The organism is Stenotrophomonas sp. 3(2025), from assembly GCF_052665395.1.
Map to the genome: position 1 here is coordinate 1 of NZ_JBQOIF010000027.1, position 56618 is coordinate 56618.

Here is a 56618-nt window from a genome sequence, read left to right on the forward strand (position 1 = left end):
AACTCGGAAGTGAAACGTAGCTGCGCCGATGGTAGTGTGGCCTAAGCCATGCGAGAGTAGGTCATCGCCAGGGTTTACATCCAAAAACCCCGCTGCTCACGCAGCGGGGTTTTTCTTTGTGCGCGAGAAACCGAGGGTAGTGCCGGCCGCTGGCCGGCAACCTCATGAACATCACGCGGCTGTACGTGCCAGCCGGCCAGCGGCCGGCCCTACCGGGTCCCAGCACTCACGCACAAAAAAGCGGCGCCCAAGGGCGCCGCTTTCTTTGGAACTCAACGGCTGGCGGACTTACTTCGCCGCTGCGGCCGGTGCCTTGGCCTTCATCATCGTGTCGCGGGCAGCCTTGAACGGATTGCCTTCGTACCAGTTGGGCCAACGATCACCGCCGGCCAGTTCCTTGCCGACGCCGTACATCAGCTGCAGGTCCTCGACCGTGCCATCCAGCTTCCAGGTGGCCGGGTCATACTCATCCTTCGGGCCGTGGTAACGGTTGGAGCCGTAGTCGGCGGCCGCCTTGCGACCGGCCTCGGCACCGCCGTCGCGCAGGTCTTCCCCGCCGTCGGCATACAGCGCCGGCACACCCGCCTTGGCGAAGTTGAAGTGATCCGAACGGAAGTAGAAGCCGCTCTGCACCGAGGTCTCGCCGTGCAGGGTGCGATCCTGGGCTGCAGCCAGCGGCTTGAGGATGTCTTCCAGCTCCGAACTGCCGAAGCCGGTCACGGTCACGTCCTTGGCACGACCGGCCACCGACATCGCATCGATGTTGATGACACCGGCGATCTTGTCCAGCGGGAAGGTCGGGTGGGCGACGTAGTACTTCGAACCCAGCAGGCCGGATTCTTCCAGGGTCACCGCCAGGAACACCACCGAACGTTCCGGCTTCGGTTCCTGATGGGCCATCGCTTCGGCCACCTCGAGAATGCCGGCCACGCCGGTCGCGTTGTCGACGGCACCGTTGTAGATGTTGTCGCCCTGTTCGCCCTCATGCTTGCCGAGGTGGTCCCAGTGCGCCATGTACAGCACGGCCTCATCGGCACGCTTGCTGCCAGGCAGTACGCCCACCACGTTGCGCGACTGCTTCTGCGCGACCTTGCTTTTCAGGTCCACCGAAGCGGTTGCCTTCAGCGGTACCGGCTTGAAGCCGGGCTTGCTGGCGTCCTTGTAGGCCTGGTCCAGATCCAGCCCGGCGCCGGCGAACAGGGCCTTGGCCGCGTCGGCGCTCAACCAGCCCTGTACCGGCAGGCGCGGCTCTGCATCGTCCTTGGCCGGCAGGTCGTACTGCGGGCCGGCCCAGGAGTTCTTCACCACGTCCCAACCGTACGAAGCGCCCGCGGTGTCATGCACGATCAGCGCGGCAGCAGCTCCCTTGCGCGCAGCTTCCTCGAACTTGTAGGTCCAGCGGCCGTAATAGGTCATGCGCTTGCCGTCGAACAGCTTTTCATCATCGACATGGAAGCCCGGGTCGTTGACGAACATGACCACCGTTTTGCCCTTCCAGTCCTGGCCGGCGTAATCGTTCCACTTCTGCTCCGGTGCATCCACGCCGTAGCCGACGAATACGAGGTCGCTGGCATCGAGCTTCACTTCTGTCTGGCCGGTACGGGTGCCCACCACCATGTCGGTGCCGAACTTCAGTTCGCGGGTCTTGCCGCCCTGGGTGAGGGTGAGCACGGTCGATTCATCGGCCGTGGTCTCGGTCATCGGCACGTCCTGGAACCAGCTGTCGCCGTTGCCGGGCTGCAGGCCGATGCGCTGCATCTGGTCGCGGATGTAGTTGACCGTCAGTTCTTCGCCCTTGCTGCCGGGCGAGCGGCCTTCGAACTCGTCAGAGGCCAGGGTCTTCACCATCTCGGCGAAGTCGGCGGCGTTGATCGCCGCTGAGAAGGTGTGCGTGGCCGGCTTGGCGGCGCTGTCGGCGCTGGGCGCCGGAGCCGGGGTGTCTTCGCCTTTGCAGGCGCTGAGCGCGGCCGCGGCGGCCAGGCACAGGAGGAGTTTGCGGGGCATCATCGGTTCCTGGAAACACAAGGGACGGCCGCGCAGCACGCGCGACCGGTAGCGGGGAGTATCGCCCAAGCCACAGGCTCAGTCGGCCGGGGCGGTATCGGTATCGAAGGGGATCGGATCGGCGCCGGTGACCGGGCCGATCCGCGCACTGCGGTGGACGTACAGCACCACCTCGCGCTCGAACAGCAGGCTGCCGTTGACCACGGCATTCGGCCCGATGATGACTCGCGGCTTGCGACTGGCCGTCAGCGAGACACTGAAGTTCGGCTTGCGCACATGCACGCCACCGCCGACCTGTGAGCCGATGCCGACGGTGATGTCGCCGTTGACGGTCTCCACGTCCTTGCGCACGCGGCTGCCGACCAGGCCGATGCCACCGTTGACGGTTTCCACGCCGCCTTCGATCTGGCTGCCTTGGTCGCTGAAGATGCTGCCGTTGACCGTGCTGACATCGCCGTGGGCCGTCACTTCGCGACCCAGCCGGATGCCGCCGTTGACGGTCTCGATGCTGCCTGTGCGCGCACGATCGGCGACCTTGACGCCGCCGTTGACGGTATCGATGCTGCCGGTTTCCACGCCTTCGCCGACACGGATGCCACCATTGACGGTGTCCAGCTTGCCGTAGCGCTGGCCCGGATCGGCGCTGATGCTGCCGTTGACCTTGCTCACGTCTGCCTGGGCCCAGGCCGGGCCACTGGCCAGCGCAATGCCCAACAGCAGCGGAATGGAGAGAGCTTTCATGGGAACCTCGTTGTTGTGCGGCTGGCAGGCCGCGTGCGGAGATGTCACCATTCCCTGCACGTCTCCGCATCTGCCTGAAGTCACTGGAAAGCCCTTGCGCAACAACGTCTTCCCCTCACGCCGGCATCACATCGCCACCCTGCGCGGTGGACGTTGCCTGTTGCTGGGAATGGCGCTGGCCCTGGCGCTGCCATTGCCGGGTGCGGCGCAGACCTCTTCGGCCCGCGAGGCCGAACGCAAGCTGCAGAAGCTGCGCACCGAACTGAAGGGCGTGGCGCAGGAGCGCCGGCAGATCGAGGGCCAGCGCGGACAGGCGTCGCAGCAGCTGCGCGAGGCCGATGAAAAGGTGGCACGCAGTGGTCGTGCGCTGGCCCAGACCGAATCGGCGCTGCGCGAGCAGACCCAGGCGCTGGCCCAGGCCGAACAGCGGCGCAATGCACTGCAGTCCAACCTGGAAAAGCAGAATCGCGAACTGGCCGGACTGCTGCGCGCGGCCTACCAGCTTGGCAACCATGCGCCGTTGAAGCTGCTGCTTTCGCAGGACACGGTGGCCGATGCCAACCGTGCGCTGGCCTATCACCGCTACCTGCAGCGCGAGCGCGCGCAGCGCATCACCACGCTGACGGCCGACCTCAAGGAACTGGAGACGCTGCAGGCGCAGATCGCCCAGCGCCAACAGCAGTTGCAGGGCACTCACCGCGAGCAGAAGCAGCAGGTCGCCACGCTCGCATCGGACCGGCGCGAGCGTGCGCAGACCGTCGCTTCGCTGGAAGAGCGCTTCAAGGACAAGCGCGAGAAGGAGCAGGCACTGGGCCAGGACGCCAAGGCGCTGGAAACCCTGCTGGCCAACCTGCGCGCTGCCGCGGCCCGCGCCGAGGCCGAGCGCCGTGCCGCCGCCCGCAAAGCCGCTGCGGAGAAGGCCGCTGCCGAAAAGGCCGCACGCCAGGCCAAGGCCGAAGGCCGCCCGGCACCGGCAACCAAGATTCCGCCGGCCGTGGCCTCCGCACCAGCGCCCAAGGTGGGTGGCCTGGGCTGGCCACTGTCGGGCAATCTGCTGGCCCGCTATGGCGGCAAGCTGCCGGATGGCCGTACCAGCAGTGGCGTGTTGATCGGCGCCCCCGCCGGAAGCACCGTCACCGCTGTGGCCGACGGTACGGTGGTGTTCTCCGATTGGATGACCGGCTACGGCATGATCCTGATCGTCGACCATGGCAACGGCTACATGAGCCTGTACGCGCACAACGACACCCTGCTGAAAGATGCCGGTGCGCGGGTCAGCCGTGGCGATGCAGTGGCCAAGGTCGGTAACTCCGGTGGCCAGGGCGTGACGGCGCTGTACTTCGAACTGCGCCGCGGCGGGCAACCGGTCAATCCGGACAGCTGGCTGCAGCGGCGCTGAATTCCGCCTGGCCGCAGCAGGGCGGATTCAACGGGAATTTAGCCACGCTTCGCGCATAATCGGTGCATGTGCCTTGGGCACGATGCCATCGTCGACAGGAGTGATCCATGCGCGCAGCCCGTACCGCCACCCTCTTGCTGGCTCTGTTGCCGGCCCTGTCCTGGGCACAGCAGACCGCCCCCGTCCCGTTGAAGGAAACTCCCGGGAAGGCGGCGAGCAGCGAGGAGGCGGTGACCTCGAAGGTGCCGCTGGACGACATCCGGCGCTTCGTGGCCGTCTACAACGCGGTGCGCGCGGCCTACGTCGATCCGGTCGATGACAACAAGCTGATGCAGTCGGCTGTGCGTGGCCTGCTGCTCGACCTCGATCCGCACAGCACCTACTTCAACAAGGAAGATGCCGAGGCGTTCGACGAACAGGCCAATGGCGCATATGAAGGCATCGGCGTGGAGCTGCAGCAGCAGCCGGACAACGCCAGCATGAAGGTGATCTCGCCGATCGACGACACGCCGGCGGCCAAGGCCGGCATCCTCGCCGGCGACCTGATCATCGCCATCGATGGCAAGCCGATCAGCGCGATCGATGCCAGCGAACCGCTGCGCGGCCCGGCCGGCAGCAAGGTAGTGCTGACCATCGTCCGCGACGGCAAGCCCAAGCCCTTCGATGTCAGCCTGACCCGGCAGACGATCCGCGTGACCAGCGTGCGCAGCCGCCTGCTGGAACCGGGTTATGGCTACATCCGCCTGAGCACGTTCCAGGCCGACACCGGCTCTGATTTCCAGAAGCACCTGCAGCAGCTGCAGAAGCAGTCCGGCGGCAACCTCAAGGGGCTGGTGCTGGATCTGCGCAGCAATCCGGGTGGTCTGCTGACCGCTGCGGTGCAGGTGGCCGATGATCTGCTCGACAAGGGCAACATCGTCAGCACCCGCGGCCGCATCAGCATCAGCGATGCACGCTTCGACGCAACCCCGGGCGACCTGCTGAAGGGCGCGCCAGTGGTGGTATTGGTCGATGCCGGTTCGGCCAGTGCATCGGAAGTGCTGGCCGGCGCACTGCGCGACAACAAGCGCGCGCGCGTGATCGGCAGCCGCACCTTCGGCAAGGGCTCGGTGCAGACCGTACTGCCGCTGGACAACGGCGATTCGGTGAAGCTGACCACGGCGCGCTACTACACACCCAGCGGTAAATCGATCCAGGCCACCGGTATCGTGCCGGAAGTGGAACTGAAGGCAGCACCGCGTCCGGAAGACGAGGCATTGCCGGCCAGCCTGAGTGACTACAGTGAAGCGACGCTGCCGGGCCACCTGCGCGGTGACGAGGAAGGCACCGAGGGCTATCACGCAGGCGCCGTGTTGCCGGGCGATGGCCCTATCAACGATGCACTGGCCGAACTGAAGAACCCGGGTTCGGTTGCGGCGCGCTTGAAGGCAGAAGCTGCGAAGGCCGAAGCGGACAGGGCAGCAAAGGCCGCCGCCAAGCCGGCACCGAAGGCGGAGCCCAAGGCTGAAGCAAAGCCCGAAGCCAAGCCCGAAGCCAAGCCTGCAGAGATCCCGGCCAAGCCTTGATTGCGTAGCGTCGAGCCATGCTCGACTGATGAGCGGACACCGCCCGAGCATGGCTCGGGCGTTTCGCAGAATGCAGCAAGCCGACGCTAGAACCCGTGCCGCTTGCGCAGACGCCGCGCGATCGCCGCGCGCACGTACATGCCGTACACCACGCCGAACACGAAGCCCCCGATGTGCGCCCACCAGGCGACCATGCCGAAGGTCGGGCCGATGTAGGCGAACACCACCTGCAGCGCCGCCCACACACCGATCAGCAGATAGGCCGGGGCGCGCACGAACTCCAGGAACAGCCCCAGCGGGATCACCACGCCCAGGCGCGCGCCGGGGAACAGCGCCAGATAGGCACCGATCAGCGCCGACACCGCACCGCTGGCGCCGATGATGATCTGGTCCGGGCTGCCCATGGTGTAGATCGCGACCAGGTTGGAGATCGCCCCGCCCACCAGGAACAGCAGCAGCAACCGCCACGGGCCCAGCACCCGCTCGGCCGGTAGGCCGAAGATCAGCAGGAACACCAGGTTGCCCAGCAGGTGCGACCAGTCAGCGTGCAGGAACAGGGCGGTGAACAGGCGCAGCACGCTGCCGTCCTGCAGCGTTGCCCACCAGTCCAGCGGGTGGGTCAGGCCGGTGGACAGGGCGCCCCAGTCCAGCCACAGGCTTCCGCGGGCATCGTCCGGGCGCGAGATCGACCACAGGAATGCCAGCCACAGTGCCGCAAACAGCACGGGTGTAGCCCAGCGCAGGGTCGCCTTCTTGCGCGAGGGGAGGGAGACAAACATGGCACTAGCCTAGCGTGCGGGCGCTTTTGGCGGGGAGGGGGCCTGTTCAGCTTTTGCGACGAAGAAAGCGCCAGCGCTGTTATTGTTTCATTAACGGCTCTGGGTAATACTCGCATACGGCGTCGTATGTCGGGAGGGGAATCCGGCGCGCTTCGAAAGGCCATCCGGCCTGTCGGGCGCAGGCGCACTCAGAGCACTATCACCGCTTACCGGAGAGAGAGAACTACGATGCAAACTGCTTCCACCATTGCCCGCCTGACCCTGCTGGCCGTCGGCGTTGCCGGTGCGCTGGCCGCCGCCGACGCCAATGCCGCCGCCTTCCAGCTGAAGGAAAACAGCGCCAAGGGCCTGGGCCGCGCCTTCGCTGGTTCCACCTCTGCCGAAGGCGATGCCTCGGTGGTCGCCACCAACCCGGCCTCGATGCGCCTGCTGGAAGGCACCCAGATCCAGGGTGACGTCAGCGCCATCAGCTTCGGCGCCAAGTTCCGCGGCGAAGGCCGCTATGCCAACGGCGCTCCGATTTCCGGCGGCAACGGCGGCGACGCCGGCATGATCGCTCCGGTTCCGGCCGCGTACTTCCACGTGCCGTTCGGCGAGAAGGACAACATGCACTTCGGCGTGTCGCTGACCGTGCCGTTCGGCTTCAAGACCGAATACGACCGTGACTGGGTCGGCCGCTACAACGGCGTCAAGACCGAACTGCAGGCCATCGACCTGGGTGCGGCCTTCTCCTACGACGTCAACCCGTACCTGTCGTTCGGTGCGTCGGTGTTCGCCGAGCGCCTGAATGTCGACCTGACCAGCGCCGTCGACGGCGGCACCGCCATCAACGCCAGCGCCCAGCAGCGCGCTGCCGCCGCTGCACTGGCCGCTGGCCGCACCCCGGCACAGGCCCAGGCCGCTGCCCAGGCCGCTGGCCGCCAGGCCGCACAGCTCGGCTTCTCGCCGGGTACCGCTGATGGTTACCTGCGCATCAAGGGCGACGAAGTGTCCGTCGGCTACACCCTGGGCATGACCGTCAGCCCGGTGGAAGGCACCAACATCGCCTTCAGCTACCGCTCGGAAGTCGAACACAAGATCACCGACGGCAAGGCCGACTTCACCATGACCCCGGCTGCTGCCGCGTTCCTGGCGCAGGCTGCCCCGGGCACCTTCGTCGACAGCAACGGCCGCGCGACCATCACCCTGCCGGCCAGCGCCACCGTCAGCTTCACGCACCGCGTGAACGACCAGTGGAAGATCATGGCCGACGTGTCGCGCACTGCATGGAGCAAGTTCGACGAAGTGCGCGTCGACTACGACTCCAACCAGCCCGACAGCGTGCTGCCGTTCCACTACCGCGACACCACCTTCGCTTCGATCGGTACCGAGTACCGTCTGAACGAGCAGCTGACCCTGCGTGGCGGTCTGGCCTATGACCAGACCCCGACCACCGACGCCCACCGTGACGTCCGCGTGCCGGATACCACCCGCAAGTGGCTGTCGCTGGGCCTGACCTGGGCGCCGTCGGAGAAGATGGAATACAGCGTGGGCTACACCCACCTGTTCACCAAGGATCCGAACATCAACTCGACCTCCGCTACCGCCAACAACGTTGTCGGCAAGTACAAGGTCACCGGCGACGTGCTGGCTGCGTCGATGCAGTACAAGTTCTGATTCCGGCGATTGCCTGAAGCAGTACGAAGGAGGCCCCGCGCAAGCGGGGCTTTCTTTTTCCCGGGGATCTGCATCCACGCATGGCGTGGATCTACGCGACAATGGCCTGATGGCCGATCGCCGATACCTGAAGAAGATGACCCGCTACTGGGCCGCCGAAGAGGCCAGGGCCACCGTGGCGCTGCAGGATGCGCTCGCATCGGAATGGTTCGACTACTGGCATACCCACCTGGACTGGAAGGGGCGTGGCAATCGCCATGGCAGTGATCGCACCGCCGTTGCCGCCGCGTTGCTGCGGCTGCTCGAGCGCGCGGTGGCCTGCAGGCGGCAGGACACCCAGTGCTGGGTGGTGTTGGCGCCGGATAGCAGCCAGAGCGCGCTGTTCCTGCATTCGCCCAATCCGCAGGGAACGCCTTGGCCGCATCCGTTCGATGGCGTGACCTGGGATATCGAAGCACCGGATTGGCTCGCGCCTTTGCTGGCGCCGCACCATCAACTGGGCCGCTGGGGTAGCGCAGAGTCCCGGCGGCTGCTGGTGCGCGTGCGCGCTTGATTTCCATCCACGCATGGCGTGGATCTACTGGAGCCATCCACGCATGGCGTGGATCTACTGGAGCCATCCACGCGGGGCGCGGATCTACGCGACAATAGCGCGATGAACCTGTCCGACCCGAATTTCCAGCTGGAGCTGGCTGCCAACATCGCCGTTGCCGGCTCGATCCTGCTGGCCGGCCGCAACAACGTGCATACGTGGTGGCTGGGCATCGTCGGCTGCGCGTTGTTCGCCGCCGTGTTCGAGCGCTCGCACCTGTACGCGGACATGGTCCTGCAGTTCTTCTTCGTGGTCATCAGCGTGTTCGGCTGGTGGCAGTGGCTGCGTGGTGACCATGGCGCGCCATTGCCCATCACCCGCTTGCCAGCACGCGCGTGGAGCTGGCTGCTGCCGTTGGCGGTGCTGGCGACCTTCGGTTACGGCTGGATGCTGACCCGGCTGACCAATGCGTATGCGCCCTACATCGACTCGGCGGTGCTGGTGCTGAGCGTGATCGCACAGTTCCTGATGATGCGGCGCAAGCTGGAATCGTGGTGGGTGTGGCTGCTGGTCAACACCATCGCGGTGCCGCTGTACTACAGCCGCGGGCTGCACCTGACCTCGATCCTGTACGTCGGTTTCTGGATCAACGCGCTGGTGGCGCTGCGTCACTGGCGGCACCTGATGCGCGCCGAGGCGGATACGGGCAGGACGGCCGATGGCGTTGCCTGAGCGGGTACCGCGCGGGTTGGTGGTCGGCAAGTTCTGCCCCCTGCACCTCGGCCACGAACGCCTGATCGAATTTGCTTCTGCCCGCTGCACCCAGCTGCTGGTGATCGGCTGGTCGCAGCCGGGCTTTGCCGGCTACAGCGCGGCGCGGCGCGAGCGCTGGCTGCGCGCACGCTTCCCGCAGGCGACGGTGGCGGTGCTGGATGATGCGCGGCTGGCGGCGTTGTGCAGGCAGCAGGGCGTTCCCGCACGTGCGCTGCCGCAGGACAAGGACAGTGAGCAGGTGCAACGCGCGTTCACCGCATGGCTGTGCGTGGCGTTGTTTGGCGGACCGGTGCAGGCTGTTTTCACCGGTGAAGACTACGGCGATGGTTTCGCTGCAGCCCTGGCGCAGCATTTCAATGCGCCGGTGCAGCACCATCGGCTGGAGCGTTCGACCGACATCGGTCAGGCCAGTGGTACCGAACTGCGCGTCGATCCGCATGCGCATCGACAGGGCCTGAGCCGGTCGGTCTACGCCGACCATGTGCAGCGGGTGGCCTTCATCGGCGGTGAGTCCACGGGCAAGAGCACGCTGGCGCGGGTGCTGGCCGAACGCCTGGGTACGGCATGGGTGCCGGAGTTCGGGCGTACGTTGTGGGAGCAGCAGGGCGGCGAGTTGCAGGCGCAGGATCTGCTGCGTATCGCTGCGACCCAGCCGCAGCACGAGCACCAGGCTGCGCAACATGCGCATCGCTGGTTGTTCTGCGATACCACGCCGTTGGTGACGCTGGGCTACAGCGGCTGGATGTTCGGCACGGCGCCCGAACCACTGCAGCGGGCCGCGGCGCGTGCGTACGACCTGCTGTTCCTGTGCGCCCCGGATATCCCGTTCGAGCAGGATGGAACGCGTGTGGGCGAGGAGTTCCGCATGCGCCAACACGCGTGGTATCTGCAGCAGTTGCAGGCGCGAGGAATGGCGTATGTGTTGCTGGAAGGCGACCTGGAGATGCGTATCGCGCGGGTGCTGGAGGAATTGGTGAGGCGTGCGGACAACCGGTTCAGTGTGGTGGCGGAATGAGCTGCCAGGGGTTGGCAGCTTCGCATTCGCCCCGCCATCAAAAAACCCCGCTTTCGCGGGGTTTTTCGTTTACTGCATGACGCCCGGGATCAGTCGCCCAGGGTCAGCAGCGAGGCATTGCCGCCGGCAGCGGTGGTGTTCACCGTCACCGTCTTTTCGGTGGCGAAGCGCAGCAGGTAGTGCGGGCCGCCCGCCTTGGGGCCGGTGCCGGACAGGCCCTGGCCGCCGAACGGCTGCACGCCGACCACCGCACCGATCTGGTTGCGGTTGACGTAGACGTTGCCGACGTGGACCCCGTTGCTGATGCGGTCGACGGTTTCGTCGATGCGCGAATGCACGCCCAGGGTCAGGCCATAGCCGGTGGCGTTGATCTGGTCGATCACCGCGTCGAGCTGGTCGCCCTTCCAGCGGATCACGTGCAGGACCGGCCCGAAGATTTCCTTCTGCAGCTGGCCCAGGTCCTTCAGTTCGTACGCACGCGGTGCGAAGAAGGTGCCGTTGGCCGCTTCGGCGGACAGTTCGGCCGCAGCGATCAGGCGCGCTTCGCGGTCCATGCGCACGGCGTGGTCCTGCAGGATCTTCAGTGCATCGGCGTCGATCACCGGGCCGACGTCGGTGGACAGCAGGCCGGGGTTGCCGACCTTCAGTTCCTTCATCGCACCGGCCAGCATGGTCATCACCTTGTCGGCGATGTCGTCCTGCACGAACAGCACGCGCGCGGCCGAGCAGCGCTGGCCGGCCGAGGTGAAGGCCGAACCGATGGCGTCCTTGACCAGCTGTTCCGGCAGTGCCGAGGAGTCGGCGATGAAGGCGTTCTGGCCGCCGGTTTCGGCGATCAGCACGCCGATGGCGGCGTCACGTGCAGCCATCGCGCGGTTGATCGCACGGGCGGTGTCGGTGGAGCCGGTGAAGGCCACGCCGGCCACGCGCGGGTCGGCGGTCAGCGCAGCACCGACGGTGGCGCCATCGCCCGGCAGGTACTGCAGCACGTCAGCCGGCACGCCGGCATCGTGCAGCAGCTTCACTGCGTAGTAGCCGATCAGGTTGGTCTGCTCGGCCGGCTTGGCGATCACGCTGTTGCCGGCGGCCAGTGCGGCAGCCACCTGGCCCAGGAAGATCGCCAGCGGGAAGTTCCACGGGCTGATGCAGACGAACACGCCACGGCCATGCAGCTGCAGTTCGTTGGATTCGCCGGTCGGGCTGGGCAGCTTCTCGGCGTGGCTGAACTGCTCGCGTGCCTGCTTGGCGTAGTAGCGCAGGAAGTCCACCGCTTCGCGCACTTCGGCGATGCCGTCGGGCAGGCTCTTGCCGGCTTCCTTCACGCACAGCGCCATGAACTCGGGCATGCGCGCTTCCAGCTGGTCGGCGGCGTGCTCGAGGATGGCGGCGCGGCTGGCGGCTGGGGTGCGGTTCCAGCCCGGCTGCGCAGCCACGGCATTGGCCAGCGCCTTCTGCACGGTGGCGGCATCGGCGGCCTGCCACTGGCCGACCACTTCACGGGTGTCGGCCGGGTTGGTCACCGGCAGCGAGGCACCGGTCGGGTTCGCGCCCGGCACCAGCGGTGCGGCCTGCCAGGGCTTCACTGCAGCGTTGAGCTGCTCGGCCAGGGCGCGCAGTTCGTTGTCGTTGGCGAGGTTGGCGCCCATGGAGTTCTTCCTGTCGTGGTTCTGGCTGCGCAGCAGGTCAACCGGCAGCGGGATCTTGGGATGCGGAATCGATTCGAACGAGGACACCATCTCGACCGGATCGCGGACCAGGTCGGCGATCGGCACGCGCTCGTCGGTGATGCGGTTGACGAAGCTGGAGTTGGCGCCGTTTTCCAGCAGGCGACGCACCAGGTACGGCAGCAGGTCTTCATGCGAACCGACCGGCGCGTACACGCGGCAGGGCAGGCCAAGGCGATCGGCCGGCACTACTTCGGCGTACAGGTCATCGCCCATGCCGTGCAGCTTCTGGTGCTCGTAGACGCCACCGTTGGCGATGCTGCGCACTGCGGCGATGGTGTGTGCGTTGTGCGTGGCGAACATCGGGTAGATCGCGTCGGCATGGGTAAACAGACGCTTGGCACACGCCAGGTAGGACACGTCGGTGTTCTGCTTGCGGGTGAACACCGGGTAGCCGGCATAGCCTTCGATCTGCGCGCGCTTGATCTCGGCGTCCCAGTAGGCGCCCTTGACCAGGCGCACCTGCAGGCGACGACCGGCGCGGCGCGCCATGTCGGCCAGGTGGTCGATCGTGTACGGCGTACGCTTCTGGTAAGCCTGCACGACCACGCCGAAGCCATCCCAGCCGGCCAGCGAGGCATCGCCGAACACCTGCTCGATGATGTCCAGCGACAGTTCCAGGCGATCGGACTCTTCGGCGTCGACGGTGCAGCCGATGCCGTAGCTCTTGGCCAGCTGCGCCAGTTCCAGCACGCCCGGCACCAGGTCTTTCAGCACGCGCGCGCGCTTGGCGTGCTCGTAGCGCGGGTACAGCGCCGACAGCTTGATCGAGATGCCCGGTGCGTTGTTGACGTCGCCATCGGCACGGCCACCGCGCGACTTGTGGTCACCACCGATGGCGTGGATCGCACGACGGTAGTCTTCCAGGTAACGCAGGGCGTCCTTCATGGTCAGCGCGCCTTCGCCGAGCATGTCGAACGAGTAGCGGTAGCTGGCGCTGTCGCCCTTGTGCGAGCGTGCCAGCGCTTCGCCGATGGTGCGGCCCATGACGAACTGGTGGCCCATGATCTTCATCGCCTGGCGCACGGCCAGGCGTACCACCGGCTCACCAACGCGGCCGACCAGACGCTTGAACGCGCTGGGCGCATCGGCGCGGGTGGCGTCGTTCATCTGCACCAGCTTGCCGGTCAGCATCAGGCCCCAGGTGGAGGCGTTGACCAGCACCGAGTCGCTGCCGCCCAGGTGTTTTTCCCAGTCGGCATCGGCCAGCTTGTCGCGGATAAGCTTGTCGGCGGTCTCCTGGTCCGGAATGCGCAGCAGCGCCTCGGCCACGCACATCAGCAGCACGCCTTCCTCGCTGCCCAGGTCGTACTGGCGCATGAAGGCTTCGATCGCGCCCTGGTCCTTGGCGCGCACACGCACCCGGGCGACCAGGTCGGCGGCCAGCGCCTGCACCTTGGCCTGCTCGTCGGCCGGCAGGCGCGCCTGCGCCAGCAGTTCGCGCACATGGCTGGCCTCGTCCTTCAGCCAACCATCGGTGATGGCCTGGCGGAACGGGTTGGGGGACGCCGGCAGTTCCGGCGACAGCAGCGCCGAGTGACGCGGAACGTCGCTGGCGGCAATGGGAGAGGAGGGTGCGTTCATGCCGGTCCGGCCAGTGGAAAACTTGGCGATTTTAATCATTTTTTTGACTTCAGGAAGGCCCGCGCAGCCACCTTCATGAATGCTGATAGCCCCTAGCGGTGGTGGATTCAGCGTGTTCAGCAAAGTCGGGCCGTTTTGTGCCGAATTCGTCATTCGTACCGCTGGGCTCATGCTGTATTGCAGCATCGGAAAAAGTGTGAATGCACCCTTGCTACCGGCGAGAGGGCAGGGCTACCATCGAGACGTTTCCCGCGGCAGGAACGCGGTTGCGACATGATCGAGGTGCTTACAGCTCCGGATGGGTCAGGTACGCAGCTGCGACTGCGTCCCCCACGGGCGCTCGATGCCCGGCAGTTCGTCCTGTTGTTTGCTGTGTTGTCGGGAGTGATGTGGCTGGTGTCCGCCTTCGGGTGGGTGGCCGGCAATGCATTCGCCCCCCTGTTCGCGCTGCTGTACAGCCTGTTGCTGGCAGCTGCGTTGCGCGCGTTGTGGCGCAGTGGTGAACGGCAGGAGGAAATCCGGGTAGTGCCGGCGTGCGTGGAGGTCATCCCCGTGCCCGGTGGATCGCCGGTGTTCCGGGCTCATCCGCACTGGGTGCGCCTGCTCACCGACGACCAGAGGGTCCGGCTGGCATCCAGCGGCCGGCAGGTGGAGGTGGGGAGCTTCCTCGCGCCGGCCGAACGTCAAACGCTTGTTGAAACGCTTGAAGATTTGCTCGCCGCCAGCGATGGCGGCAACCGACGACGCTAAGGGTCTAGGCAATGAAGCAAAGCAGAGGGTGGGGCACGAAGTGCGTTGCAATGGCCGCCGCGATGGGGGCCCTGCTGTCGATGCCGGGGACGGCGCTGGCCCAGGCGGCCGATCCAAAACCGTGGCAGTTGAACATGGGCAAGGGGGTGACCCAGACCTCGCGCCTGGCCTGGGAATCGAACAACCTTTCGCTGATCGTCTGTACGGTGATCGGCGTGATCGTGTTCGGCGCGATGGCCTACGCGATGTTCAAGTTCCGCAAGTCCAAGGGCGCGGTCGCTGCCACCTTCAGCCACAACACCAAGGCCGAAGTCATCTGGACGGTGATCCCGGTGATCATCCTGGTGGTGATGGCGTGGCCGGCCACGGCCAACCTGATCAAGATGTACGACACCCGCGATGCCGAGATGACGGTCAAGGTCACCGGCTACCAGTGGATGTGGAAGTACGAGTACCTGGGCGAGAACGTGACCTTCACCAGCCGCCTGGACCGCGAGTCCGACCGCATGCGGCAGAGTGGCAAGGTACCGACCCGCGAGAGCCATCCGCACTACCTGCTGGATGTCGACAACCGGCTGGTGCTGCCGGTGGACACCAAGGTGCGCTTCGTCATCACCTCCGACGATGTGATCCACGCCTGGTGGGTGCCGGCGCTGGGCTGGAAGCAGGACGCCATTCCCGGCTTCATCAACGAAGCCTGGACCAGCATCGAGCAGCCCGGTGTCTACCGCGGCCAGTGCGCGGAGCTGTGCGGCAAGGACCATGGCTTCATGCCGATCGTGGTCGAGGCGGTGTCCAAGGAAGAATTCAAGCAGTGGCTGGCGCAACGCAAACCGGCGCCTGCACCGGCAGCCCCTGCCGCGCCCGCCGAACCCACCGCACCTGCCAGTGCAACGCCGGCGCAGCCGGCGGCACCGGCAGCCGCCGAGGCCGGCAACGCGCCTGCGGCGGCGGTCAGCGGAGCCTGATGTAACTGCCCGCGGCCGTATCGCGGCTGCGGCGACAACCGATCCTGAGAGGTGTTTTGCAATGGCGCACTCGGCAGTTGGGCACGACGATCACCATCACCCGCAGAGCTTCTTCGAGCGTTGGTTCTTCTCGACCAACCACAAGGACATCGGCACGCTGTACCTGGGTTTCAGCTTCATCATGTTCGTCATCGGCGCGTTCATGAGCGTGCTGATCCGGCTGGAACTGGCCCAGCCCGGCATCCAGTACATCCGTCCTGAAATCTTCAACCAGCTGACCACCGTACACGCGCTGGTGATGATCTTCGGCGGGGTGATGCCGGCCTTCGTCGGCCTGGCCAACTGGATGATCCCACTGCAGATCGGCGCGCCGGACATGGCGCTGCCGCGCATGAACAACTGGTCGTTCTGGCTGCTGCCGGTGGCCTTCAGCCTGCTGCTGCTGACCTTCCTGCTGCCCGGTGGTGCGCCAGCCGGTGGCTGGACGCTGTACCCGCCGCTGTCGCTGCAGGGCGGCTACAACGTGGCGTTCACCGTGTTCGCCATCCACGTGGCCGGCATCAGTTCGATCATGGGCGCGATCAACATCATCGCCACGGTGCTGAACATGCGCGCGCCCGGCATCGACCTGCTGAAGATGCCGATCTTCTGCTGGGCCTGGCTGATCACCGCGTTCCTGCTGATCGCGGTGATGCCGGTGCTGGCCGGTGCGGTGACGATGCTGCTGACCGACAAGTTCTTCGGCACCAGCTTCTTCAATGCGGCCGGTGGTGGTGACCCGGTGATGTTCCAGCACATCTTCTGGTTCTTCGGCCATCCCGAGGTCTACATCATGATCCTGCCCGCCTTCGGCGTGGTCAGCGAGATCATCCCGACCTTCAGCCGCAAGCCGCTGTTCGGCTACCAGGCGATGGTCTACGCCACTGCGGCGATCGCGTTCCTGTCGTTCATCGTCTGGGCCCACCACATGTTCACCGTGGGCATGCCGCTGGGCGGCGAGATCTACTTCATGTTCGCCACCATGCTGATCTCGATCCCGACCGGGGTGAAGGTGTTCAACTGGGTCAGCACGATGTGGCGCGGCTCGCTCACGTTCGAAGCCCCCATGCTGTGGTCGGTGGCGTTCGTCATCCTGTTCACCATCGGCGGGTTCTCCGGCCTGATGCTGGCGATCGTGGCCGCCGACTTCCAGTATCACGACACCTACTTCGTGGTCGCCCACTTCCACTACGTGCTGGTGACCGGCGCAGTGTTCGCGCTGATCGCGGCGGTGTACTACTGGTGGCCGAAGTGGACCGGGCGCATGTACAGCGAGAAGTGGGCCAAGGTGCACTTCTGGTGGTCGATCGTGTTCGTCAACCTGCTGTTCTTCCCGCAGCATTTCCTGGGCCTGGCCGGCATGCCGCGCCGCATCCCCGATTACTCGGTGGCGTTCGCCGACTGGAACCTGATCAGCTCGATCGGTGCGTTCGGCATGTTCGCCACGCCGTTCATGATGGCTGCGATCCTGCTGTCCTCGCTGCGCAACGGCGAGAAGGCCGAGGCCCGCTCCTGGGAAGGCGCGCGCGGTCTGGAGTGGACGCTGCCGTCGCCGGCACCGGCGCACACCTTCACCACGCCGCCGACCATCCGCCCGGGTGACCTGGCCCACGACGATATCGGTCATTGAGGTGATGCATGCATAACGAGAGCCCGATCACCCCGGCCAGAGCCGAGCCACGCCTGGCCGCAAGCGCATCGGCAGGCCAGCGGCCAGGCACCGCGCCGCTTTATGCGGAGCAGCGCCAGCGCGCCAAGCGCACCGCGTTGTGGGTGGGCGCGATCGCCGTACTGGTCTACGTCGGCTTCATCCTCAGTGGCGTGATCGGTCGATGAGCGAAACACCGGCCACCGCTCCGTCACGCAGCGCCGGCCTGCCGCGCCTGATCGGCGTTGCGGTGGTGGTGTTCCTGCTGACGTTCTCGCTGGTACCGCTGTATCGCATCGCCTGCGAGAAGGTATTCGGCGTGCGCCTGGAGCGTGGCCCGGGCAGCGAAGCCAGTACCGCTGCTGCCACCGGCAAGCGCACCGTGCGGGTGGAATTCGATGGTGGCGTCAATTCGCGGCTGCCGTGGTCGTTCCATCCCGAGCAGCTGACCATGGATGTGGTGCCTGGCGAGCTCAACGAAGCGCTGTACTTTGCCCGCAACGACAGCCAGCAGGCCGTGGTCGGCAGCGCGGTGCCGTCGGTGGCGCCGGCACGCGCCTCCGGGTTCTTCAGCAAGACCGAGTGCTTCTGCTTCACTGCGCAGACCCTGCAGGCCGGCGAGAAGCGTGACATGCCGGTGCGCTTCATCGTCGATCCGGACCTGCCGCCGGAAATCCGCACGATCACCTTGTCCTACACCTTCTACCGCAACGATGCGTTGTCCGATCGGCTGGCGCCCGCCGCCACGTCGGAAGGCGCCCACGCTGCTCCCTGACCCGGATACCGACCATGGCCCAGACACCTACCGACGCCAACGTGTACTTCGTCCCGGCCCAGAGCAAGTGGCCGTTCGTCGGTTCCATCGCGATGATGGTGACCATGGTCGGCGTGGCCAGTTGGCTCAATGACGCCAGCTGGGGCCGCTGGACCTTCTACATCGGCGTGGCGATGCTGGTGCTGACCCTGTTCTGGTGGTTCAGCGATGTGGTGCGCGAGTCGCAGGCCGGCAACTACAACCGGCAGGTGGATGGTTCGTTCCGGATGGGGATGGTCTGGTTCATCTTCTCCGAAGTGATGTTCTTCGGTGCCTTCTTCGGTGCCCTGTTCTACACCCGCCACCTCGGCCTGTCGTGGTTGAGCGGCGAAGGGCGCGGGGTGATGACCAACGAGCTGCTGTGGCAGGGCTACTCGGCCGGCTGGCCGACCAATGGCCCGGCAGCGATCGGTGGCGCGTTCCAGACGATCCCGGCCTGGGGCCTGCCGCTGATCAATACGCTGATCCTGCTGACCTCGGGCGTGACCCTGACCATCGCCCACCATGCGCTGAAGGCGGGCAACCGCCGCCAGCTGTTGATCTGGCTGGGCCTGACCGTGCTGCTCGGCCTGGGCTTCCTGACCCTGCAGGCCGAGGAGTACATCCACGCCTACAAGGAATTGAACCTGACGCTCGGCTCGGGCATCTACGGTTCGACCTTCTTCATGCTGACCGGCTTCCACGGCGCACACGTGCTGCTGGGAACGATCATGCTGATCGTGATGTGGCTGCGGTCGGCGAAGGGACACTTCACCCGCGACAACCATTTCGGCTTTGAAGCGGCCGCGTGGTACTGGCACTTCGTCGACGTGGTGTGGCTGATGCTGTTCCTGTTCGTCTACGTGCTTTGACCGCGCAGGCGTCGGCAGCGTCAGCCGCCGGCGCTGCCTGGTCTGATGGGGCGTCAGCCGCCGATGCCGTGCGGTTTGATCCAGCCCATGTAGATGCTCACGATCACCAGTACGATCAACGCCACCGACACTCCGATGCGGCGGGTCAGTGCATTGACCGTGCGCTTGGTCTGGCCGCGGTCCACCAGCAGGTAATACAGGCCGGCGCCCAGATTCCAGACGATGACGATCAGAAACGCGATTACCAGCAGGGTCTTCAGCGAATCACTCATGCGCGGCTCGAGGGCAGGGTGGATGTGCCTATCTGACCGCGTTTGCGCGGACTTGTCATGATGCGCCAGCACACGCGCATGATCGGCTGGCTGATGGCGTTGCTGGCGATGGCCGGATTCACCGCGCTGGGGCTGTGGCAGCTGCAGCGGATGCAGGCCAAGCAGGCGTTGCTGGATGCACAGGGGCCAGCCGTGGCGCAGGCGCTGCCGTTGGCGCAGGCGCTGGCGGCGCAGGGCGCGCTGCATGGCGTGGCCGATCACGGTCGCTTCCTGCCGGGCGTGGTGCTGCTGGACAACCAGACCCGCCACGGCCGCGCCGGAGTGAAGATCTATCGTCCGTTCCGCAGCGATGCGGGCAGCGTGTTGCTGGTGGACCTTGGCTGGCGCGCGCTGCCGCCGGACCGCAGGTTGCCGGTGGTGCCGGCACCGCCGTCGCCGGTGGCCGTGCGAGGCCTGTTGGCGCCGCCCCCTTCGTCCGGGCTGGCGCTGGGGCCGGCGTTCACTACCACCGATGTTGCAGGGCGCTGGCTGGCCAGTCGCCTTCCCGCCGATGGCCTGGCTGCGGCACTGGGCCTGCCATCGTTGCCCGAGCGCGTGCTGCGACTGGATCCGGCGCTGCCGTTCGGCGATGAGCGCGATCTCGACCTGCTGCCGAACACGCTGCCGCCGCAGCGCCACCTGGGTTACGCCGTGCAGTGGTTCGGGCTGGCGCTGACCGTGCTGGTGGTGGCGCTGGTACTGGAATGGCGCAGAAGACGGCCCGTTGCCCGGTAGTGCCGGCCGCTGGCCGGCATCCCTTTCCCAACCATGAGAAAATGCCCCGCATGAACACTGCTACCTCCCCGCAGGCGCGCGGCAACGGCCGCCGGACCCTGGTGCTGCTGTTCGCCGTTTTCTTCGGGGCGATGGCGCTGGCCGCCCTCCTGCGTTTCTCCGGCTGGCAGCCAACCGCGCACCGCAATGCAGGGCAATTGCTGAAGCCGCCGGTGGATCTGCGCCAGCAACCGCCGACGCTGGCCAATGGCGCGGCCTACCCCTGGAACCCCGAGGCGCGCACGTGGCGCCTGCTGGTGGCCCCGGCCGGTGCCTGCGACGCGCAGTGCGTCACTTTGTCGCAGGGGCTGGGCAAGGTGTGGCAGCTGTTCGGCCATAACGCCGATAATGTCGAGATCCTGTGGCTGGGAACGCCACCGGCGTCGATCGCCTCGCTGCCCGCGCTGCGGCCGCTGGCCCCGTCGCCAGCCCTGCGCGCGGCGCTGCCTGGCGTCGATGATCCGGCGGGCCTGCCGGTCTACGTGATCGATCCGAACGGCTTCGTGATCATGCGTCATGCCCCCGGGAGCGATCTCGGCGGCCTGCGCAAGGACATGGCCACGTTGCTGAAACTGAAGTGAGTCCCGTTTGATGAGCCTTTCCGCGCGTCCGGCGCTGCACCGCAATTTCCACCGCCTGGCGTGGTTCGCCATGATCATGACCGCGAGCACGATCATGTTCGGTGCCTTCGTGCGCCTGTCCGATGCCGGCCTGAGCTGCCCGGACTGGCCGACCTGCTATGGGCAGGCAACCTGGCCGCAGCACGTGGAAGAGACCATCGGCCACCCGGCAGCGGAGATCCGTCCGCTGGAAACACACAAGGCCTGGCGTGAGCAGGTGCACCGCTTCCTGGCCGGCGCGCTCGGCATCGAGATCCTGACCCTGGCCCTGCTGGCCACACGCAAGCGGCGTTTCGGAAGCACGGCGGTGGTCACCGCCTGCGTGCTGGTGGCCGCGGGCATACCGCTGTACATGATGGGCTGGCATGGAACCGCCAGCGCGCTGGCGCTGGTCGGCGAGGCCATCCTGCTGATCGCGGCGCTGCGCTGGAGCAACATCGACCTGGCGCGCGCTGCGCTGCTGACGTTGGCGGTGGTGATCTTCCAGGCGCTGCTGGGCATGTGGACGGTGACCTTGTTGCTCAAGCCGATCGTGGTGATGGGTCATCTGCTGGGCGGCATGCTGATGTTCGGCCTGCTGGTGTGGATGGCCTGGCGTGCCACGCACATGCCGATCACCCTGGCCGAGGCGCCGAAGCTGAAGTGGCTGCTGCGCATTGGCGTGGCGGTGCTGGTCACCCAGATCGCGCTGGGTGGCTGGGTCAGCGCCAACTACGCGGCGCTGGCGTGCGGCGGCGGCAGCGCCTCGCTGGACAACTTCCCGCGCTGCGCCAACCAGTGGTGGCCGCAGCACAACTTCGCCGAGGGCTTCACCCTGTGGCGCGGTATCGGTGTGGACTACGAAGGCGGCGTGCTCGACGGTGCCTCGCGCATCGCCATCCAGATGGCCCATCGCCTGTTTGCCATCATCGTTGCCGTTTACCTGCTGTGGCTGGGCCTGCGCCTGTTCCGGCTGCCGAGCATGCGTGGCTGGGCTTCGGCCCTGGTCGCGCTGCTGGTGTTGCAGGTCACCCTCGGCATCCTCAACGTGAAGCTGGCGCTGCCGCTGGAAGTGGCAGTGGCGCACAACGGCGTTGCCGTTGCCCTGTTGTTTGTATTGGTCAGCCTGCTGGCCCGCCTGCGTGCCCCGGACTGATCCCATGTTTTCCAACTATCGCCAGTACTGGGACCTGACCAAGCCCAAGGTCGTCGCCCTTATCGTCTTCACCGCCCTGGTCGGCATGGTCCTGGCCATTCCCGGCGTGCCCAGCTGGGAGCAGGTGCGTGCCGGCCTGCTCGGCTTCCTCGGCATCTGGCTTGCCGCGTCCGCCGCTGCAGCCATCAACCAGCTGCTGGATGCGCACATCGACGCGCAGATGGCGCGCACCTCGTGGCGTCCGCTGGTGGTGGGCAAGGTCAAGCCGTGGCAGGTGCTGGTATTCGCCGGCGTGCTGATCGTGCTGTCGATGGCGATCCTGGTGCTGTGGGTGAACTGGATCACCGCGGTGCTGACCTTCGCCTCGCTGATCGGTTATGCGGTGATCTACACCGTCTACCTGAAACGTGCGACCTCGCAGAACATCGTCATCGGTGGTCTGGCCGGTGCGATGCCGCCGATGCTGGGGTGGGCGGCGGTAACCGGCATGCAAGGGCAGTCGGACTGGGCGTACTCGTCGCTGCTGGTGCTGATCATCTTCATCTGGACGCCGCCGCACTTCTGGGCGCTGGCGATCTTCCGTCGCGAGGATTACGCCAAGGCGGAAATCCCGATGCTGCCGGTCACCCATGGCGTGGTGCACACCCGCAAGCAGATCATGGCGTACTCGGTGGTGCTGGCGCTGGTCTGCCTGCTGCCGTACCTGGTTGGCATGAGCGGAGCGTTCTACCTGGGCGGGGCGATCGTGCTCAACGCCGTGTTCCTCTGGTACGCCTGGCGCATGCTCAACCCGCCGGACGAGCTGTTCTCGATGAAGATGTTCAGTTACTCCATCGTCTACCTGATGGCGCTGTTCGCCTTCCTGCTGGTGGACCACTGGATCCTGCCCTGGTTGTAGCGGGCTTAGGCATCCACGCATGGCGTGGATCTACTTGAACTGTGGTTGTCGCGTCGCCATTGCTGTTCCTGACCCCAAGGAAAGGAAGGAGCAGGGATGCATTCGATCTTCCGCTGGACCGCCGCGCTGCTGCTGGCGCTGGGCATGGCCCTCAGTGCGCGCGCCGACGACACCGCTGCGCAGATCCGGCAGCACGCCGGTGACCACCGCCTGCTGGTACTGGGTGAATTCCACGGGACACGCGAGACGCCGCTGCTGGTGCGCCAGCTGGTGGACGACTACAGCCGCAACGGCCCTGTCGTGCTGGCGCTGGAACTGCCACGTGGGGAAACCCCCACGCTGCGCGATTACCTGGCTTCCGATGGCGGAGAGCAGGCACGCCAGCAGCTGCGCGGGCGTGCGTTCTGGACCGTGCGCGATGACCAGCACGATGGCCGTCGCAGCCGCGACATGCTGGCGATGATCGAAAGCCTGCGCGTGCTGAAGTCGCAGGGGCGTGTAATCGAAGTGGTTGGCTATGACGTCAATGCCAGCAAGGGCGGCAACCAGGCACGCGATGACCGCATGGCCGCCGAGTTGCGGCGCCTGTACGGGCGCCTGCCGGCTGTCGCACGCATGCTGGTTCTGACCGGCAACGTACACGCCATGCTGCAGCGGCCGCAAGGTATGCCGCTGGAAATGCAGATGCAGCCGATGGCCTCCCAGCTGCGGGACCTGGAGATCTACAGCGTACGGTTGGGCGCGCAGCGTGGTCAGGCGTGGGGATGCGCGGGCAGTTGCATGGCGCGGTCACTTCCAGAGCAGGTGGCCACGCGGCCGCGGGTCGATGCCCATGCGGGACGGCCGTACGACCTGTGGGTGTGGATGCCGGAGCTGAGCGTCGGCACGCTGGTGGATCCGTAGCGTCAGGCAAACCATCCACGCATGGCGTGGATCTACTCCAAACCACGGAGGGCGTGAACCCGCAGTAGATCCACGCCATGCGTGGATGGCTGTTCCACAGGTCAGGGCGCGCGCTTGGCATACCGTTGAGCGATCACGCCGCAGACGATCAGCTGGATCTGGTGATAGATCATCACCGGCAGCACGATCGCGCCGAGGTTGCCGCCAGCGAACAGCACCTTGGCGATAGGCACGCCGGTGGCCAGACTCTTCTTTGATCCGCAGAACACGATGGCGATCTCGTCTTCGCGGTTGAAGCGCAGGCGGCGGGCGATGAAGGTGATCAACGGCATCGCGATGCCCAGCAGTACCGCCGCCACCACCGCCACCGCCAATAGCGACAGCAGCGGCGTCTTGCTCCACAACCCCTCGGTGACCGCTTCGCCGAATGCCGAGTACACCACCAGCAGTATGGTGGCCTGGTCGGTGTAGCGCAGCAGCGCGCGCTGTTTCTCAACCCAGCCGGCGATCCACGGGCGCAGCAGGTGGCCGGCCACGAACGGCACCAGCAGCTGCAGCATGATGCCGCCGATGGCATGCAGCGGGTCATGCACGCCGCCGGAGGTGCCGGCCAGTGCGGTCAACAGCAGGGGCGTGAGGAACACGCCGAGGATGCTCGACAGCGAAGCACTGCACACGGCCGCCGGCACGTTGCCGCGCGCCATTGAGGTGAACGCGATGGACGACTGCACGGTGGAGGGCAGGGTGCACAGGAACAGCACGCCCAGGTACAGCTCAGGCGTCAGCAGCCAGCCGGACAACGGCTTGAACAACAGCCCCAGCAGCGGGAACAGGATGAAGGTGCAGGCGAGGATCGTCAGGTGCAGGCGCCAGTGCAGCATGCCGCCGATGATCGATTCGCGCGGCAGGCGCGCGCCATGCAGGAAGAACAGCGCGGCGATGGCGACGGTGGTGACATCGTCGAGCACCAGGGCGGCGGCGCCTTTCATCGGCAGCAGCGAGGCCAGGCCGACGGTGCACAGCAGGGCGAGGGTGAAGTTGTCCGGTCGCAGGCGCGACCACCAGCGGGTCATGGTGGATGGGCTCCTTGGTGCGGGGGGATTACCCCGGGAATCAGGGGGTGGGAGAAGGGATCGCCAGACGCCCGCGGGTGGCCGCTTCCAACGACTTCAGGCCGGCTCGCTGGCCCAGTTGCAGCGCCTGTTCCGGGCTGGCGTGTTCGTAGCGTGCGTTGACCAGGCCGAGCACGGCACCGGCGCGGTTGCCGGAGGCGCAGTGCAGCAGCACCGGCCCCTGGCTCTGCTGCAGGGCCTGGTGCACGGCGCGCACATTGGCGGCATCCAGGCCCTCGGCACCGGCCACAGGAATGCGTACATAGCGCAGGCCGAGCGCTTCGGCCTCGCGTGTTTCATCGAAGCCGCGATCTTCATCGGGTTGGCGCAGGTCGATCACCGTGCGCACGCCTTGCGCAGCCAGTTCGCGCAGTTGCGCGGCCGTGGGCTGGCCACCGGCATAAAGGCCGGGGCGGACTTCAGCAAGAACAGGGTCCGCAGCCCAGGCCGGCAGGATCGGGCAGAGCGACAACAACAGCAGGCAGGTCAGGCGCAGCAGCATGCTCTCTCCGGGGATATGTTCTGCCGCTACAGGCGCAGATTGGCGCGTGCCTTCAGCAGTTCGCGCATCTCGTACTTGTCAGTATCGTCCAGACCCTGTTGTCGCTGCTTGGCGTTGAGGTCGTCGATCCGCTGGAACAGCAGCTGCTTCTCCAGCTGGCCGACCGCGTCATGCAGTTCCACCGTCCACATCGCTTCATCGCCCGCCAGCGTCTGCGCGGCCAAGGTGTGCAGCGAGGCCTGTTCTTCGCGGCCGTCGAAATGCTCCAGCAGGGCGCCGGTACTGATGTCCGGGCGCTGTTCGACCAGCCCCAGCAATTCCAGCAGCAGCTCAACGCCCGGCAGGCGCAGGCCCTGGAAGTGATGCTTGCCGCCCAGGGTCAGGGCCAGCGACGGTTGCTGCAGCAGGACGGCGATCGCGCCGCGCACCAGGCTGCGCTTGGCCGCCGGTTGGATCGTGCGCGGAGCGGCGCGTTGTGGCATCTGCGGCCGGCCCGCCTGCGCGTTGCCACCCAGGCCGGTCAGCTGCGCCAACTGCTGCTTCATCAGGTCGCCGAAGGCACCATCGGGAATCTGCGCCAGCATCGGCTTGGCGCGCTCGGCCAGCCGTGCCTTGCCATCCAGCGTGCCCAGGTTGATCTCGCGGGTCAGCTCGTCGAAGAAGAACTGCGACAGCGGCGTGGCCTGCTTCAAGCGTTCGTCGAAGGCCTCGGCGCCTTCCTTGCGCACGATGCTGTCCGGGTCTTCGCCGTCGGGCAGGAACAGGAAGAAGGCCTGGCGGCCGTCCTTCATGCGTGGCAGCACCGATTCCAGCGCCTTCCAGCCGGCGCGGCGGCCGGCGGCGTCGCCATCGAAGCAGAAGAACACGTCCGGCGCGTTGCGGAACAACAGCTCGGCGTGGTCCGGCGTGGTTGCCGTGCCCAGCGTCGCCACCGCCTGGGTGACGCCGAACTGGAACAGCGAGACCACGTCCATGTAGCCCTCGACCACGATCAAGCGCTCGATCTTCTGGTTGGCCTGGCGCACCTGCCACAGGCCGTACAGCTCGCGGCCCTTGTGGAACAGCGCGGTCTCGGGCGAGTTGAGGTACTTGGGGCCGTCGTCCTTCTCGAACACGCGCCCGCCGAAGGCGATCACCCGGCCACGGCGGTCGAAGATCGGGAACATCACCCGGTCACGGAACTTGTCGTAGACGTGGCCGCGGTCGTTCTTGGAGAACAGGCCGGCGCGGTCGAGCAGCTTCATCCGCCGCTCGTCCTTGCCCAGTGCGTCGCGCAGGCCGCTGTAGCCATCAGGCGCATAGCCGATCTGGAAGCGTGCGCGGTTCTCTTCATCCACGCCGCGGCCATCGAGGTAGCTGCGGGCTTTCTCGCTGCCCTCAAGGTTCTTCTGGAAGAACTTGGTTGCCGCGTCCAGCGCCGAATACAGCTCGCGACTATCATCCTGCTGCTGGGCGCTGCGCGGGTTCTCGCTGCGCGGCACTTCCATGCCGGCACGCTTGGCCAGTTCATCCACCGCGTCGAGGAATTCGAGGCGGTCGTAGTTCATCAGGAAGCTGATGGCCGTGCCGTGCGCGCCGCAGCCGAAGCAGTGATAGAACTGTTTGGTCGGCGAGACGGTGAACGAGGCCGAGCGTTCGTCATGGAACGGGCAGCGCGCGGCGTACTCCTTGCCCTGGCGCTTCAACGGCACGCGACTGCCCACCACCTCGACGATGTCGGAGCGGGCCAGCAGGTCGTCGATGAAAGCGTCGGGGATACGGGCCATGGGCAACGAGGCAGGGCGCGGCGGCAGCCACGCGGAGGGGGGAGTCAGTCCCCCTAGTTTACCCCTTGCCGGCCACGTTCCCGGGCGCGTTAGACGCAGTGCCAGGGTCGATGCCGGCAGCGAGCAGATGATGGCGTGCGCGCAGGCGTTCATCGATCACCGCGGTCATCAGCGCGCCGACGAAGAAGACCACGGTGGCGTAGTAGATCCAGACCAGCGAGATCACCAGCGCACCCATCGAGCCGTAAGCACTGCCCGGTGCGACGGTGGCGATGTACACGCCGATGCCATAGCGGCCGAGCGCGAACAGCGCCGAGGTGATGAGGCCGCCGATGAAGGCCTGGCGCCACGCCACGCGCCGGTCCGGCAGGTAGTGATACATGAAGGCGAAGCCGACCGCGTACAGCAGCAGGCTGGTCAGGTAGCCGATGGCCGGCAGGATCGAGGGCAGCTGCGCAAAGGCCACCTGCAGCACGGTGGTGGCGGTCATCGACAGGATCAGCAGGAAGCCCAGCGCCAGCACCACGCCGAAGGAGAACACGCGCTTGCGCAGCCAGGCCTTGATGCCCTCCAGGCGTTCGCCGCTGGTGCGGAAGATCAGGTTCAGTGCGTTCTGCAACTGGGCAAACACCGCAGTGGCGCCAACGAACAGCAACAGCGTGCTCCACAGCCCGGCCAGCGATCCGACGTCGGGCTGGTTGTCGGCATTCTTCAGCACGGTTTCGGCCACGGTCGCGGCACTGCTGCCGGCCACGGAGCTGATCTGGTCGACCAGGGCCTGCTGTGCCGGCGGATACAGCGAGGCGGTCAGCCACAGCAGCAGCACCAGCAGTGGCGCCATCGACAGCAGGGCATAGAAGGAAACCGAGGCGGCCTGGGTCAGCACGTCGATTTCGACGAAGCGCTTGACGACGGCCATCGGGAAACTGTCCTGCAGGCGCTTGATGTACTTGTGCAGGGACGCGGGGCCGCCGTGCGGCGCGCGGTCTTCGGGGGCGTGGGACGTTGGATCAACCATGCCGGAGTTGTAGCAGCACCACGTCGAAGACGCGGTGAAGCAGGTGCGCAGGAGCGCGTCCCGGAGTCCCTTCGCAGTGCGGAAGGGACCCGGGTCTGGCGTTGCTTACGACAGCGCCTGCTTGACCAGCTTGGACACCAGGCCCATGTCGGCCTGGCCGGCCAGCTTGGGCTTCAGCGCGCCCATCAGCTTGCCCATGTCGGCCGCGCTGCTGGCGCCGGTTTCGGCGATGGCCGCCTGGATGGCCGCGACAATCTCGGCTTCGCCCATCTTGGCCGGCAGGTAGGCTTCGATCACCACGATTTCGGCGCGCTCGATTGCCGCCAGGTCTTCGCGGTTGGCCGCTTCAAACTGGCTGACCGAGTCCTTGCGCTGCTTGACCATCTTGTCGAGCACGGCGATCACGGCGGTGTCGTCGAGCTCGATGCGCTCGTCGACTTCCTTCTGCTTGATGGCGGCGTTGATCAGGCGGATGACGCCCAGCTTGTGCTTCTCGCCGCCCTTCATGGCGGCCTTCATGTCTTCGGTGAGCTGCTGCTTCATGCTCATGACGAACCTCGTGGTGGTAGTAGGGCAGGGCGGATGCCCGGGCCCGGAAACGCAAAAAGCCGGCGACGCTCGCGCGTGCCGGCTTCGACTCTATCGCGGCAGGGAATGCCCACCGCAATGAAGATGCGTCCGATCAGTACAGGCGCTGACGCTTGGTAACGTCGCGCGACGAGCGGCGCAGCTGACGCTTCACAGCAGCGGCGGCCTTGCGCTTGCGCTCCTGGGTCGGCTTTTCGTAGAACTCGCGCTTGCGGGTTTCGGCCAGCACACCGGCCTTTTCGCAAGTGCGCTTGAAGCGGCGAAGAGCAAACTCAAAGGGTTCGTTCTCGCGGACTTTGACGCTGGGCATGGAATCTCCGGGACACAGTAGAACCGGGTCACGCCCGGCGAGCCGCACATTATAGTGGCGAATAAACAAACTGCAAGCCACAAATCCTGAATAGGGGCAAGTTGTTGGATTGCAGTGAGGCCTGCCAGTTCCCCGAGGGGTTGGCAGGGGCGTCATAATAGCAGGCATGCGAGTCCTTGGCATCGAATCTTCCTGTGACGAGACCGGCGTGGCGGTGTATGACACCGACCTGGCCGGCAGCGCTGCCCTGCGCGCCCATGCGGTCTACAGCCAGATCGCCCTGCACGCCGAGTACGGCGGTGTGGTGCCTGAGCTGGCCAGCCGTGACCACGTGCGCAAGCTGCTGCCGTTGATCCGGCAGACGCTGGCCGAGGCCGGGCTCGGCGTGAACGACATCGACGGGGTGGCCTACACCGCCGGCCCCGGCCTGGTCGGGGCGCTGCTGGTGGGCGCCGGCGTGGCCCGGTCGCTGGCCTGGGCGCTGGAGGTTCCCGCCGTGGGCGTGCACCACATGGAAGGTCATCTGTTGGCGCCGCTGATGGAAGACGATCCGCCGCAGGCCCCGTTCGTGGCCCTGCTGGTGTCCGGTGGCCATACCCAGCTGGTGGCCGTCGATGCCATCGGCCAGTACCGGCTGCTGGGCGAAACCCTGGACGACGCGGCAGGCGAAGCCTTCGACAAGACCGCCAAGATGATGGGCCTGCCGTACCCCGGTGGGCCGCAGCTGGCCGCGCTGGCCGAGCAGGGCACGCCGGGCGTCTACCGCTTCACGCGGCCGATGACCGACCGCCCGGGCCTGGATTTCAGCTTCTCCGGCCTGAAGACCCAGGTCCTGATGGCCTGGCGCGACAGCGACCAGAGTGAGCAGACCCGCGCCGACATTGCCCGTGGCTTTGAAGACGCCGTGGTCGAGACCCTGTGCATCAAGTGCGAACGCGCGCTGGAAGCGGCCGGCACCAATGTGATCGTGGTGGCCGGTGGTGTGGGTGCGAACAAGCGCCTGCGCGCCCGCCTGCAGCAGATGGCCGAGCGCCTCGGCGGCCGCGCCTGCTTCCCGCGGCCGGCGTTGTGCACCGACAACGGCGCGATGATCGCCTTCGCCGGCGCGCTGCGCCTGCTGGCGGGCCAGCACAGCCCCCCGAAGGTGGACGTCACCCCGCGCTGGGACATGGCGACGCTGCCGGCGGTGTGAAGCCCCACAACCGGTAGCGCCGGGCCATGCCCGGCGGACGCATTATGGACGCCCTGCCAACGGCGACGCCGCCAATACCGTCGTCGCCCGTTCATGGCGCTGCAGCCATGCCAGCGTGTGTGGGCACCGGGCGTGGATCAGCCGCCCGATCGCGGCCAGGTCGGCGCCGATGTCGCGCTCGATGATCGGTTCGTGGTGGGCGATGCGGTTGCGCAGATTGCGGATGCGGTCGAGGTCGGCATGGATGGTGGTGCGGACGGTGCCGACAGTGTTCTGTGGAGCATTGGGCAGAGCGATCTTCAGGCTTCGCGTCCAGAGGGGCCCCTCAAAGCGCCGTGTAAAGAGTTGCTGCCAGAATGCGAATCGAAGGCTGGCGATGATCTCCGGCGTGTTCATCTGCTGATTCGATCGCTTGTGCAGGTCCTGCAGCGCCGACAACGCGCCATCGGCGGGCATGCGCTGCAACAGTGCTGGATGCCATGGCCAGCGGGGACCATAGGCATGCGCAAGTGCTGCGGCGACTGCGTTGCGGATGACGATTTCACAGATGTGAAGCGGCGATAGCAAAGCGCTACACATCTGCATGTTCCAGACATACAGCGAGGCCGCATCCAGGGAATGACGGTCTGCGATGCGTTTGTAGGTCGCCCAGCGTGGTCGGGATAGTGCTGCTTGCAGGATCCTCTGCTCTTTCATTGGCGGCGGAATCACGTTGTGGATCACCAGCGTGCGCCGGCAGCCGTACGGGTGATATCGGGCAATGCCATCCGGTTGCCTGGCAGAACTCCCAACGGCATTCGGACTTCCCCGGAATGTCGCGAATGCCTCTGGACGACAGGGAAAATGATCTTCATCCTTCGCAGCGTGTGCTTCGGGACTCGCGGCTGGATTCCAGCTCCCCCCGAGGACGTTGAGAGGTACCAAAGGGCCCCGCTAGCAGGGCCCTTTGTCTTTTCCAGACCTTGTGAATGCCCGGCGAGCCGCCTCCGTTCCGGGCAGGCTCACTGCCGTCCCGTTACCATGGCCGCCTGTTTTCCGGCTGGTAACCGCAATGGACAAGGTTTTCATCGAAGGGCTGACGATCGACGCCCTGATCGGCATCTACGATTGGGAGCGGCGGATCCGCCAGGACCTGGTGTTCGATCTGGAGATGGGGTTCGACAACCGTCGCCCGGCCGCCAGCGATGACATTGCCCATACCCTGAACTACAAGGCAGTCAGCAAGCGCCTGGAGCAGTTCGTGCGCGAATCGGAGTTCGGGCTGGTGGAGACCCTGGCCGAGCGCTGCGCGCAGATCGTGCTGGACGAGTTCGACGTGAAGTGGCTGCGCCTGAAGCTGAGCAAGCCAGGGGCGGTGCGCGGTGCACGTGCGGTCGGCGTGATCATCGAACGCTCGCGGGACTGACACGCCGGTAGTGCTGGCCGTCGGCTGGCAACCCCCGGTAGTGCCGGCCGCTGGCCGGCAACCTCAACAGCAATGAAGAAGGAGACAACCGATGGTGGACGCAGTGGTGGCGGTACAGTGGCTGGAAAAGCTGCAGAACACACTGGAACCCTATCCTGGCGCCTACCTGGCGTTGATGATCTCGGCGCTGCTGGTTGCCGCCGGCCTGGCCAACTGGGTGACCAAGCGCATCCTGCTGCGCGGCCTGCGTCGCCTGCTCAACCGCCTGCCCGGCGCCGATACCGGCCGCGGCAGCCATCTGATGCGGGTCATTTCGCGGCTGTCCAACGTGGTGCCCAGCCAGGTGATCGCCTCGGGCATCCGTATCGTGCCGGACCTGCCGCCGGGCCTGGTCGGCTTCATCATCGGTGCCTGCCAGGCGTGGGCGATCCTGACCGTGGTGCTGGCGCTGTCGCATGCGCTGGATGCGGCCAACGACCTGTACGAACGTCGCCCCGAGGCGCGCAACAAGCCGATCAAGGGGTACCTGCAGGTCGCCAAGATCATCATCTTCGTGATCGCCGGGCTGTCGATCGTTGCCACCCTCGCCGGTGTCGATCTGCGCTACCTGGTCACCGGCCTGGGCGCGGCCACCGCAGTACTGATGCTGATCTTCCAGGACACCATCCTGTCGCTGGTGGCCAGCGTGCAGATCAGTGGTGATGGGCGTATCCGCATCGGCGACTGGATCGAGATGCCCAGCCAGAATGCCGACGGCGATGTCATCGATATCGCCCTGCATACGGTGACGGTGCAGAACTTCGACAAGACCATCACCACCATCCCGACCAAGAAGCTGGTGACCGAGTCGTTCAAGAACTGGCGCGGCATGCAGGAGGCCGGTGGCCGCCGGATCAAGCGCGCGCTGTTCCTGGACCAGCACAGCGTGCGTTTCATGGAGGAGGACGACCTGGCTTTCCTCGGCCAGTTCGCCCTGCTGGGCGACTACCTGCGCGGCAAGCAGCAGGAGCTGGGCCAGTGGAACGGGCGCCTGCGCGAGCAGGGCGTGGCCGAGGTCAACAGCCGCCGGGTGACCAACCTGGGGACCTTCCGCGCCTACGTGGAGCGTTATCTGGCCAACCACCCGGGCATCCATACCGACATGACGCTGCTGGTGCGCCAGCTGCAGCCGACCACCGAAGGCCTGCCGCTGGAGCTGTACTGCTTCACCCGCAGCACCGCCTGGGGCGAATACGAGGCTGTGCAGTCGGACATCTTCGACCACCTGCTGGCGATCCTTCCCGCCTTTGGCCTGCGGGTGTTCCAGGCGTCCAGCGACGCGATGTTGATGTCCGGGCAGCGCCAGTTGGCCGGCTCGGAGTAAGCTGCGATGCCCCCGGTCGGACCGTACGGATCCGGCTGGTGGCTGAAACTGAATGACGAAACCTCTCGCCAAATCGTCCGGGATCGCTAGAATGCCGGGCTTGTAAACGTTTTCATCAAGGACTGCCGGTGGCCTCCGATCGCATCGAATCCCTCATTGCCCAGATGACCGTCGAGGAAAAAGTCGGCCAGCTGGGAGTCTTCGCGGACATGGTCCGCCCGTTCGCCCCGGACGTGAACCCGGAAGCCAACGTGCGCAATGCCGACCAGGTGCTGCAGCAGGTGCGCGAGGGCAAGGTCGGCTCGCTGTTCAACGGTGTCGGCGCCGAGCTCGGCCGCCGCATCCAGCAGGTCGCCACCGAGGAGAGCCGCCTGGGCATCCCGGTGATCCTGGCGGCCGACGTCATCCACGGCATGCGCACGGTGTTCCCGATTCCGCTCGGCGAGGCCGCCAGCTTCGAGCCGGACCTGGCCGAGCGCACCGCGCGCGCCACTGCGGTTGAAGCCACCGCAGCCGGCCTGCACTGGACCTATGCACCGGCAGTGGACATCGCCCGTGACCAGCGCTGGGGCCGCGGTGCCGAAGGTGCCGGTGAGGACGTGGTACTGGGCTGTGCCTTCGCCGCTGCCCGCGTGCGTGGCTTCCAGGGCAGCGACCTGCGCGCCGCCGACTCGCTGCTGGCAACGCCCAAGCACTTCGCCGCCTACGGCGCGGTGATGGCCGGCATGGAATACAACATGGTGGACATTTCGCCGCAGACCCTGCGCGATGTGCACCTGCCGCCGTTCAAGGCGGCCTTCGACGCTGGCGCGATCACCGTGATGTCCTCGTTCAACGACATCAACGGCGTGCCGGCCAGCGCCAACGCCGAGCTGCTGACCGACATCCTGCGCGGTGAATGGAAGTTCCCGGGCGTGGTGATCTCCGACTACACCGCCGACATGGAACTGGTCGCGCACGGTTATGCCGCCGACGACCGCGATGCCACCGCCAAGGCGTTCACCGCCGGCCTGGACCTGAGCATGCAGAGCGGCTTCTACGCCGAGCACCTGCCGGGCCTGGTGGAGAGCGGCGAGGTGCCGATGAGCGTGCTGGATGAAGGCGTGCGCCGCATCCTGTGGCTGAAGGAGGCCATCGGCCTGTTCGACGACCCGTACCGTTCGCTGGACCCGGCGCGCGAAGCCGATACCTCCCATATCGACGCCCATGACGAACTGTCGCGTGATGCCGCGCGCCGTTCGATCGTGCTGTTGAACAACCGCGACAACGTGCTGCCGCTGCAGAAGAACGGGCAGAAGATCGCGCTGATCGGCCCGTTCGTGCAGGACCGCGACAACATCGAAGGCTGCTGGACGCTGTTCGGCGACAAGCAGCGTTACGTGGATCTGGAAACCGGCGTGCGCGCGGCCATCGGCGATGACACGCTGCTGGAAGTGGTCCCGGGTTGCGAACTGGAAGCCGCCATTGCCGGTGGCACCGAGGCGGCCGTGGCCGCTGCGCTGCGCGCCGACGTGGTGGTGCTGGCGCTGGGCGAGCCGCAGCGTTACAGCGGCGAGGCGCAGTCGCGCGTGGAGATCACCCTGCCGCCGGCACAGCAGGCGCTGGCCGAAGCGGTGGCGATGACCGGCAAGCCGCTGGTGGTGCTGCTGCGCAATGGTCGCGCGCTGGCCCTGCAGGGCGCGGTGCGCAATGCGCATGCCGTTGCGATCACCTGGTACCTGGGCACGCAGACCGGCCATGCCGTTGCCGATGTGCTGTTCGGCGATTACAGCCCCTCCGGCCGCCTGCCGGTCAGCTTCCCGCAGGTGTCCGGCCAGCAGCCGTACTTCTACAACCACCCGCGCACCGGTCGCCCGGAACTGCCGACGATGTCGGAATTCAAGGCACGCTGGCGCGAGATTCCGAACGAGCCGTTGTACCCGTTCGGCCACGGCATCGGCTACACCACCTTCGCCTACGGCGTGCCGCAGTTGAGCAGCGCGCGCGTCGGCTGGGACGACACCCTGACCGTGACCACCACGCTGACCAATACCGGCAGTGTGGCCGGCGAGGAAGTGGTGCAGCTGTACATCCACGACCGCGTGGCCAGCCGCGTGCGACCGGTGCGCGAGCTGAAGGACTTCCGCAAGGTGGCGCTGCAGCCGGGCGAGTCGGCCGAGGTGGTGTTCACCCTGACCCGTGAACAGCTGGCATTCACCGGCCGCGACGGCGTGCTGCGTGCCGAGCCGGGCCTGTTCGACGTGTGGGTGTGCGCCTCGTCGATGGCCGGTGACGCGGTGCAGTTCGAACTGCTGAAGGCCTGACCGGTAGAGCATCCACGCATGGCGTGGATCTACTGGCAATGAGTAGCGCCGGGCCATCCCCGGCGTCCTCACCCATGGCGAACACGCCGGGCACGGCCCGGCGCTACCATCGGAGCCTGATCCGATGGAGACCGCGCATGCGCACGATGGCTTACCTTGTTCCTGTCCTGTTGCTGGCAGCGTGCTCGCAGCCGGCACCGCCGCCCGAACCTGCCGCCGATGCGCCTGCGCCGATGACGGGCGCGACGCCGGCCGATGCTGCCAACCCCGCAGCACCTGCGGCGGCAGACGACGCCCGCGCGCGCATCGAGACGCTGCTCGGCGATGCGGCGCAGTATGAAAAAGTATTCACTGCCTTCAAGACCGCAGTGGTCGGTGGCGACCGCGCGGCGGTGGTTGAAGAAGTGCGTTTCCCGTTGAACATCAGCGGTGGCAGGAAGATCACCGGGCCCGGTGAATTCCAGCGCAACTACGAAAAGATCATCACCCCGGCGGTGGTCAAGGCGGTGTCCGCGCAGGACTTCGGCACGGTGTTCGTCAACCAGCAGGGCGTGATGATCGGCGATGGCCAGGTCTGGCTGACCGGCCAGTGCCTGGACAAGGCCTGCACGCGCACCGAGGTGAAGGTCGGCACCATCCAGTAACGAAAACGGCCCCGTATGCAGGGCCGTTCCAGATCGGTAGTGCCGGCCGCTGGCCGGCAACCAGGGCTCCTGCAGGTGCCGGCCAGCAGCCGGCACCACCCGGCCGTCAGGCCTTCGGCGTGAGCTTCAGCAGCCGTGCCTTGCTGCCGTCTTCCAGCAGCCACAGCGCGCCGTCCGGGCCCTGTTCCACTTCGCGGATGCGCTCGCCCATGTTGAAGCGTTCGGCCTCGCGCGCGCTGTCGCCGTCGAAGGCAACCCGCACCAGCGAGGTGGACGACAGGCCACCGATGAAGGCGCTGCCCTTCCACTGCGGGAACAGGCTGCCGCTGTAGAACATCAGGCCGGCCGGGGAAATGACCGGGTTCCAGGTCACCTTCGGTGCGGCGAACTCCGGGCGGGTGTCATGGTCGGGAATCGGACGGCCGTCGTAGTGGTCGCCGTTGGACACGATCGGGTAGCCGTAGTTGGCACCGCGCACGATCAGGTTCAGCTCATCGCCGCCGGCCGGGCCCATCTCCTGCGCCCACAGCTTGCCATTGGCATCGAAGGCGATGCCCAGCACGTTGCGGTGGCCGAGCGACCACACCTGCGCGGCCACACCGCCCTGCGAGGCGAACGGATTGTCGGCCGGCAGGCTGCCGTCGTCGTTGAGGCGGATGATCTTGCCCAGGTTGCCGCTCATGTCCTGCGCAGGATCGAACTTCTGCCGTTCGCTCGAACTGATCCACAGCTTGCCGTCCGGGCCGAAGGCCAGGCGGTGGCCGTAGTGGCCTTCGCCACTGACCTTCGGCGTCTGCCGCCAGATCACCTTCAGGTCCTTCAGCTGGCCGCCGCCGCTGGCATCGAGGGCGAGGGTGGCACGGGCCACGGCCGCGCCGCGCGTGTCCAGCGTGCCTTCCTCGGCGTAGCTGACGTACACCACACGGTTGCGGGCGAAATCCGGATGCAGGATGACGTCACCGAACCCACCCTGGCCGCCGTAGGCGACCTTGGGCACACCGGTGATCTCATGTTTCTGGCCGCTGGCCAGGTCCAGGTGCTGCAGCTTGCCGCGCTTTTCGGTGACCAGCAGGCTGCCATCGGGCAGGAAGGTCATCGCCCACGGCTGGTCGAACCGGCTGACCTCGGTGGCGGTGAAGGGGCGCTGGTCTGCGTTGGCCGCGGCGGTCGCCGGGGCCTTCTGGCCAGACGCATCAGGGCCGGCCGCGTTGCAGGCGGTGGTGGCGAGGATCGGCAGCAGGCCGAGGGCGAGCAGCAGGGGCGTGCGGGTCATGGGTATCTCCAGCGGAAGGGGATGCGGATGGCCAGGCTCTCCGTTGTATACCACCGGGGCGGTGACGGTCGTGGCCCGAAGGTCCTGCTCCCCCCTGTGCGGCATGGCGCGGATCGTCTAGGGTGTTCTCGCCCGGGCAAAGCATTGCCCGCCTGTCTGCCAAGGACCTGCAATGAACGCACCCCTCATCCATCGACCCTCGCCCGCCTTCATCGCCGCCTCGTGGGTGGCCCTGCTGCTGGGCGCGGTGGCTTACCTTGTCGGCCTGTTCAATGCCGAGATGCCGCTGAACGAGAAGGGCTATTACCTGACCCTGCTGCTGTTCGGCCTGTTTGCGGCGGTATCGCTGCAGAAGAGCGTGCGCGACCGCGTCGAGGCCATTCCGGTGAGCGGCCTGTACTACGCGCTGTGCTGGTTCGCGCTGCTGTCGGCGCTGTTGCTGCTGCTGGTCGGCCTGTGGAACGCCACCCTGGTGCTGAGCGAAAAGGGCTTCTACGGCATGGCGTTCGCGCTGTCTCTGTTTGGCGCGGTGGCGGTGCAGAAGAACACCCGCGACCTGATTGCCGCCAACGCGGCCGAGCCCAAGCGCGCGTCGTCGATCCCGCCGCTGCCGGAACAGGAATGACCGGCTGAGGTAGCGCCAAGCGCCTGCCCGGCCCAGGCCTGCAACGCAGAAGGCGCCGAGCAGGGGCTCGGCGCTACTGTGGCTGCATCACTCAACAGCTGTAGGGGTCAACCGTGGCGCGTCAGCCGCGGATCGGCCACATGGGCTTCATCCCAACCGCGGCGGACAGCGGCGCGGGCCTGATCCCATTCCAGGCGGCTCTTGCCGCGCTCGGTCGCCCAGCGGGACTGCAACTCCGCTTCGACCTGTTCGTAGGCGCGGATCACCTGATCGGCGCGGGTTTCGTTGAAGCGTGCTGCGTGGCCGATCTGATAGGCCGGCTCGTAGTCATCGAACAGCAGGCTGGCGTCGTAATACGGTTCGGCGCTGTAGCGGTCGCGCCAGTAGTCGGAAATGGCCTCGCGCGGGGTGCTGTCTTCCGGCACGCGACCGGGAATCTGGTAATCGGGGCTCATGGACAGAAGGCTCCGTAGTGGACGAAGCCTGATCGTGCCCATCGGCCGGTTAACGCGCCGGACCGGCAGCGTGATCGGCAGGTCAATCAGCAGCGGCATCCTTGCGCGGCAGCTTGTAGATCACCGCGCCAACGGCGAAGGCGACCAGCGCCGCGACGATGTTCTGCCAGCTGGCACTGGCAAACAGGGCCACGCACAGCAGCAGGGCCAGCACCGGAATCAACGGGCCGCCGGGCAGCTTCAGCGCGCCGGGACGGTCGGCATAGCGCTTGGCCAGTACCAGCACTGCGGCGGCCGTGCCGATGTAGGCGAACAGGCGTGTGGTCATCGACAGCAGTGCCAGCTGCACGAACGACCCGGACAGCGCCAGGCCGAGGGCGATCAGGCCCTGGCAGAAGATCGCCGCGGCCGGGGTACGGAAGCGCGGGTGCACCTGCGCCAGCACCTTCGGGCCGTAGCCATCGCGGGCCAGGGCGAACAGGAAGCGCGGGCCCATCATCATCGTGTTGCTGTTGGTGCCGAGGATGGAGATGGTCGCGCCCACGGTGAGGATCAGCGCCAGCGCCTCGCCGCCGAAGCTGGAAGCCGCATCGGCCAGTGGCGTGGCCGAGTTGGCCAGGCCGGGCAGCGTGCCCTGCGCCACGATCTGCACCGCCGCGTAGATCACGGTGACGGTGACGATCATGGTGATCAGCGCGAACGGGATGTCGCGGCGTGGGTTGCGGTATTCACCGGCTGCGGCCGGAATGTTCTCGAACCCGGCGTAGGCATACAGCAACAGCAGCGCCGCCTCGCCCATGCGCTGCAGGTCGTGCGGGTCCGGGCGCTGGCCGGAGAACGCCAGCTGCGGGTCGATGTAGAAGGCGCCGATGGCCACGAACAACAGCAGCGGCAGCATCTTGCCGATCACCAGCACGATGCCGGTGCGGGCGGCCGAACGCACGCCGATGATGTTCACCCCGGTGAGGAAACCGAGCGAGACAACGATGATCGCGATGCGGCCCATGCCTGCGCCTGCCCACGGCCAGAACCGCGCCACGGCGTCGGCCAGCGCATTGCTGAGCGCAGCGGCCGAGCTGATGCGGGTCAGCCAGATCATCCAGCCGATCTCGAAGCCGGCGAAGCGGCCAAAGGCTTCGCGCGCGTACAGGTAGCTGCCACCGGGTTCATCGAAATAGCTGGCCGCCTGCGCGTAGCACAGCACCAGCAGGGCGACGACGATGCCGGCGGCGACCACGCCCCACAGGCTGAAGGGACCGAGCAGGGCGACCGTGGCGGCCGGCAGCAGGTAGATGCCGCTGCCGACCACATCGTTGATGGACAGGCCGACGATCTGCCAGCGGCTGACCGCGCGTTGCAGTTGCGGTTCGTCGGCGGCGCTCAACGTACGGCTCCTTCAAGCGCGGGCAGTTTCCACTGTGCCTGCAGGCGCTGGTATTCGGCCCTTGGCAACAGGACGAAGCGTGGCGTGTCCTGCGGGCGCAGCCAGTCCAGCAACGCCTGCATGCGCACCTCTGGCATCGCAGTGCAGCCAGCGGTGGCCTCGCCGGGCTGGCGCCACAGATGGGCGAAGATGCAGCTGCCCTTGCCGGGTTGGTTGTCCGGGTTGTGCGCGATCACGAAGCCTTCCCGGTAACGCACGTCGCCCTGGTTGTGCAGGTCCAGCCGCATCGGTTCGGTGGAACCGGCTATGGCGGCGCTGCCCACCTTCTTCGCATCGACGATGCGGTTGTAGAACGGCGATGCTGGCACGTCCATGCAGTAGCTGCTCTCGAGCATCGGCTGATAGGTCATCGCCGTGCCGGGCCGGGTGATGGCATAGCCGAACGCGCTGCCCAGCGCGAACACACCGGCCGGACTGCGGCCATCGCCTTCCTGTTTCTGCGGACCGTCGGTCTGGGCAGGATGCAGGCCCAGGCCCCAGGCACTGCCGGTGCGACCCAGCGCGACCGGGAAGGCCTGGCCGTGCCTGCGCCAGTGCTTGCCGTCGCGCACGAAGGCCTGCAGCTGGCCCTGCGTGCTGTCCCAGGTCTCGCTGGTGACCACGATCAGTTGGCGAGCGTTGTCCAGCGGGGCAGCGTGGAGAGCCGCTGCGGCAACGAGCAGCAGCGCGGCAGATGCAAGGCGGGCCAGCAGCAGGTTCATCGGGCGCTCCGGTCAGGAATCCAGCAGGTGGTCGATCCGTTCCAGGTTCACCGCCAGCTGCTGCTGGCGATCCGGATTGGCGTGGCAGAGCAGCACGAACAGGAAATCGAGCAGGGCATGCATGGCGCTACGGTACAGCAGCTGCGCCACTTGCGGCGCGCGGTCGTGCGCGCACACCACCAGTGCTGCATCGGCATGCGCACGCAGCGGGTTGGCGGTGTGGCGGGTGATCGACACCACTTTGCCGCCCATGTCCTGGAACTGGCGCGACAGCTGCGAAAGCTGTGGCAACTTGCCGAACTCGGAGAACATCAGCAGCACATCGCCCGGGCGCGCGGCGGACAGGTTGGCCAGCATCAGGATCGGATCGGTATGCGGCACCACCAGCAGGCCGAGCAGCGACAGCCGCATGGCGAATTCGCGCGCGTACAGGCCGTCGTCACCCAGGCCGTACACAAACAGCTTGGGCGCGCCGTCGAGCAGCTGCACGATGCGCTCGATCTCCTCGCGTGGGTTGGCCTGGCGGGTTTCTTCCTCGGCCTGGGCCTTGCTGCGGCGCAGGGCGTCGCCCAGGCGCAGGTAGTCATCGCTGATGTCTGGTTCGGCGGGCGCCTGCTGTGGGTCGGCACCGGCGCGGGCGACGTCCTCGCCGATGGAATATTTCAGGTCCGGGTAGCCCTTGAAGCCGAGCTTCTGGCTGAACTTGACCACGCTGGACTGGCTGATGCCCAGCGCGCTGGCCAGCTGCTGCGAGGAGTAGTCGCGCAGCAGGTGCGCGTTGTCGAGGATGAAGTCGGCGATGCGGCGTTCGATGGCCGACATCTGCCCGCGCTCGGTGCGGATTTTCAGCAGGGGCGGCATGCGGGGCGTCCGATGGTCGTGCGCTGGAGCATAGAGGACCGCGTTGCGGTTGGCGGCGTAGAGCAGAGTATGTGGTGGCTCGGGCGGGTGCCAGCCGCGAAGGGGGCACGGAGTGGGGCAAAAGCAGGAGCAAGGGCATCCACGCATGGCGTGGATCTACCCGGAGCTGCCGTTGAGTCCGCCTTCAAGCGAGCCGAGCACCGCAGGTCCGGCGAGGGCGAAGAGGCGCGGGTGTCTGAGCGCAGCGAGTTCCGCGCCGTCCCTCGGCGGACCGAGGAGCGCAGGGCACCGGCGTGCGCAGCACGTCGGCTCGCGGCCGGCGGAGCGTTTCTTTTGGTTACTTTTCTTTTCGCGAAAAGAAAAGTAACGCCCGACCCAACGTCAGTTGTACGCCAAGCCAGCCGCAAGGCAGAAATCAACCCAGCATCTCCAGCCCCCGCACTTCGGTGACGCCCAACCCCGGCACATCGCTGATGCTGATCTCCGACTCGTTGAAGCGCACCCCGCCGCTGACCGGGTCGAACTGGCCCAGCGATGGGCCGTCGAGGTCGACCTTGGTGATCACATCGCTCTTGGCTACCGCCAGGTGCACCGCTGCGGCCACGCTGATGCTGGATTCGATCATGCAGCCGATCATGCACGGCACGCCGTAGATGCCGGCGATGTCGGCAATGCGGATTGCGTTGGACAGGCCACCGGTCTTCATCAGCTTGATGTTGATGATGTCGGCGGCGCGCTGCTGGATCAGGTCCATCACCTGGCTCGGACTGAACACGCTCTCGTCGGCCATCACCGGGGTGTTGACCCGATCGGTTACGTACTTCAGGCCGCTGATGTCGGCGGCCTTGACCGGCTGCTCCAGCAGTTCCAGCACCACACCTGCATCTTCCAGCGTGCGCATCGCATGCACTGCCTGCTTGGCGGTCCAGCCCTGGTTGGCATCCAGTCGCAGCAGCGCACGGCCTTCGACGGCGGCATGGATCGCCTTGACCCGTTCGATGTCCACGCCGATGTCCTTGCCGACCTTGATCTTCAGCGACTCGAAGCCGCGTTCGATCGCCGACAGCGAATCGGCCACCATCTTGTCGATGTAGTCCACGCTGATGGTGATGTCGGTGGTGATCACGGGGTCGCCACCACCGAGCATCTGGTACAGCGGCGCGCCATGCAGCTGCGCCCACAGGTCGTACAGGGCGATCTCCACCGCCGCCTTGGCGCTGGTGTTGCGCTCCATCGCGGTCTGCACCAGCGTGCACAGGCGGTTGAGGTTGACCACCTCCTGGCCGATCAGGCGCGGGGCGATGAAGTGCCGGATCGCTTCGATGATCGAGCCGTGGGTGTCACCGGTGATCACCGCGGTGGCAGGCGCCTCGCCGTAGCCGGTGTGGCCGCTGTCGGTGCGGATCAGCACCACCACGTCCTCCACGGTTTCCACCGTGCGCAGCGCGGTCTTGAAAGGGGTCTTCAGCGGCACGCGCAGCATGCCCAGTTCGATGGCGGTGATCTTCATTCAGGGGTTCTTGGCACGCAGGCGTTGGATGTTGGTGATGCGATCGATGTAGCGGACGCTGTCGCTGGCCATCATCGGCTCCAGCGGGGTGACCGATACGCCATTGAGGTGGGCCTGCACACGCTTGCCGTCGGCGCCGAACCAGCTGCCGCCCGCGGTATCGTGGATCACCCAGGTGCGGCCATCGACGTGGCCGATGGCCATCATCACGTGGCCGGGGATGTAGACCAGGTCACCCACCTGCAGATCGCTGACGGCGCGGTCGCGCACGGCCTTGCCGTCCTTGGCGGTGAACGGCAAGCGGTCCAGCGCGGGACTGACCGCCTGTGCGCTGGTATTGCGTGGCAGCAGCACGCCGAAGCTGCGGTAGATCTCCGATACGAATCCACTGCAGTCGCGGGTGTCGTAGTCGTGGCCCCAGCCGTAGCGCTCGCCGAGGAACTTGAACGCTTGCTGCAGCAGCAGGCGCGGGGTCAGCTGCAGGTAGTCGGCGGCGGTGTCCTGCGAGCGCGGCAGCAGCGCCGGCACCAGCTTCAGGCGGCCATCGGCCTCGCGCACCGGCAGCTGCACCACCCACGAGGCGTGCGCCTGTTGCCCGTTCACCGGCTCGGCGGCGGGCCAGTCGGCCAACACCGGCAGGCGCACGCCCATGTCCAGCTGCAGGCGCGAGACACGCGGTTCCTCGGGTGTGTAGGCGGTGTGCGCTGTCGCGGCGGTGACGACGCGGTACGGGCCCTTCGCGCCGTAGCCGAGCACCGTGGCCTTGTCACCGCTGGCCACCGCGTCGGCTTCGATCCATGCGCTGTAGCGCTCGCTGTGCACGAACAGCCAGCGGCCGTCGGTGCTGCGGTGGACGACGGCAACCTTGTCGCCGGGGAACAGTGCCGACTCCTGGAAGCGGTCGATGTCGGTATCGCCGACGGTGCTGAAGACACGCTGGCGGGTGGGGAAGGTGCGCAGCGCGGCGCGCTTCACCACCAGGGCGTAGTCCGGCGACACCTGCGACGGAACTGCGTCGAGACCGAGGTTGGCTTCGATCGCGCTGCGCACGTCCGGTGCGATGGCGCGGCCCTTGTCGTCATACAGCGCCCGCGTGGGCCAGCTCGACAGCGTGGTGATGCTGTCACGCACCTGTGCCGCGCTGAGCTGCGCAGGCAGGGTGGCGATGTCCTGGATGTGCTTGTCCTGCGCGCGCATCCGCGCGTTCTGCGCCTCGATCTGCGCGCGGTCCAGGATAGGTGCGTCGGCATTGTCCAGCCGTGCCGCCCAGTAGTCCGGGGTGAGGTAGGCCTCGTGCAGGCCGATCACGTAAGGCAGCGCGGCGCCGGGGTCGGGTACAGGCGTGGCCGCCTGGGTGAATGCGGGTGCACCCAGCAGGCCCAGGGCCAGTGCCAAGGTCAACCGGTGCGGCCAGTGCCGACGCGGTTTGCGGGAAGCCAGGATCATGCGCTGCACACCCTCCTCGAATGCCTGTTGGAATATTTATTCCTTTTGGCCCCGAAAGCAAGAATAAATTATTGACCGGTCTCCCGGCCCGTGTTACACAGCCGTTACCACCCGCGCTTGGGAAGTGTCGCTGTGGATCCTGCCGTTCGCAAACCGTCTCTGCCTGCCGCTGCCGGCCTGTGTGCCGCGCTGCTGCTGTGGGCGTCGGCGGCACCGGCCGCGGATCCGCGCAGCGCCACTGATCGCGAACGCGAAACGCAGCTGATCGATCTGGTCGACCGCGGTCGTTTCAGCGACGCCGATGCGTTGCTGGCGACCGCAGGCGATGCTGCCGAAAGCGCGTTCCAGCGCGAGCGCATGCGCCGCATCAAACTGGATTTCTCCCTTGACCACGCCGCTGCCAAAGCAGCGGTACGCCGCTGGATTCCCGACCTGACCGACGAGGAATTCGCGCGCTGGGACCAGCTTGGCCTGCTCGAGCATCTCGACATCGATGGCACGCGCTGGTACTTCAAGCGCGCACCATCGAACCTGTTCCTGCTCAGCGATGAAGCGCGTGCACGCCGCCGCGCGGATGCGCCAATGCCGGCGCCGGGCCCCAACGAGGTGCTCAACGCGCATCACGCGCGTGTGGTTGTTGCCGCCGAACAGAGTGGCACGGCATCGGTGCTGCCGCAGCGCATCGAATTCACCCAATCGTTGACGGTCAAGGCGGATGCCGTACCGGCCGGCGAAACCGTACGTGCCTGGATTCCGTACCCGCGCGAGATTCCCGGCCAGCAGGAGCGCGTGCAGTGGATCGGCAGTGCGCCGGGCAAGGCACGAATCGCCCCGGCCAGCACCCAGCAGCGCACCGTCTACCTGGAAGCCAAGGCGGTGGCCGGGCAGCCGACGCACTTTGAAATCCACTATGCGGTGACGATCTTCGCGCTCCACACGGCAATCGATGCGACGAAGGTGCAGGCCACGCCGGATGATCCAGCATTGAAGCCCTATCTGGCCGAGCAGCTGCCGCACGTGCGCTTCACGCCGGCGCTGAAGCTGTTCTCCGACCAGGTGCTGCAGGGCGAGACACGCCCGTATGAAGTGGTACGCAAGCTGTTCGCCGCGGTCGACCGCATTCCATGGGCCGGTGCGCGCGAGTACTCGACCCTCAGCAACATCAGCGACTACGCGTTGCGCGCCGGTCATGCCGATTGCGGGCAGCAGACACTGCTGTTGATCGCCCTGCTGCGCATGAACGGCATTCCCGCGCGCTGGCAGTCGGGCATGGTGTTCTCCGACGATGGCAGCGGCTACAACAACCTGCACGACTGGGGCCAGGTCTACCTGGCGCCCTATGGCTGGCTGCCGATGGATGTGACCACCGGTGCGCTGGCCAGCGACACGCCCGCGCTGCGTGACTTCTACCTCGGTGGCCTCGATGGCTACCGCATCGCCTTCAACGACGATTTCGGCCTGGCGTTCGTGCCGGCCAAACAGCACCACCGCTCGGAAACGGTCGACTCGCAGCGCGGCGAGGCCGAGTGGTCAGGCGGCAACCTGTACTTCGACCAATGGAGCTACGACTTCCAGTGGCGGGTACTGCCAGCCGGGCAACGCTAGCGCGACACACCACCCCACCACCATTCAATTCTTGCAGGAGAGAGCAGGGGATGAAGGCTTACAACATCAAGCGGGCGGCCTTGTGCGTCGCCCTCGGCGCGTGCATGGCCACGCTGGCGCCCAGCGCATTCGCACAGGACGGAGCCGTGGTCGGCCGCCTGACCAGCGATGCCGGACAGGTGCCTGCCGGTGCCACCGTTACCGTGCGCAACCCCGCCACTGGCTTTGTGCGTTCGGTGCAGGCCGACAGCAAGGGCAGCTACCGCATTCCGTTGTTGCCGGTCGGCACCTATGACATGGAGGTCAGCCTGCCGGGTGGTGCTGCCAGCCGCGTCGGCCAGGTCACCGTTAGCCTGGGCAGTGCAACCACGGTGAATGTGCCGCTGGGCGCGGTCAGCACGTTGGGCACCGTGGAAGTACGCGCACCGCAGGTGGTATCGATGGTGGACGTGAAGTCCACCGAGTCGGCCACGAACATCACCCGCGAGGAACTGTCGCGGCTGCCGGTGGACCGTGACATCACCGCAGTGGCGCTGCTGGCGCCTGGCGCGGTGAAGGGCAAGGGCTCGCTGGGTGGGCAGGGCATCTCCTTCGGTGGTTCGTCGGTGGCGGAGAACACCGTCTACATCAACGGCCTGAACGTCACCGACTTCTACAACCGGGTCGGGTTCTCGTCGGTACCGTTCTCGTTCTACCAGGAGTTCCAGGTGAAGACCGGCGGCTACTCGGTGGAGTTCGGTCGCAGCACCGGCGGCGTCATCAACGCCGTCACCCGCTCAGGCAGCAACGACTTCAAGGCCGGTGCCGAACTGGTGTTCGAGCCGCGCGCCTGGCAGTCGCAGGCGCGCGACCGCTATGACGGCGACGGCAGCCGTTACATCACCGCCAGTCGTGACGACTACTCGCGCAGTGCGCTGAATATGTTCGCCTCCGGTGCGCTGGTGCAGGACCGGCTGTTCTTCTTCGGCATGTACGAAGCGCGCGACTACACGCCCAATTCGACCAATGATGCCGGTACCGTGTTCAACCGGGGTACCGCCGATGATCCGTTCTGGGGCGGCAAGCTGGATTGGCAGATCACCGACAACCAGATGCTGTCGCTGTTCGGATTCTCCGACAAGAGCGATACCGTCACCGACGTCTATCGCTACGACCATGACACCGGCACTGTCGCAGCCGAGCGCAACAACCAGATCTACAACACGGTGGGCGGCAGGAACTGGTCGGGCACCTACAGCTGGCAGGTCAACAACGATCTGACCATGAAGCTGATGTATGGCGAGAACAAGCGCAACCGCACGCAGAGCTCGTTGATGGACGAGAACTGCAACCGCGTGTTCGATAACCGCACTGCCAGCCAGGGCGTGCCTTCCAACCTGCAGGGTGACCGCAGCTGCACCAGCAGCTCGCAGCTGGAGTCGGCGCTGGATACGCGCAAGGCCGCGCGCGCCGACTTTGAATGGTCCATCGGCAACCATCTGCTGCGCTTTGGCCTGGACCGCGAAGAAAACACCTCCGACTACGAGCGCGCCTATCCCGGTCCCGGTGGCCTGCGCTACGACATCTACTACCGCACGCCGGGCAGTTCACTCAACGGCGGCACCGTGCCCGCCAGCGGCCTGGTCGCGCGTACCCGCCGCTACGAAGTGGCCGGTTCGTTCGAGACCATCAACTCAGCCTACTACCTGGAAGACAACTGGCAGGTCACCCCGAACTTCCTGCTCAACATCGGCGCGCGCGTGGAAGGGTTCGACAACAAGGGCGGCGACGGCGACAGCTATATCAAGATCGACAACATGATCGCGCCGCGCCTGGGCTTCGCCTGGGACGTTCGTGGTGATGGCACCACCAAGGTGTTCGGCAACCTGGGTCGTTACTACCTGCCGGTGGCCAACGTCATCAACATCAAGCAGGCCGGTGGATTCCTCGATGAGCGCACCTGGTATGAGTTCCTGGGCTACACCGGCGCCGCCAACAACGTGCCGAACCTGGGCGGCCAGATCGGTCCGGTCGACAATTCGCAAGGCGATGGCAGCGTCCCGGACCTGCGCGCCGAAGTGAACCGGGACATGGATCCGGTCTACCAGGATGAGGCGATTCTAGGCTTCCAGCACATGCTGAGTGAATCGTGGTCGGTTGCCGCAAGCGTCACCTACCGGCGCCTGAGCAACGCCATCGATGACATGAACATCACCGCCACCGGCCAGTGTGGTGCGATCGACGGCGTCTGGATCATGGGAAACCCCGGGCGCACGAACACAGTCTGGGGGGACACCAATTGCGATGGCAGCAACGATGGCTGGATCGACATCGACACCTCCAAGGAAGGCTGGGCGTTGTATGACGACGACGGCAATTACGTGGGGCAACGCGGCTGGGTGAAGCCCAAGCGTGACTACAAGGCGCTGGAACTGCAGGTCGATCGCGCGTGGGATGGCAAGTGGGGCTTCAATGCATCCTATACGCTGGCCTACGGCCGCGGCAACGCCGAAGGCCCGGTCAACTCCGATACCGACTTCGCCGACGCTGGCCGCACCGAGAACTTCGACAACCCATGGGTGAACTACCGCGGTTATGGCTATCTGGCCAATGACCGCCGCCATCAGTTCAAGTTCCGCGGCAGCTACGCGTTGACCGAGAATCTCAGCGTGGCCGCCACCCTGGGCGTGCAGTCGGGCAGCCCGATCACCCGCTTCGGTGCGGGCAATCCCTTCGACGACACCGACTTCCACAGCTATTACGTGTGTGTGTCCAACTGCCAGTCGACGGTCCCCTCCGAACGCGTGTTCGTGCATTCGCCGCGCGGTGGCGATGGCCGTACCCCGTGGACCTACGATCTGGACGTCAGCGTTTCCTACAAGGTGCCGATCCCCACTGACCTGCGCCTGAAGCTGGCGGTGTACAACGTGCTCAACCAGCAGCGCGTGGTCACCGTGGACCAGGACTACGAACCGCAGGACAGCATCGGCACGCCGAACCCGATGTATGGTTATGGCATGGGATTCCAGTCGCCGCGCTATGCGCAGTTGACGGTGACCTGGAATTATTGAGGATGCATCTGCGCGCCGCCCTGCGGGGCGGCGTGGCGTGATGAACGCCGTACCTGCCTGCGCGCTGCCTGACGGAGACTGACTTGTATCGTCTGTTGCTACTGGCTGCAGCACTGGCCAGCCCCACCGCCCCAGCAGGGGCGGTGGACACCGCACGCCTGGACGCCGACATCGCCTTCGTGGGCCGGCACGAGCACCTGCCGGGGCTGGCGATGGCGGTGGTCGAGGATGGCCAAGTGGTCTATCGCCACGCCGAAGGCGCGCGGGGTGACGGCGGCCGCATCGATGAAGACACGCTGTTCAAGATCGCCTCCAACAGCAAGGCGATGACCGCCGCGCTGCTGGCCACGCTGGTGGAGCAGGGCAAGCTGCGCTGGGACGACCCGGTGCAGCGCCACCTGCCGGCGTTCCGCATGCATGACCCGTGGGTGGGCGAACACCTGCAGGTGCGCGATCTGCTGATTCACAACAGTGGCCTCGGCCTGGGTGCCGGTGACCTGATGCTGTGGCCCGAGCCCAATGCCTTCACCCGCAGCGATGTCATCGCCGGGCTGGCACACCTGAAGCCGGTCACCAGTTTCCGCAGCGGCTACGCCTACGACAACCTGATGTACGTCGTTGCCGGTGAGGTGGCTGCGGCCGCCGGTGGCAAGCCCTATGACCAGCTGATGCGCGAGCGGGTGTTTGAACCGCTGGGGATGACCCGTTGCCAGGTGGGCGCATGGTCGGTGAAGCAGGTCGGCAATGTCGCCCAACCGCATATGCGTCGCGATGGCCGCAATGTGGTGGCCGGTGCCGATGGAACGCTCAGCCCCGATCTGACGTCGATGGCGGCCGGTGGCATCCGCTGTTCGCTGCGCGACATGACGCGCTGGATGCAGGTGCTGCTGGACCCGGCGCTGGCACCGGCGTGGTTGAGCGCCGAGCAACGCCGCATGCTGTGGACGCTGCACATGCCGATGCCGTTGGGCGAACGCCAACGCAAGTGGGACAACGCCCACTTCTATGGCTATGGGTTGGGCTGGCGGGTGTCGGACATGGACGGGCACTGGAAGGTCGCGCACACCGGTACGCTGTCGGGCATGTATTCCTCGCTGGCGCTGCTGCCGGATCGCAAGGTCGGCGTAGTGATGCTGTCCAACGGCGAGGCCGAAGAAGCCCGCACCGCGCTGATGCAGTCAACACTGAAACAGTTCAGCGCGCCGGATGACGCGCAACCTGTGGGGTACTACCTGGCCGAGCTTAAGGCCGATCGGGCCGCGCGTGCCGCCACGGGAAGTCGTGCGCCCTCCACCCGGGCGGCGCAACCGGCCGCCGCCACCGATCTGGCGCAATGGCAGGGGCGTTACCGCGATCCCTGGCTGGGCCCCGCCTCGCTGTGTCCCACCGCCAACGGCCTGCGCTTCAGCGTGGACAAATCGCCCGCGCTGCAGGCAACGGTGCAGCAGCTGCAGGGTCGCTGGCTGTTGCAGTGGGATACGCTGGAACCCTCGGCGCAGGCGTGGCTGAATCCCGATGCAGGCACGCCGACGCTGGAACTGCGCGCCATCGATCCGGAGATCGACTTCAGCTATGACTTCCAGGACCTGCATTTCACTCGTACTGGCGATTGCCCTGGCAGCGGCGGCCCACGCCGCTGAGCCGCCGCGCATCTCGCCCGCCACCGACACCACTGCGGCAGGACTGGTGGAGATCCGCACGCTGTCGCCGCGCATCGAGATGGACATCCGCTACGCCGGTGCCAACAACTTCACTGCTGCGCCCGTGCCCGGCTATGAAGCGCCCGCGTGTTATCTGCTGGCGCCGGTGGCAAAGGCGTTGGCCGCTGTGGAAGCCGACCTGCGCGCGCAGGGTTTTGGCTTGCGTCTCTACGATTGCTATCGCCCGGTGCGCGCGGTGCAGGCATTCATGGCCTGGGTACGTGATCCGCAGGAGCAGTCGCGCAAGGCGCTGCAGTATCCGGATCTGGACAAGCCGCAACTGCTGAGCGACGGCTACATCGCCGAGCGCTCCGGCCACAGCCGTGGTGCCACCGTGGATCTGGGCCTGCTGGATTGCCGCAGCGGGCGCTGTACGCCGATGGACATGGGCACCGATTTCGATTTCTTCGGCCCGCGCGCGCATACGCAGACGCCCGGCCTGGATGACGCACAGAAGGCCAACCGCCAGCAGCTGGTACAGGCGATGGCACGGCGTGGTTTCGCCAACTATGCGCAGGAGTGGTGGCACTACACGCTGCAGCCCGAGCCGGACTCCGGTACCGCCTACGACGTGCCAGTGCGGTAAGGGGGTGTCGGCAGGGCTGCGCCCTGCACCCGCCGAATCGACGGCAACAGCAACAACAACAACAACAACAGCAACAGCAACAGCAACAGCAACAGCAGAAGCGGGCTATCCGTGGGATGGCGGGGTGGGGCCGGTTGCGGGGGCCGCTGCAAGTACGTCCCTGTAAGCTCGGTCGCCGCATCCATGCGGCTCACGCCCCCGCAACCGGACCCACCCCGCCTTCGACAGATTTCCGCGATCTGTCGGAATGGCATTGCGTGCTCCTGGTGGGTGTCGACCTTGGTCGACACGGTAGGTCCACGCCATGCGTGGATGTTCTTCGTTCAATTGTCGAAATATTCGATTCGATGGAAATCCATCCACGCATGGCGTGGATCTACCACATACCGGGAACCTGTCGAAGGCGGGGGGGTGTCGGATTGCGGGGCATCCGCGCCATGGATGGCGCGGCTGAGCCTACAGGGACGTACTTGCGGCGTCCCCGCAATCCGACACCACCCCGCCATCCCACGGAACGCCCGCTGTTGCTTTGGCGGTTGCCGTTGCCCTGGCTTCGGCAGGTACAGGGCGCAGCCCTGCCGATACCCCTTACACTGGCCGCCTTCTCCTGCGTCCCCGCCCGATGAACCTTCCCCTGCATTTCGGCCTGCTCGGTACGCTTGAGGCGGGCCTCATCGCCCTGCTGGTCGGCCTGCTGGTGTATTTCCTGTGGCACCACCTGTGCCGGGTGCTGCGCTGGACCGTGGGCCATGCGATCGGCTGGTCGTGCGTGATCGCGGTGATCATCTCCGCCGGCATCGACGCCTGGAAGCTGTTCTACATGGGCATCGTGCGGCTGGAGTCGCCGCTGTATGCGCGCCTGTTCCTGTCCACCATCCACGATCCGAACGAGCTGGGCAGCCGCGTGGTGCTGGAGATCGCCGGTGCGCTCGCCGGTGTGGCATTGGGATGGGTGTTGTTCAGTTCGCGGTCATCGGAAAAAACCGTCGACTGACGCAGGTTTTTCGTTCGCTGCCGGTTAAATGCTGCAGCGCTGAATGCTCGTCTTACTACCTGCTCACTTCGCACTAACCACCGTGCTAACGCATGCGCCTGCGCCAGTGGTTAACCATGCGTGTTCGAGGGAATCGCGGCGCAAAATCGATTCAGAAACGCGGTGGCAGGGTAGGTGCCGTGCGGAGACAACGACCGCGCACTACCACCCTTCAGGAGACACCCCAGATGACTATTCGCAACCGCAAGCCCCTGATCGCCCTGATCGTCGCCGCCGGCAGCGTGTTGGCCATCCCGGCGATGGCGCAGTCGGCCAAGCAGCAGGCCGCGCATGCACAGAACGAAGCGGCACAGGCCCAGCAGGCGGCGGCACAGGCAGGCCAGGCGGCTGACCAGGCCACCGACGCGGCCGCAGCAGCCTCGGCGCAGGCCAACGGCGGTGGCCAGACGTGGGCCAGCATCGATACAGATGGCAACGGCACCATCAGCAAGAGCGAGTCGCAGGTGAATGCGGGCCTTGCGCAGGTGTTCGACCAGGCTGATGCCAACAAGGACGGCCAGTTGAGCGCCGACGAGTACAAGGCCTACGTGGCCGCCCAGCAGGCGGGTGCCGGCGCGGGTGGCACGGCCGCAGGCCAGGGTCGCTGATCCACGGTTGAATTCGGGACAACCGGTGCATGGGCAACCCGGGTGGCTTCGGCCACCCGGGTTTTTTTCGTCATCGCCGCGCCTGTATCCTAGGGCGATGAACACCTCCACGCCTGCGCCCTCGCGCGCCATCGGCCTGGTCGGTTTTGACGGTGATGACACGCTGTGGAAGAGCGAGGACTACTACCGCAAGGCCGAGCAGGATTACCTGGACCTGCTGTCGCGCTACATCGACGTCCACGACACCCAGACCGCCCGCCACCTGCTGGAAGTGCAGCAGCGCCACCTCGGCGTGTTCGGTTACGGGGTGAAAAGCATGACGCTGTCGATGATCGAAGCGGCCATCGAGATCACCTCGCAGCGGATCGAAGCCAAGGACATCCAGCGCATCCTCGACATCGGCCATGACACCCTGCGCCACCCGGTCGAGCTGATCGACGGCGTACGCGAGTCGGTGGCGGCCATCGCCGCGCAGTACCCGGTGGTGCTGATCACCAAGGGCGATCTGTTCCACCAGGAAGCCAAGATCAAGGTCGCGGCGCTGGCGGACCTGTTCCCGCGCATCGAGATCGTGTCCGAGAAGGACCCGGAAACCTATGCCCGCGTGCTGGCCGAATTCAACCTGCCGATGCAGCAGTTCGTGATGGTCGGCAATTCGCTGCGCTCGGACATCGAACCGGTGATCACCCTCGGCGGCTGGGGTATCCACACCCCGTACGCGGTGACCTGGGCGCACGAGACCCAGCACGGCGTGGCCGACGACGAACCACGCATGGTCAACGCCGATACCGCCTGGGACTGGCCGGCGGCGCTGGCGACGATCGAGGCCAAGGCCGCTGCCGCGGCCTGACACGGCGCGGCGGCTGCGGCAGAATCGAAGGATGAAACTGCCACTGCGCGCCCTGCTGTTGTCCCTGCTGCTGGCGCCGGCCATCGTGCTGGCGCAGCAGACCGCCGAACGTTCGGCGACCTATGAGGTGGATACCGGCGATGCCTGGGTCGACACCCAGCTGGCCGACATCAACCGCTACGCCGAGCGTTACCCCGATGCCTTCCTCGACGAGGTATCGCGCTACGCCGGTGTACCGCGCGGCTACATCGCCGCGCTGGCCACCACCCACCAATGGCAGGCCGGCGACATCTATTTCGCCTGTTTCTGGGCCAAGGCCAGTGGCCAGACCTGCCGCGACAGCGTGCGTGCCTTCAGCCAGGATCCCGACGGCGGCTGGGCCGAGGTGGTGAAGCGGATGCCGGCCAAGCCGCAGAACCTGCACTACCGCGCCGTGCGCCACGCCATCGTGGCCAGTTACGAGCACTGGGATCGGCCGATCACCCTCGATGCCACGCTGAAGCGGCAGTTGAAGCGGTAGCGCCGGGCCACGCCCGGCGAGCGCGCAGCGCGGCCCTGGGGTTCGCCGGGCATGGCCCGGCGCTACCGATGTTCTTCATGTTGCTCTGCGTATCGCCGCGGCCGCGCGCTCCGGCGACAATATGGGTCCGAGCTGTTCCCCGTTCCCGTAATCGAGTGACTGATGAGCGCCTCTTTCGTTTCGCCTGATGTGATCCGCCGCCTGTTCGCCCAGGCCATGTCCCGCATGTACCGCACCGAAGTGCCGTTGTACGGCACGCTGGTGGAACTGGTGGAGCGGATCAACACGCAGGTGCTGGCGCAGGACCCGGCGCTGGCCGCGCAGCTGCTGCGCAACGACGAGCGTGCCCGCCTGGATGAAGAACGCCACGGCGCGATCCGCGTCGGCACCCCGCAGGAACTGGCAACCCTGCGCCGCCTGTTCGCGGTGATGGGCATGTACCCGGTGGGCTACTACGATCTGTCGGTGGCCGGCGTGCCGGTGCATTCCACCGCCTTCCGCCCGCTGACCGCCGCTGCGCTGGCACTGAACCCGTTCCGCGTGTTCACCTCGCTGCTGCGCCTGGAGCTGATCGAAGACGAGGTGCTGCGTGCGCAGTCGGCCGAAATCCTCGCCCGCCGCCGCATCTTCACCGACGAGGCACTGGCGCTGATCGACCAGGCCGAGCGTGACGGTGGCCTGACCCAGGCCGATGCCGAGTGCTTCGTCGAACAGGCGCTGGAAACCTTCCGCTGGCATGGCGACGCCACCGTCGACCTGCCGACCTACCATGCCCTGCACAAGGCACACCGGCTGGTGGCCGACGTGGTCAGCTTCCGTGGCCCGCACATCAACCACCTGACCCCGCGCACGCTGGACATCGACGCTGCGCAGGCGGCGATGATCGAGCACGGCATGGCCGCCAAGGCGGTGATCGAGGGCCCGCCGCGTCGCGCCTGCCCGATCCTGCTGCGGCAGACCAGCTTCAAGGCGCTGGAAGAGGCCGTGCACTTCCCGGGCAACGAAGGCGGCGACGCCGGTACCCATACCGCGCGCTTCGGCGAGATCGAGCAGCGCGGCCTGGCGCTGACCGCCAAGGGCCGCGCGCTGTACGACCAGCTGCTGACGCAGGCGCGCGATGCCGACGGCGCGGGCAGCACCGGTGGCGACTATGGGCAGCGCCTGCAGGCGGTGTTCGCCAGCTTCCCGGATGACCACGACACCCTGCGCCAGGAAGGCCTGGGGTATTACCGCTACCAGCTGACCGACGCTGGCCGCGCCGCGCCGGAGCGCGTGGCCGATCTGCCGGCCGAAGTGCTGGTTGCTGCGGGCCTGGCCACGGCCGATCCGATCGTCTACGAGGACTTCCTGCCGGTCAGTGCCGCAGGCATCTTCCAGTCGAACCTGGGCGGCGGTGAGCAGCGCGCGTACGCCGCCCATGCCAATCGCGAGGCCTTCGAACAGGCGCTGGGTGCGGCGGTAAACGATGAGTTCGAGATCTACGAGCGCATCCAGGCCGAATCGCTGGCGGGCCTGCGCACCTGATGCGGAACACCCGCCGGGCATGGCCCGGCGCTACCAGGGTGCGATGTGGAACACCCGCCGGGCATGGCCCGGCGCTACCAGGGTGCGATGCGGAACACCGCCGGGCATGGCCCGGCGCTACCAGGGTGCGATGCGGCACACGCGCCGGGCATGGCCCGGCGCTACCAAGGTGCGATGCGGAACACCGCCGGGCATGGCCCGGCGCTACCAAGATGCGATGCGGCACACCCGCCGGGCATGGCCCGGCGCTACCAAGGTGCGATGCGGGGTAGCGCCGGGCCATGCCCGGCGAACCGGCAATACTCAGGCCTTCATGGTGCCCGTATCCAGCCACCGCTGGTGCCACGACAGCGCCTCCGGCAGCAGGTGCGGGGTGTGCTTGCCGTAACTTTCGCGGCTGGCGCGGTCGAAGTAGTCCTGCAGCTGCGCGCGGAAATCCGGGTGCGCGCAGTTGTCGATCAGCACCTGCGCGCGCTTGCGCGGGGTCAGGCCACGCAGATCGGCCAGGCCCTGTTCGGTCACGATCACCGACACGTCGTGCTCGGTGTGGTCGACATGGCTGGCCATCGGCACGATCGCCGAAATGGTGCCGTTCTTCGCCGTCGACGGGCTCAGGAACGCAGACAGGAAGCCATTGCGCGCGAAGTCGCCCGAACCGCCGATGCCGTTCATGATCCGCGTGCCCATCACGTGCGTGGAATTGACGTTGCCGTAGATGTCCACCTCGATCATGCCGTTCATGCCGATGCAGCCCAGGCGACGCACCAGTTCCGGATGGTTGGAGATTTCCTGCGTGCGCATGATGATGCGCTCGCGGTAGAACTCGATGTTCTCCTTGAACGTCTCGTTGGCCTGCGGGCTCAGTGCGAAGCCGGTGCACGAGGCATAGCTCAGCACGCCGTCGCGCAGCAGGTCGAGCATGCCGTCCTGGATCACTTCGGTGAACGCGGCCAGGTCGCGGAAACCACTCTTGGCCAGGCCGGCCAGCACTGCATTGGGGATGTTGCCCACGCCCGACTGCAGCGGCAGCAGGTTGGCCGGCAGGCGGCCGCGTTTCACTTCGTGCTGCAGGAACTCGATCAGGTGCGCGGCGATCTGCTCGCTGGTCGCATCGATCGGGCTGAACGGGCTGTTGCGATC

At 66.5% G+C, this 56618-nt stretch carries 52 protein-coding genes (1 of these 52 running past the window's edge); 32 read left to right on the forward strand and 20 right to left on the reverse strand.

Annotation, left to right across the window (positions count from 1 at the left end; translation table 11 throughout):
- Nucleotides 1–288: 288 nt before the first annotated feature.
- Both ACUXVE_RS17265 and ACUXVE_RS17270 read right to left on the reverse strand, forming a co-directional pair.
- A complete protein-coding gene (locus ACUXVE_RS17265; RefSeq protein ID WP_445514858.1) occupies nt 289–2004 on the reverse strand; it encodes a M28 family metallopeptidase in 1716 nt (571 codons plus the stop codon).
- Nucleotides 2005–2082: 78 nt separating this feature from the next.
- Nucleotides 2083–2745, reverse strand: a complete 663-nt coding sequence (locus ACUXVE_RS17270; RefSeq protein WP_032975637.1) for a hypothetical protein — start codon at nt 2743–2745, stop codon at nt 2083–2085.
- 169 nt (nt 2746–2914) lie between these two features.
- Between ACUXVE_RS17270 and ACUXVE_RS17275 the strand changes: the two genes are divergently transcribed.
- Nucleotides 2915–4144 carry a murein hydrolase activator EnvC family protein gene (locus ACUXVE_RS17275; protein WP_227416585.1) on the forward strand — a complete coding sequence of 410 codons (1230 nt, stop codon included), beginning with the start codon at nt 2915–2917 and terminating at the stop codon, nt 4142–4144.
- Between the two features lie 107 nt (nt 4145–4251).
- Nucleotides 4252–5709, forward strand: coding sequence for a S41 family peptidase (locus ACUXVE_RS17280; RefSeq protein WP_140226252.1), 1458 nt, complete (start codon nt 4252–4254; stop codon nt 5707–5709).
- Between the two features lie 86 nt (nt 5710–5795).
- On the opposite strand, the gene ACUXVE_RS17285 is transcribed toward ACUXVE_RS17280, so the two are convergent.
- Nucleotides 5796–6488, reverse strand: a complete 693-nt coding sequence (locus ACUXVE_RS17285; RefSeq protein WP_025878304.1) for a rhomboid family intramembrane serine protease — start codon at nt 6486–6488, stop codon at nt 5796–5798.
- A gap of 228 nt (nt 6489–6716) precedes the next feature.
- On the opposite strand from ACUXVE_RS17285, the gene ACUXVE_RS17290 reads away from it, so the two are divergent.
- From ACUXVE_RS17290 to ACUXVE_RS17305, 4 genes are all read left to right on the forward strand, one after another.
- Nucleotides 6717–8144: an outer membrane protein transport protein gene (locus tag ACUXVE_RS17290; protein WP_025878303.1), complete on the forward strand. Its 1428-nt coding sequence runs from the start codon at nt 6717–6719 to the stop codon at nt 8142–8144.
- Between the two features lie 109 nt (nt 8145–8253).
- On the forward strand, nt 8254–8697 hold the full coding sequence (locus ACUXVE_RS17295; protein WP_143062985.1) for a hypothetical protein: 444 nt from the start codon (nt 8254–8256) through the stop codon (nt 8695–8697).
- A gap of 102 nt (nt 8698–8799) precedes the next feature.
- Nucleotides 8800–9408: a nicotinamide riboside transporter PnuC gene (gene pnuC, locus ACUXVE_RS17300; RefSeq protein WP_093821030.1), complete on the forward strand. Its 609-nt coding sequence runs from the start codon at nt 8800–8802 to the stop codon at nt 9406–9408.
- Nucleotides 9395–10465, forward strand: coding sequence for an AAA family ATPase (locus ACUXVE_RS17305; protein ID WP_445514859.1), 1071 nt, complete (start codon nt 9395–9397; stop codon nt 10463–10465). Before pnuC ends, ACUXVE_RS17305 begins: the two co-directional genes overlap by 14 nt.
- Nucleotides 10466–10554: 89 nt before the next feature.
- Here ACUXVE_RS17305 and putA read toward each other — a convergent pair whose 3' ends face one another.
- Nucleotides 10555–13773 carry a bifunctional proline dehydrogenase/L-glutamate gamma-semialdehyde dehydrogenase PutA gene (gene putA, locus ACUXVE_RS17310; protein ID WP_222387887.1) on the reverse strand — a complete coding sequence of 1073 codons (3219 nt, stop codon included), beginning with the start codon at nt 13771–13773 and terminating at the stop codon, nt 10555–10557.
- A gap of 273 nt (nt 13774–14046) precedes the next feature.
- Between putA and ACUXVE_RS17315 the strand changes: the two genes are divergently transcribed.
- The 6 genes from ACUXVE_RS17315 to ACUXVE_RS17340 all read left to right on the forward strand — a co-directional run bounded on the left by ACUXVE_RS17315 (nt 14047) and on the right by ACUXVE_RS17340 (nt 18843).
- The gene (locus ACUXVE_RS17315) at nt 14047–14523 is read left to right on the forward strand and encodes a DUF2244 domain-containing protein (protein WP_025878297.1); all 477 of its coding nucleotides are present in this window, start codon (nt 14047–14049) and stop codon (nt 14521–14523) included.
- An 11-nt stretch (nt 14524–14534) separates the two neighbouring features.
- Entirely contained in the window at nt 14535–15491 is a 957-nt protein-coding gene (gene coxB / locus ACUXVE_RS17320) for a cytochrome c oxidase subunit II (RefSeq protein ID WP_222387886.1), read from the forward strand.
- A 61-nt stretch (nt 15492–15552) separates the two neighbouring features.
- Nucleotides 15553–17160, forward strand: coding sequence for a cytochrome c oxidase subunit I (gene ctaD, locus ACUXVE_RS17325; RefSeq protein ID WP_025878294.1), 1608 nt, complete (start codon nt 15553–15555; stop codon nt 17158–17160).
- 8 nt (nt 17161–17168) lie between these two features.
- On the forward strand, nt 17169–17366 hold the full coding sequence (locus tag ACUXVE_RS17330) for a hypothetical protein (RefSeq protein ID WP_093821020.1): 198 nt from the start codon (nt 17169–17171) through the stop codon (nt 17364–17366).
- On the forward strand, nt 17363–17953 hold the full coding sequence (locus tag ACUXVE_RS17335) for a cytochrome c oxidase assembly protein (protein WP_445514860.1): 591 nt from the start codon (nt 17363–17365) through the stop codon (nt 17951–17953). Before ACUXVE_RS17330 ends, ACUXVE_RS17335 begins: the two co-directional genes overlap by 4 nt.
- 14 nt (nt 17954–17967) lie before the next feature.
- Nucleotides 17968–18843, forward strand: coding sequence for a cytochrome c oxidase subunit 3 (locus ACUXVE_RS17340; RefSeq protein ID WP_025878291.1), 876 nt, complete (start codon nt 17968–17970; stop codon nt 18841–18843).
- Nucleotides 18844–18896: 53 nt separating this feature from the next.
- Here ACUXVE_RS17340 and ACUXVE_RS17345 read toward each other — a convergent pair whose 3' ends face one another.
- Entirely contained in the window at nt 18897–19115 is a 219-nt protein-coding gene (locus ACUXVE_RS17345) for a twin transmembrane helix small protein (RefSeq protein ID WP_010484233.1), read from the reverse strand.
- A 57-nt stretch (nt 19116–19172) separates the two neighbouring features.
- Between ACUXVE_RS17345 and ACUXVE_RS17350 the strand changes: the two genes are divergently transcribed.
- The 5 genes from ACUXVE_RS17350 to ACUXVE_RS17370 all read left to right on the forward strand — a co-directional run bounded on the left by ACUXVE_RS17350 (nt 19173) and on the right by ACUXVE_RS17370 (nt 23484).
- Entirely contained in the window at nt 19173–19889 is a 717-nt protein-coding gene (locus ACUXVE_RS17350) for an SURF1 family protein (RefSeq protein ID WP_093821018.1), read from the forward strand.
- 50 nt (nt 19890–19939) lie between these two features.
- The gene (locus ACUXVE_RS17355) at nt 19940–20509 is read left to right on the forward strand and encodes a hypothetical protein (RefSeq protein ID WP_033830168.1); all 570 of its coding nucleotides are present in this window, start codon (nt 19940–19942) and stop codon (nt 20507–20509) included.
- A 10-nt stretch (nt 20510–20519) separates the two neighbouring features.
- Complete coding sequence (locus ACUXVE_RS17360) at nt 20520–21683, forward strand: COX15/CtaA family protein (RefSeq protein ID WP_445514861.1); 1164 nt, start codon at nt 20520–20522, stop codon at nt 21681–21683.
- A 4-nt stretch (nt 21684–21687) separates the two neighbouring features.
- Nucleotides 21688–22581: a heme o synthase gene (cyoE, locus tag ACUXVE_RS17365; protein ID WP_033830169.1), complete on the forward strand. Its 894-nt coding sequence runs from the start codon at nt 21688–21690 to the stop codon at nt 22579–22581.
- A 96-nt stretch (nt 22582–22677) separates the two neighbouring features.
- The gene (locus tag ACUXVE_RS17370; RefSeq protein ID WP_445514862.1) at nt 22678–23484 is read left to right on the forward strand and encodes a calcium-binding protein; all 807 of its coding nucleotides are present in this window, start codon (nt 22678–22680) and stop codon (nt 23482–23484) included.
- A gap of 101 nt (nt 23485–23585) precedes the next feature.
- Here ACUXVE_RS17370 and ACUXVE_RS17375 read toward each other — a convergent pair whose 3' ends face one another.
- The 6 genes from ACUXVE_RS17375 to rpsU all read right to left on the reverse strand — a co-directional run bounded on the left by ACUXVE_RS17375 (nt 23586) and on the right by rpsU (nt 28780).
- Nucleotides 23586–24557 (reverse strand): bile acid:sodium symporter family protein, encoded by a 972-nt coding sequence (locus tag ACUXVE_RS17375; RefSeq protein ID WP_445514863.1) that lies wholly within the window; start codon nt 24555–24557, stop codon nt 23586–23588.
- 40 nt (nt 24558–24597) lie between these two features.
- The gene (locus ACUXVE_RS17380; RefSeq protein ID WP_445514864.1) at nt 24598–25098 is read right to left on the reverse strand and encodes a fused DSP-PTPase phosphatase/NAD kinase-like protein; all 501 of its coding nucleotides are present in this window, start codon (nt 25096–25098) and stop codon (nt 24598–24600) included.
- 26 nt (nt 25099–25124) lie between these two features.
- Nucleotides 25125–26864: a DNA primase gene (dnaG, locus tag ACUXVE_RS17385; RefSeq protein WP_025878279.1), complete on the reverse strand. Its 1740-nt coding sequence runs from the start codon at nt 26862–26864 to the stop codon at nt 25125–25127.
- 58 nt (nt 26865–26922) lie between these two features.
- The gene (locus tag ACUXVE_RS17390; RefSeq protein ID WP_222387883.1) at nt 26923–27882 is read right to left on the reverse strand and encodes a YihY/virulence factor BrkB family protein; all 960 of its coding nucleotides are present in this window, start codon (nt 27880–27882) and stop codon (nt 26923–26925) included.
- Between the two features lie 105 nt (nt 27883–27987).
- Nucleotides 27988–28431 (reverse strand): GatB/YqeY domain-containing protein, encoded by a 444-nt coding sequence (locus tag ACUXVE_RS17395; RefSeq protein WP_032975623.1) that lies wholly within the window; start codon nt 28429–28431, stop codon nt 27988–27990.
- A 133-nt stretch (nt 28432–28564) separates the two neighbouring features.
- Nucleotides 28565–28780, reverse strand: a complete 216-nt coding sequence (gene rpsU, locus ACUXVE_RS17400; RefSeq protein WP_002808376.1) for a 30S ribosomal protein S21 — start codon at nt 28778–28780, stop codon at nt 28565–28567.
- Nucleotides 28781–28946: 166 nt separating this feature from the next.
- On the opposite strand from rpsU, the gene tsaD reads away from it, so the two are divergent.
- Complete coding sequence (gene tsaD / locus ACUXVE_RS17405) at nt 28947–29972, forward strand: tRNA (adenosine(37)-N6)-threonylcarbamoyltransferase complex transferase subunit TsaD (protein ID WP_049468546.1); 1026 nt, start codon at nt 28947–28949, stop codon at nt 29970–29972.
- A gap of 42 nt (nt 29973–30014) precedes the next feature.
- Here the strand turns inward: tsaD and ACUXVE_RS17410 are convergent, their stop codons facing one another.
- The gene (locus ACUXVE_RS17410; RefSeq protein WP_445514865.1) at nt 30015–30695 is read right to left on the reverse strand and encodes a hypothetical protein; all 681 of its coding nucleotides are present in this window, start codon (nt 30693–30695) and stop codon (nt 30015–30017) included.
- 328 nt (nt 30696–31023) lie between these two features.
- Between ACUXVE_RS17410 and folB the strand changes: the two genes are divergently transcribed.
- The 4 genes from folB to ACUXVE_RS17430 all read left to right on the forward strand — a co-directional run bounded on the left by folB (nt 31024) and on the right by ACUXVE_RS17430 (nt 35687).
- The gene (gene folB / locus ACUXVE_RS17415) at nt 31024–31377 is read left to right on the forward strand and encodes a dihydroneopterin aldolase (protein ID WP_025878255.1); all 354 of its coding nucleotides are present in this window, start codon (nt 31024–31026) and stop codon (nt 31375–31377) included.
- A gap of 91 nt (nt 31378–31468) precedes the next feature.
- Entirely contained in the window at nt 31469–32740 is a 1272-nt protein-coding gene (locus ACUXVE_RS17420; RefSeq protein WP_222387882.1) for a mechanosensitive ion channel family protein, read from the forward strand.
- Between the two features lie 128 nt (nt 32741–32868).
- The gene (locus tag ACUXVE_RS17425; protein WP_093821006.1) at nt 32869–35043 is read left to right on the forward strand and encodes a glycoside hydrolase family 3 N-terminal domain-containing protein; all 2175 of its coding nucleotides are present in this window, start codon (nt 32869–32871) and stop codon (nt 35041–35043) included.
- 137 nt (nt 35044–35180) lie between these two features.
- On the forward strand, nt 35181–35687 hold the full coding sequence (locus tag ACUXVE_RS17430) for a hypothetical protein (protein ID WP_445514866.1): 507 nt from the start codon (nt 35181–35183) through the stop codon (nt 35685–35687).
- Between the two features lie 106 nt (nt 35688–35793).
- Here the strand turns inward: ACUXVE_RS17430 and ACUXVE_RS17435 are convergent, their stop codons facing one another.
- A complete protein-coding gene (locus tag ACUXVE_RS17435; protein ID WP_222387880.1) occupies nt 35794–36960 on the reverse strand; it encodes a PQQ-dependent sugar dehydrogenase in 1167 nt (388 codons plus the stop codon).
- A gap of 172 nt (nt 36961–37132) precedes the next feature.
- Between ACUXVE_RS17435 and yiaA the strand changes: the two genes are divergently transcribed.
- Entirely contained in the window at nt 37133–37585 is a 453-nt protein-coding gene (yiaA, locus tag ACUXVE_RS17440; protein ID WP_025878247.1) for an inner membrane protein YiaA, read from the forward strand.
- A 107-nt stretch (nt 37586–37692) separates the two neighbouring features.
- On the opposite strand, the gene ACUXVE_RS17445 is transcribed toward yiaA, so the two are convergent.
- From ACUXVE_RS17445 to ACUXVE_RS17470, 6 genes are all read right to left on the reverse strand, one after another.
- Nucleotides 37693–38040: a hypothetical protein gene (locus tag ACUXVE_RS17445; protein ID WP_025878246.1), complete on the reverse strand. Its 348-nt coding sequence runs from the start codon at nt 38038–38040 to the stop codon at nt 37693–37695.
- Between the two features lie 82 nt (nt 38041–38122).
- Nucleotides 38123–39424, reverse strand: coding sequence for an APC family permease (locus ACUXVE_RS17450; RefSeq protein ID WP_033830177.1), 1302 nt, complete (start codon nt 39422–39424; stop codon nt 38123–38125).
- Nucleotides 39421–40185 (reverse strand): L,D-transpeptidase family protein, encoded by a 765-nt coding sequence (locus ACUXVE_RS17455; protein ID WP_025878244.1) that lies wholly within the window; start codon nt 40183–40185, stop codon nt 39421–39423. The genes ACUXVE_RS17450 and ACUXVE_RS17455 overlap by 4 nt, the downstream gene beginning before the upstream one ends.
- 12 nt (nt 40186–40197) lie before the next feature.
- Nucleotides 40198–41046 (reverse strand): MurR/RpiR family transcriptional regulator, encoded by an 849-nt coding sequence (locus ACUXVE_RS17460; protein WP_025878243.1) that lies wholly within the window; start codon nt 41044–41046, stop codon nt 40198–40200.
- Between the two features lie 415 nt (nt 41047–41461).
- Nucleotides 41462–42556, reverse strand: coding sequence for a dipeptide epimerase (locus tag ACUXVE_RS17465; protein ID WP_445514867.1), 1095 nt, complete (start codon nt 42554–42556; stop codon nt 41462–41464).
- Nucleotides 42557–44002, reverse strand: coding sequence for an SH3 domain-containing protein (locus ACUXVE_RS17470; protein WP_445514868.1), 1446 nt, complete (start codon nt 44000–44002; stop codon nt 42557–42559).
- Nucleotides 44003–44134: 132 nt separating this feature from the next.
- Here ACUXVE_RS17470 and ACUXVE_RS17475 point away from each other — a divergent pair, with 132 nt between their 5' ends.
- From ACUXVE_RS17475 to hglS, 9 genes are all read left to right on the forward strand, one after another.
- Nucleotides 44135–45607: a transglutaminase-like domain-containing protein gene (locus ACUXVE_RS17475; RefSeq protein ID WP_445514869.1), complete on the forward strand. Its 1473-nt coding sequence runs from the start codon at nt 44135–44137 to the stop codon at nt 45605–45607.
- A gap of 50 nt (nt 45608–45657) precedes the next feature.
- Nucleotides 45658–48657 (forward strand): TonB-dependent receptor, encoded by a 3000-nt coding sequence (locus tag ACUXVE_RS17480; protein WP_445514870.1) that lies wholly within the window; start codon nt 45658–45660, stop codon nt 48655–48657.
- Nucleotides 48658–48740: 83 nt separating this feature from the next.
- Nucleotides 48741–50297: a serine hydrolase domain-containing protein gene (locus tag ACUXVE_RS17485; protein ID WP_445514871.1), complete on the forward strand. Its 1557-nt coding sequence runs from the start codon at nt 48741–48743 to the stop codon at nt 50295–50297.
- Complete coding sequence (locus ACUXVE_RS17490; protein ID WP_445514872.1) at nt 50230–50943, forward strand: M15 family metallopeptidase; 714 nt, start codon at nt 50230–50232, stop codon at nt 50941–50943. The genes ACUXVE_RS17485 and ACUXVE_RS17490 overlap by 68 nt, the downstream gene beginning before the upstream one ends.
- A gap of 622 nt (nt 50944–51565) precedes the next feature.
- Entirely contained in the window at nt 51566–51937 is a 372-nt protein-coding gene (locus ACUXVE_RS17495) for a hypothetical protein (protein WP_222387873.1), read from the forward strand.
- Between the two features lie 227 nt (nt 51938–52164).
- A complete protein-coding gene (locus ACUXVE_RS17500) occupies nt 52165–52584 on the forward strand; it encodes an EF-hand domain-containing protein (protein ID WP_025878233.1) in 420 nt (139 codons plus the stop codon).
- 97 nt (nt 52585–52681) lie between these two features.
- Nucleotides 52682–53434 carry an HAD family hydrolase gene (locus ACUXVE_RS17505; protein ID WP_445514873.1) on the forward strand — a complete coding sequence of 251 codons (753 nt, stop codon included), beginning with the start codon at nt 52682–52684 and terminating at the stop codon, nt 53432–53434.
- 31 nt (nt 53435–53465) lie between these two features.
- Nucleotides 53466–53954: a hypothetical protein gene (locus ACUXVE_RS17510; protein WP_445514874.1), complete on the forward strand. Its 489-nt coding sequence runs from the start codon at nt 53466–53468 to the stop codon at nt 53952–53954.
- A gap of 162 nt (nt 53955–54116) precedes the next feature.
- A complete protein-coding gene (gene hglS / locus ACUXVE_RS17515; RefSeq protein ID WP_445514875.1) occupies nt 54117–55478 on the forward strand; it encodes a 2-oxoadipate dioxygenase/decarboxylase HglS in 1362 nt (453 codons plus the stop codon).
- A 303-nt stretch (nt 55479–55781) separates the two neighbouring features.
- On the opposite strand, the gene ACUXVE_RS17520 is transcribed toward hglS, so the two are convergent.
- A protein-coding gene (locus ACUXVE_RS17520; protein ID WP_222387871.1) for an acetyl-CoA hydrolase/transferase family protein crosses the window boundary here: on the reverse strand, nt 55782–56618 show its 3' portion. Its footprint extends 678 nt past the window's final position; 837 of the gene's 1515 nt are visible here — the last part of the coding sequence; its start codon lies beyond the right edge, outside the window; its stop codon occupies nt 55782–55784.

What these genes read in the sequence shown, in the direction of transcription:
- ACUXVE_RS17265 (WP_445514858.1), bottom strand. Translation starts at nt 2,004, where the DNA reads ATGCCCCGCAAACTCCTCCTGTGCCTGGCCGCCGCGGCCGCGCTCAGC.
- ACUXVE_RS17270 (WP_032975637.1), bottom strand. Translation starts at nt 2,745, where the DNA reads ATGAAAGCTCTCTCCATTCCGCTGCTGTTGGGCATTGCGCTGGCCAGT.
- ACUXVE_RS17275 (WP_227416585.1), top strand. Translation starts at nt 2,915, where the DNA reads ATGGCGCTGGCCCTGGCGCTGCCATTGCCGGGTGCGGCGCAGACCTCT.
- ACUXVE_RS17280 (WP_140226252.1), top strand. Translation starts at nt 4,252, where the DNA reads ATGCGCGCAGCCCGTACCGCCACCCTCTTGCTGGCTCTGTTGCCGGCC.
- ACUXVE_RS17285 (WP_025878304.1), bottom strand. Translation starts at nt 6,488, where the DNA reads ATGTTTGTCTCCCTCCCCTCGCGCAAGAAGGCGACCCTGCGCTGGGCT.
- ACUXVE_RS17290 (WP_025878303.1), top strand. Translation starts at nt 6,717, where the DNA reads ATGCAAACTGCTTCCACCATTGCCCGCCTGACCCTGCTGGCCGTCGGC.
- ACUXVE_RS17295 (WP_143062985.1), top strand. Translation starts at nt 8,254, where the DNA reads ATGGCCGATCGCCGATACCTGAAGAAGATGACCCGCTACTGGGCCGCC.
- pnuC (WP_093821030.1), top strand. Translation starts at nt 8,800, where the DNA reads ATGAACCTGTCCGACCCGAATTTCCAGCTGGAGCTGGCTGCCAACATC.
- ACUXVE_RS17305 (WP_445514859.1), top strand. Translation starts at nt 9,395, where the DNA reads ATGGCGTTGCCTGAGCGGGTACCGCGCGGGTTGGTGGTCGGCAAGTTC.
- putA (WP_222387887.1), bottom strand. Translation starts at nt 13,773, where the DNA reads ATGAACGCACCCTCCTCTCCCATTGCCGCCAGCGACGTTCCGCGTCAC.
- ACUXVE_RS17315 (WP_025878297.1), top strand. Translation starts at nt 14,047, where the DNA reads ATGATCGAGGTGCTTACAGCTCCGGATGGGTCAGGTACGCAGCTGCGA.
- coxB (WP_222387886.1), top strand. Translation starts at nt 14,535, where the DNA reads ATGAAGCAAAGCAGAGGGTGGGGCACGAAGTGCGTTGCAATGGCCGCC.
- ctaD (WP_025878294.1), top strand. Translation starts at nt 15,553, where the DNA reads ATGGCGCACTCGGCAGTTGGGCACGACGATCACCATCACCCGCAGAGC.
- ACUXVE_RS17330 (WP_093821020.1), top strand. Translation starts at nt 17,169, where the DNA reads ATGCATAACGAGAGCCCGATCACCCCGGCCAGAGCCGAGCCACGCCTG.
- ACUXVE_RS17335 (WP_445514860.1), top strand. Translation starts at nt 17,363, where the DNA reads ATGAGCGAAACACCGGCCACCGCTCCGTCACGCAGCGCCGGCCTGCCG.
- ACUXVE_RS17340 (WP_025878291.1), top strand. Translation starts at nt 17,968, where the DNA reads ATGGCCCAGACACCTACCGACGCCAACGTGTACTTCGTCCCGGCCCAG.
- ACUXVE_RS17345 (WP_010484233.1), bottom strand. Translation starts at nt 19,115, where the DNA reads ATGAGTGATTCGCTGAAGACCCTGCTGGTAATCGCGTTTCTGATCGTC.
- ACUXVE_RS17350 (WP_093821018.1), top strand. Translation starts at nt 19,173, where the DNA reads ATGATGCGCCAGCACACGCGCATGATCGGCTGGCTGATGGCGTTGCTG.
- ACUXVE_RS17355 (WP_033830168.1), top strand. Translation starts at nt 19,940, where the DNA reads ATGAACACTGCTACCTCCCCGCAGGCGCGCGGCAACGGCCGCCGGACC.
- ACUXVE_RS17360 (WP_445514861.1), top strand. Translation starts at nt 20,520, where the DNA reads ATGAGCCTTTCCGCGCGTCCGGCGCTGCACCGCAATTTCCACCGCCTG.
- cyoE (WP_033830169.1), top strand. Translation starts at nt 21,688, where the DNA reads ATGTTTTCCAACTATCGCCAGTACTGGGACCTGACCAAGCCCAAGGTC.
- ACUXVE_RS17370 (WP_445514862.1), top strand. Translation starts at nt 22,678, where the DNA reads ATGCATTCGATCTTCCGCTGGACCGCCGCGCTGCTGCTGGCGCTGGGC.
- ACUXVE_RS17375 (WP_445514863.1), bottom strand. Translation starts at nt 24,557, where the DNA reads ATGACCCGCTGGTGGTCGCGCCTGCGACCGGACAACTTCACCCTCGCC.
- ACUXVE_RS17380 (WP_445514864.1), bottom strand. Translation starts at nt 25,098, where the DNA reads ATGCTGCTGCGCCTGACCTGCCTGCTGTTGTTGTCGCTCTGCCCGATC.
- dnaG (WP_025878279.1), bottom strand. Translation starts at nt 26,864, where the DNA reads ATGGCCCGTATCCCCGACGCTTTCATCGACGACCTGCTGGCCCGCTCC.
- ACUXVE_RS17390 (WP_222387883.1), bottom strand. Translation starts at nt 27,882, where the DNA reads ATGGTTGATCCAACGTCCCACGCCCCCGAAGACCGCGCGCCGCACGGC.
- ACUXVE_RS17395 (WP_032975623.1), bottom strand. Translation starts at nt 28,431, where the DNA reads ATGAGCATGAAGCAGCAGCTCACCGAAGACATGAAGGCCGCCATGAAG.
- rpsU (WP_002808376.1), bottom strand. Translation starts at nt 28,780, where the DNA reads ATGCCCAGCGTCAAAGTCCGCGAGAACGAACCCTTTGAGTTTGCTCTT.
- tsaD (WP_049468546.1), top strand. Translation starts at nt 28,947, where the DNA reads ATGCGAGTCCTTGGCATCGAATCTTCCTGTGACGAGACCGGCGTGGCG.
- folB (WP_025878255.1), top strand. Translation starts at nt 31,024, where the DNA reads ATGGACAAGGTTTTCATCGAAGGGCTGACGATCGACGCCCTGATCGGC.
- ACUXVE_RS17420 (WP_222387882.1), top strand. Translation starts at nt 31,469, where the DNA reads ATGGTGGACGCAGTGGTGGCGGTACAGTGGCTGGAAAAGCTGCAGAAC.
- ACUXVE_RS17430 (WP_445514866.1), top strand. Translation starts at nt 35,181, where the DNA reads ATGCGCACGATGGCTTACCTTGTTCCTGTCCTGTTGCTGGCAGCGTGC.
- ACUXVE_RS17435 (WP_222387880.1), bottom strand. Translation starts at nt 36,960, where the DNA reads ATGACCCGCACGCCCCTGCTGCTCGCCCTCGGCCTGCTGCCGATCCTC.
- yiaA (WP_025878247.1), top strand. Translation starts at nt 37,133, where the DNA reads ATGAACGCACCCCTCATCCATCGACCCTCGCCCGCCTTCATCGCCGCC.
- ACUXVE_RS17445 (WP_025878246.1), bottom strand. Translation starts at nt 38,040, where the DNA reads ATGAGCCCCGATTACCAGATTCCCGGTCGCGTGCCGGAAGACAGCACC.
- ACUXVE_RS17455 (WP_025878244.1), bottom strand. Translation starts at nt 40,185, where the DNA reads ATGAACCTGCTGCTGGCCCGCCTTGCATCTGCCGCGCTGCTGCTCGTT.
- ACUXVE_RS17460 (WP_025878243.1), bottom strand. Translation starts at nt 41,046, where the DNA reads ATGCCGCCCCTGCTGAAAATCCGCACCGAGCGCGGGCAGATGTCGGCC.
- ACUXVE_RS17465 (WP_445514867.1), bottom strand. Translation starts at nt 42,556, where the DNA reads ATGAAGATCACCGCCATCGAACTGGGCATGCTGCGCGTGCCGCTGAAG.
- ACUXVE_RS17470 (WP_445514868.1), bottom strand. Translation starts at nt 44,002, where the DNA reads ATGATCCTGGCTTCCCGCAAACCGCGTCGGCACTGGCCGCACCGGTTG.
- ACUXVE_RS17480 (WP_445514870.1), top strand. Translation starts at nt 45,658, where the DNA reads ATGAAGGCTTACAACATCAAGCGGGCGGCCTTGTGCGTCGCCCTCGGC.
- ACUXVE_RS17490 (WP_445514872.1), top strand. Translation starts at nt 50,230, where the DNA reads ATGACTTCCAGGACCTGCATTTCACTCGTACTGGCGATTGCCCTGGCA.
- ACUXVE_RS17495 (WP_222387873.1), top strand. Translation starts at nt 51,566, where the DNA reads ATGAACCTTCCCCTGCATTTCGGCCTGCTCGGTACGCTTGAGGCGGGC.
- ACUXVE_RS17500 (WP_025878233.1), top strand. Translation starts at nt 52,165, where the DNA reads ATGACTATTCGCAACCGCAAGCCCCTGATCGCCCTGATCGTCGCCGCC.
- ACUXVE_RS17505 (WP_445514873.1), top strand. Translation starts at nt 52,682, where the DNA reads ATGAACACCTCCACGCCTGCGCCCTCGCGCGCCATCGGCCTGGTCGGT.
- ACUXVE_RS17510 (WP_445514874.1), top strand. Translation starts at nt 53,466, where the DNA reads ATGAAACTGCCACTGCGCGCCCTGCTGTTGTCCCTGCTGCTGGCGCCG.
- hglS (WP_445514875.1), top strand. Translation starts at nt 54,117, where the DNA reads ATGAGCGCCTCTTTCGTTTCGCCTGATGTGATCCGCCGCCTGTTCGCC.